We start from the raw sequence: 57,671 nt of genomic DNA, 5'->3' as shown, positions 1-57,671 counted from the left end.
CGGTGCGCTCTATGGGGATCGGAGCGCACCGCTGAGTCACTTTTCTTTTAGCGTTCGCGATATTCCAGGGGGCGTACAGATTTGGGGAGCGAATAAACTACCCGTAGGTAGGCGTCCTCGACCAGCTCTTCTATGAGTTGTTGGCAAAAGTCAGGATTAGCCGGGGCCTGCAAATCCACCGGCCAAATACTGACCCAATGCAGTTTATTCATATGCCAGCCCGGTTTGATGTTGAAATGTGCTAGCTGTAGCACGCGTGATTCTTCAGGGTCACTTTTGAGAGTGACGATGGGTGCGCCCGGCCCTTCTGTACACATAGCAAAAATCTTGCCGCCCACTTTATAGACTTCATGATCCGGCCCAAAGGGGTGGACCGTTTCACTCTCGCGCAAGCTTTGAGCAAGATTGCGAGCAATTGCTTGAATGTGTTGACCGTCCATAGATGTAGCTTACTGCTATCTTTCTTAACTCCCTTTAGCTGGGAGAAACCTTTGGATAGAATGAGATGGCGCTGAAAACAAGATCTTCGCACACATACCACATCCCCCATTAAAGCTCTTAGAGAGGCGGTTCTCACTACCACGTGTACGCCAACAATATTGACTGGAATAGGCCGGTCGGTGTGCTCTGTTACCTGGATGGCGACTACTGGTTCAACCATCAATCAAAGGTCCATAACCCCTCCGGTAACCGAGACTTACTGGCCATGGCCAGAGTAGCGAACGAACGCAACATGCTTTTTGTGCCGGTTATATCTCCCGATAAGAATGCTGGAGGAGACGGAATTACCTGGTGGGAAAACCTCGACGGTAACGGAGACCGGTTCAGGGGTTTTTGCCACCTGGTTTCAAAGTAGTCATTCGCTCGACCGTAACAACGTATGGGTTATAGGCTACTCCGGTGGAGCAGAAATGATTGGCTTTGAACTCAACGCAGACCGTCCAACAACGTGGAGGACGGGGGCAGCGCGTCCTGGTCGGTGGAGGTAACTCAAACGGTATGTAAACTACCCCAACGCAAGCCTTTAAAGCCCTCCCCATGGACTGGTACGTCGGTGAGCGGGATGAAGTTGGCGTCAGCTGGCCTCTTGACTGGTCAGCACTAGGCGCTGCACGCAGTGGGCAGGGTGTCTACGCTCGTGCAGGCTTTTCCGCGACCCGCTTGACTTACGTCCCAGGTGACCACTACAGCTACCAGTTCGCTCAACTGCTAGAACAGTCTCTCAATAAAGCACAGGCAAGACCATCCAACGCTTATACCCTCGCTGGAGCTATTGGTATCCGCTACCGCACCAGCGGAGGCTCTCAGACCTATGGAGATCCCACCGGCAATGAATACCTAATTTCATCTGGGGGTGTTGTTCAACACTTCACCAAAAACTACTCCATTTACTGGCACCCTAGCGTCGTTGCACACCCGGTCTGGCTCTCAGGGGGTATCGGTGCCAAGTATCGTTCGGCTGGTTACGAGCGAGGCTACGGTTTCCCTAACTCAGAGGAACAAAGAGTAGGTGAGGGCGTCGTACAGAAATTTGCTCGCGCAGACGGTCGAGTAACGGCGCTCTATTGGACACCGCAGCACCACCGCGTTCACGATGTCTGGGAACCCGGGGCTATTGCCGCAAAATTTAGGCGTATGGGTGGCATTAACGCTGTAGGTTTCCGCTCTAGCGATGAAACTTTGATCGTTGGCGGAGGCGTAACTCAAACTTTTCAGCACAGCTACGGTAGAAATACGATCATCGTTTGGTCTGAATCAACAGGTACCACCAGCCTGAACAGTAACGGCGGGCTCTACTGGCACTGGAGGAATAACGGGTACACCACACAATATGGTTTCCCAAAAACAGATGAAACACTTCAAGGCAACGGCACGGTCACCGTTGATTTCTCTAAAGGGTACAGGCTGACCTGGTCACCTAACGGTCGAATCACTGAAAGCCGTATCTAATAAGCCCTTCAGATGGCACCTGTAGCCACAGCTTGCGGACGCCATATTGAGGCACACCAAGAGTAGCTCCGGTGAAAACTGCGTAATTTGACCGCACACGGTAGGCTTAAACGCATGGCTGAATTTATTTACACCATGACCAAAGCCCGCAAAACTGTGGGCGATAAGGTCATTCTTAACGACGTATCAATGTCGTTCTTCCCCGGTGCAAAGATTGGTATGGTCGGCCCTAACGGCGCCGGTAAGTCCACCATCTTGAAAATCATGGCGGGAATCGACACCCCCTCCAACGGCGAAGCACGACTCTCTGACGGTTACACCGTGGGCATCCTCATGCAGGAGCCCCCGCTCAACGAAGAAAAGACCGTCCTGGGCAACGTCCAGGAAGGCGTAGGCGAAATCTATGAAAAGATCGTTCGCTACAACGAAATCTCAGAAGAGATGGCTAACCCAGACGCTGACTTCGACGCGCTCATGGAAGAAATGGGTAAGCTTCAGGAAGCCATTGACGCTGCTAACGCCTGGGATATTGATTCCCAGCTAGAGCAGGCAATGGATGCCCTGCGTTGCCCTCCCGGCGACTCACCCGTGACCCACCTTTCCGGTGGTGAGCGCCGCCGTGTGGCACTCTGCAAGTTATTGCTTCAGAAGCCTGACCTGCTCCTGCTCGATGAGCCCACCAACCACCTGGACGCTGAGTCTGTGCTCTGGCTAGAACAGCACCTGAAGTCCTACGAGGGTGCCGTCATCGCGATTACCCACGACCGCTACTTCCTGGACCACGTTGCCGAGTGGATCGCTGAAATTGACCGCGGTAACCTCTATCCCTACGAAGGCAACTACTCCACCTACCTAGAGAAGAAGCGCGCTCGCCTTGCCGTTCAGGGTAAGAAGGACGCCAAACTCGCCAAGCGTCTTGAAGACGAACTTGAGTGGGTACGCTCCAACACCAAGGGCCGCCAGGCTAAGTCAAAGGCTCGTCTGGCACGCTACGAAGAAATGGCAGCTGAAGCTGAGAAGACCCGCAAGCTGGACTTCGAAGAAATTCAGATTCCGCCCGGACCCCGCCTGGGTAACGTCGTTATCGAAGCCGAAAACCTGCAGAAGGGCTTCGACGGCCGCTCTCTGATTAACGGCCTGTCCTTCTCCCTGCCACGAAACGGCATTGTTGGTGTCATTGGCCCCAACGGTGTGGGTAAATCAACCCTCTTCAAGACCATTGTTGGCCTTGAACCTCTGGACGGCGGTACGCTCAAGGTCGGCGAAACCGTCAAGATTTCTTACGTTGACCAGAACCGCGCCAACATTGACCCTGAAAAGTCGCTGTGGGAGGTCGTCTCTGAAGGTTTGGATTACATCCAGGTTGGTCAGGTAGAAATGCCTTCGCGTGCCTACGTCTCAGCCTTTGGCTTCAAGGGCCCAGACCAGCAGAAGAAGGCAGGTGTGCTTTCCGGTGGTGAGCGTAACCGCCTGAACCTTGCACTGACCCTCAAGCAGGGTGGCAACCTCCTGCTCCTCGACGAACCGACCAACGACCTGGACGTCGAAACCCTGACCTCCCTGGAAAATGCACTGCTGGAATTCCCCGGCTGCGCTGTCGTGGTCTCCCACGACCGGTGGTTCCTCGACAGAGTAGCCACCCACATCCTGGCCTGGGAAGGCACCGAGGACCAGCCCGATAACTGGTACTGGTTCGAGGGTAACTTCGAGTCCTACGAGAAGAACAAGGTAGAGCGTCTAGGCCCCGATGCCGCTAAGCCGCACCGCGTCGTTCACCGTAAATTGACTCGATAAGCTAATCGGCTGAGTAACCGGTGAACGATTCCGCATGATTTTTCATTCCTCGCGCGCTCGGAAAATCACGCTCCATCACCGTAAGCTCACACGATGAGCTAGCCGGGTGCGAGCGCGCGAGCATTTAAGAGGCGAGCGAATAAGGAGCGATGAGCGTAGCGAATTCCTCAAGAGGATTTAGCTAGCTATTCGCCTCTGTTTCAGCAAAGAACCCGCCCCTCCATAACTGATGGAGGGGCGGGTTCTTAATTTATGCAGTTCTAAGATTCATGATGAACTATCAGATCAACGGTATATGGGCAGCCTTAGCATGGCTTCCTGAGCTACCGTTGCGACGTGCTTGCCTGAGGCGGTGAAGATGTTACCGATGGACAGGCCGCGGGCGTCCTGGGCGCTGGGGGATTCCTGCACAAGCAGGAGCCACTGGTCGGCGCGGGCGGGGCGGTGGAACCACATGGCGTGATCCAGCGAGGCTACCTTCATGCCGGGCTCCAGCCAGCTTTTACCGTGGTTGCGCAGCACTGGCTCTAACTGGGTGTAGTCGGACGCATAAGCAAGTGCAGCCTGATGAAGAGTGGGGTCATCGGGGAGCGGCTCAAAGGTTTTGAACCAGACCATGTTGATGGGGGTAGGGGAAACTGCTGGTGAGGTGTAGAGCGGGGTAGTTATGTGGCGCACGTCGAAGGGGCGTGTATAAGCCACTTTTTGTGCCATCGGCAGATTGATGTGGCCCAGCAAATCTGCGGCGGTAGGCAGCGATTCAGGGTCAGGTAAGTTCATAGGGAAATCTGAGCTGTGTTCAGGGCCATTAGCCTCAGACTGGAAGGATGCAATGGCTGAGAAAATGGCTGCCCCATTTTGATATGCCTGAACGCGACGTGTAGCGAAGGACCGGGCTTCATTGAGGTTCTCGACCCCGTAAGAGAGCGGATTGTCTACGTTGCCGGGGCGCAAAAAGTAGCCGTGCAGTGAGTGAATCTGCTTTTTCTCCACGGTGTGCGCTGCGCTCACGATGGCTTGCGCCAGTACCTGACCACCAAAGATACGAGGGGTTTCGCGGGTTAGCGTCACGGCACTAAACACCTGTTCGTGTGCTGACGCTACACCGGGAACGGGGGAGAGCATCTGCACCAGTTTCTGGGTGGGGGATAGTTGATCGAGGTGGTAGGTTTCTTCACTGTTCTTTTCTTCACTCATAGAAACTACTTTCTCATATCTCGTATAGGGTTGTGGGGGTAACTTCTGCCCCAGCCGGCGATAAGAGAGAAATATCTAATGAACGATCAGAGCACTCCGGGGCTTGAAGCCGCGGCAACAGATTCAGCCTACTTTCAACTTCCCGATGCTAAGACTGCCAGGGACTTAGCTACTTTTATCACTCGAGCTAAGTCGGTTGATCCGCAAGCTGCTGTACGTTTGCAGGGCCGCGGGGGCGTCCTGGGTGTTTATGTCTGTACGCTAGCGCCATCTAACCTTTTTGATACTGAAACTCCCACAGTGTTGGGGCTTCGAGCGATTAGTTTGGGGGAAAGCTCGGATCTTGATGTCACCGCTCCGGCTGTAGCCCTCTTAGACCGGCTTGCCCGCATTGAAGAGTCAGGTTTTAGACTGATGGTGCCACCGGTGACTGCCACGGCTCCGTGGGCAGGAATAGCCCCTCCCACCGCAGGCTGGGAAAGAGCGGGCTTTTACCTGTCGGATGATGCCCGGTCTGATGCACGTGCGGGTATTGAGGCTGTTGACAGAGCTCTTCCAGAGAATCCCGGTCACGCCGTAGTGAACACGGTGAGGTCCCGTATCTGGGCGTCCCCGCTCGAGGCCACAGATGCCACGGTAACCCTGCCTATTGGGGTGGCTTTCGCCCTTGAAGTCCTTGGCTTTCTACCACCACGTGCCACTGAGCCCTTGCTCGTCTTTACCAATGGTGATTGGGCTCGTGTGTCGGGTAAGGCCGGGCACGTGCTAGTGCGCACCAAATAACGCTTTACCGGGTACTTCTACTGAGCCCGGTTCTGCATAGCATGTGCTGAACGTTCAAAGTAGTCCCACATTTCAGCGTCGTGCAGGGGTGAGAGATTCAGCGTGTCCATGGCTCGGCGCATGAACTTCAGCCAGGCGTCCCTCTCCTTGGGCCCAACATAAAAAGGAGCGTGCCGCATGCGCAGGCGGGGGTGGCCGCGTTCTGCCTGGTAGTCCTTGGGCCCACCCCAGTACTGTTCAAGGAACATGAAGAGCCGACGTTCTGCCGGTGCTAGATCTTCGTCCGGATACATCGCTCTGAACTCGGGATCAGCTGCTACCTGAGCATAAAACTCGCGGCATAGCTTCTCAAAGACAGGTCTGCCACCTACCTGGTAGTAAAAGGAATTCTGGTTGGTTTCAGCAGCAGGGTGCTGGGCGGCAGGCTGATTGCTGGCGCCCAGGCTGAGAGCGGGGTTGGGTAGGTTGTTCATAGTTCCAGTCTACCGACAGACCAAAAACCAGGGGCAGGGCTTCAGCAACGAAACCCTGCCCCCTTCCTCAGACACGCTGTTTAGATATCAGCTGACTGTACCTTGAGCGCTCGAGCGAGTGCGTCGCGGCACTCAGAGATTTGACGGTGCAAAGACGCCGCGTCCTTGGGGAGCTGGGCGAGGTAGGCTTCAGCCCGTGCCAGGAGCTGTTGGGTATAGACCTTGGGGAAGAGACCCGTGACAATCTGGGTTGAAACCTCGTGGGATCGCTCGCGCCACACCCCTTCGACAGCTGCAAAATACTTCTCAACGTAGTCCTCAGCTAGGTCACGTGAACCGCGGTAAAAGCCCGAGATGGCAGAGCGCTGCACAATATTAGACAGTTCACCGGTTTCAACTACTGCCCGCCAGGTCTCAGCTTTGGCTTCGGCAGTTGGTATCGCTGCCTGTGCAGCTGCGGCAGCCTGCTGGCCGTTTGACGTGTTGTCCTCGGCAAGGGCGGCGTCAATATCAGTTGCAGTGCGGCGTCCTCCAGCTGCCAGTGAACCTAAGAGAACCCAGCTGAGGTCAGTATCAATCTCTAGCCCCTCAAGAGTTTTATCGCCGGTCAACAGAGCCTCAATAGCATCGAGCTGCAAATCGGTGTGGGCTAGGCGGGCAAAGCTGGTCACAAACTGGAACTGATGGTCAGAACCTGCCTCTGCCGCTTGAGCAATCTGCCACATGCGGTTAGCCGCCAGTGCGCGGGTCTCCTCTGCGTGGGAGGGCGCCAAGAAAGCCTTGAGTGCATGTTCGAGGTTGAGCAACTGCACGCGAACAGCGGTGGAGTTGGTCTCTTCAGCAATATTATTGAGCACTAGATTAACGAACTGGCGGGCAGGCATTTCTGCGTCCCGCACCGTATCCCACAGTGAGCCCCACACCACCCCACGAGCCAGCGGTGAATCAATAGCGCCAAGGTGCTGCACAGCGGTTTCCCGTGAACGATCATCCAGACGAATCTTGGCGTAAGCGAGATCCTCATCATTAACCAGGATCAAATCAGGACGCTGCAGCCCGGCAGCTTGGGCAACTTCGGTGGTCTTTCCATCAACATCTAGCTCAATGCGGTCAGTGCATACCAGCGCATCGTTGTCGAGACGGTAGAAGCCAACCACCAGACGGTGGGGGCGTAGGGTCTCATAGCCGTCAGCGTAGCTCTGATGGATCACGAGCTTTTCGATGGTTCCGTCGCTGGCCTCTGCTACCTCGGTGGTCAGGGTATTAACCCCAGCCGTCTCAAGCCAGAGGGAGCTCCATGCTTGAACATTACGACCAGAGGCAGCCTCAAGTTCAACTAGAAGATCATCGAGAACGGTGTTACCCCAGCTGTGCTTCTCAAAGTAGACCTTGAGCCCAGCCATGAAGTTATCTTGACCTACCCAGGCAACCAGCTGGCGTAGCACAGAGGCCCCCTTGGCGTAAGTGATTCCATCGAAATTGACCTGGACATCCTGCAGGTCACGGATGGGGGCAACAATGGGGTGAGTGGATGAGAGCTGATCCTGGTTATAGGCCCAGGTTTTCTCTGAGGCAGAGAAGGTAGCCCACGCTTCAGATGCGAAACGGGTGTTCTCTGCTGCTGCAAGGGTAGACATGAACTCAGCGAAAGATTCATTGAGCCACAGGTCATTCCACCACTTCATGGTGACAAGGTCACCAAACCACATATGGGCCAGTTCATGGAGCACGGTAATGGCGCGGCGCTCCACTACCGCTTCAGTCACCTTTGAACGGAAAATGTAGTTCTCCAAGAAAGTGACAGCACCAGCGTTTTCCATGGCACCAGCGTTGAATTCAGGCACAAAGAGCTGGTCGTACTTCTCAAAGGGGTAGGGGGTAGAGAACTGATCTTCAAAGAACTCGAAGCCCTGGCGGGTGAGCTCAAAGATATCTTCGTGGTCCAGGTACTCCATGAGTGACTTGCGGGCATAGCAACCCAGCTTAATCTCGCGGCCTTCACTATTGGTCAAAGATGAGTGCACCGAATCGTAGGGCCCTGCGATGATGGCGGTGATGTATGAGGAAATGCGAGGGGTGGGTTTAAAGTTCCAGGTCTTGGTTTCCCCAGCGTCCATCACGTTCATCTCAGGCTGGTTAGAGACAACTACCCAGTGGGCCGGGGCGGTGACCACAAATTCAAGTTCAGCCTTAAGATCAGGCTGCTCAAAAACGGGGTACACACGGCGGGAATCAGGCACCTCAAACTGCGAGTAGAGGTAGACCTCGCCGTCCACGGGGTCAACAAAGCGGTGCAGGCCCTCACCGGTGTTGGTGTAGAGCATATCTGCTTCAATAATAAGCACGTTTTTCTCGGCTAGGTTGGGCAAACCAATACGCACACCGTCAGCTAGGTCTAACGGTAGCTGCTCGCCGTTGAGTTCGATGCTGTGAACCGCGTCGGTTATTGCGTCGATGAACGTTTCGCCCCCGGCCACGGCATCAAAATTAACCTGTGTTTTACACCCAAATACCCTTTCGCCGCGGGTGAGATCCAGCTCAATTCGGTAAGAATCGACGTGGGTGACGACCGTTGCGCGTTCTTGCGCTTCGATGCGGGTGAGGTTCATTCCTGGCATGGAAATCCTTTAGACGTGAATAGCTCGATAAAATAATGACGCTGATGAAGCAGCGCGACTACGCAGCAAATAGGCAGGTGATTTAGAATCAAGGTAAAGGCCCTTTGCTCTGCATTTACCATCATTTTAGGTGCTGGTCTGTGAATTTCATAACTTCACGCCGGTGCAGGCAGGTCGCTTGTTCGCTAAACCATCTGAACGGAGAACACCATGCGCGTTCACATTGCAACAGACCACGCAGGTCTTGAATTGAGCCACTTCCTCATCAAGGAACTATCAGCTGCTGGCTATGACATGATTGATCACGGCCCAGAAGAATACGATGCTCTGGACGATTACCCCAGTTTCTGCATCAATGCAGCTCTGGCGGTCAAGGCAGACCGCGATGCTGGCCTGGATTCCCTGGGCATTGTACTGGGAGGCTCTGGCAACGGTGAACAAATGGCAGCTAACAAGGTGCAGGGAATCAGAGCCGCGCTGGCATGGAACCATGACACCGCTGCACTTGCCCGTGAGCACAATAACGCTCAGGTGGTTGCTGTGGGCGGGCGTCAGCACCCCAAGGAAGAGGCTCTAGAAATTATCAAGACCTTCCTCACCACTGAATGGACTAGCGGAGAACGCCACGCTCGCCGCATCAACCAGATGTTGGAGTTTGAGGCAACCGGCGATATTGCCGGTAAAACCATTAACCGCTAGAGCTCGAGGGGGAGTCGTAGCATGCCTGAGGGGCACTCTATCCATCGTTTGGCCCGCCAATTCAACGATGTTTTTGCTGGGCAGAACGTTGCCGTGAGCAGCCCCCAAGGCAGGTTTACTGAGGGTGCGCAGTTGCTGGATGGGCACCGTATCAAGCATGGCTTTGCCCACGGTAAGCACCTTTTCGTGGGCTTTGACAATGAGCTTTACCTCAACGTCCACCTGGGGATCTACGGCGCTTTTAGCTTCGGCGGCGATGAATTCTTCACGGGAGCATCATCGATTGGAGCACCGCGCAAAATAGGTGAAAAAGAAATTCACCAGGTCGGTGTGTTTAGCGCACAACCTCCTGAACCTCGCCCCACCACGCGGGCTAGATTAGTCAGCGACCATGGGTGGGCTGATTTGGTGGGGCCAACGGTGTGCCGGACGCTCACTAGTGATGAGGTGCGCCAGGTGCGCAGCAAACTGGGGCCTGACCCTCTCAACCAGGACGCTGACCCGCACCTCTTTTATGCTGCAGCTGCGAAAACCTCCCGCCCTATCGGCGTGGTGCTCATGGATCAGAAAGCTATCTCGGGGGTGGGCAATATCTTTAGAGCTGAGTCCCTTTACCGGTGCAAAGTTGACCCCTTTAAACCGGGGAAGGAATGTTCAGCCGATGAGCTTGAGGCTCTCTGGCTTGATAACCGACAACTTCTTGAAATCGGTGTGCGCGTGGGCAGAATCATCACCACCGAACCGGAGGACCGCCCTGGTGTCAGTGAAGAGGCCGCATGGCCAGAGCACGCTAACTATGTCTACCAACGTCAGGGGCAAGGGTGCCCCCGCTGCGGTGCGACTATTCGGGTGAAAGAAGTCGCGGCCCGCAAACTTTACTGGTGCCCCGGCTGCCAGGTCTAAAGGGGCGGGTCTCCAGCAAAAATGCTGGCTTATCGCCCGTTAGCATCACTGAGGTTAAAGCCGCGCGTACCATCGTGACACTGCACGCTGTTAGAGCCGGTGCTGGTGCAGGTCATACCCATCCAGCTCAAGGATTGCCCCTCCGGTAGAACGGTTTCGGTTTTGAACCAGGGGTGGGTAGCAGCCCGCCCCTGAGCCTGAATGGAGCGCGGCGCTTCATCCCCGGGTTTCATGGAAACGCTGAGTAAGACCCAGTTCAGTGAATCATCAGTCATGCAGAAGACCCCGTAGGGTTGCATGAGGCAGGCAACTTGAGGGTCAGGCGTTTGAAAGACAAGTGCTGGCTGATCGGCTTCAGCGTAGATGTAAGCGTCCGTTGACGCAGGATCGCCCGTGACGATTTCGGTTGTGGCGATACTGGAAGGATCGATGGTGTAGCCATCTTGGGCAGGGGCGGTAGGGTCCGCCGTAGGTGAGGGAGTCTTAATGCTTGTCTGCTCATCGTGCTCTGCTTCGGAGGTATCTGCGACCGTGGGAGTGGGGGTAACCGTGGTGTTACGGGTCTGGCTGGGAGCTGAGGTGGCTGATTCTGTTACCTCGCTCTGAGGGGCCTGAGAGCAGCCAAAAAGCAGTAGGGGAATAAGTGCTAGGAAAGGTAGACGTTGCTTCAGGTGCGACATGGGAAACCTTTGCTGGATGGTATGCCTAATGAGCAACAGTCTATCCTCTTCCGTAACCCTGTAGAGTTCGAGGTTTACCCCTAACCCTGCTCTTGCTCACCAATAATCTTGAGGATGCTTTGGGCTGCCTTATCAGTTTCTTGCAGAAAGAGAGGATCCGTGCCAGGCATGGGGGAAATCGTTGTATCCGGATGCTGACCGCCGGTAGGTATTCCAATGAGCAGGACGCGCGGATCAAGCTCACCAGCAGGGTTAACCAGTAAACGTGTAGCGGGGTCGGTTTCAGGGGAGCCCGTACCAGCAAAAGCGCGCATTCTGGGCGAAAGTGAAGCGAGCAAAGGGTCATCGGTACGCAGTGCGTTAGGCGTGTGCATCCAAGCATCAACCAGTACATCCCCACTGACTGGAATCTGCTCTGTCGTGGGAGAAGTAACCATCCACTGATTAGATTGAACTGTAATCTGGGGACTGGCTCCGAGGAAGGTGATGAGCCCAGCGTCGACCAGAGCTAGTAGCTGACGGCTGCGGAACGCCGGAGGCCCAGAACCCACCATTTGCCCCATCTTTATGAAGCGGGAAACTTCGGCTTGATCGGAGTAGCGTCCACCTGCACCCAGCATGGAAACGCGTTTTCTCACTGATGAAATAACCCAGAGGGCGTTTTTGAGGGGGCTGGACGCAGCCTGTTCGGCTTGCCGAATATCGTTGGCCAGTGACTCAGCAATAAAGGCAGTCAGTTGATCAGGGTTTCCGGTAAAACCTGACAGGGGGTTGAGCCAGTAATCGATATCAAATTCTGGATCCTGTGCCAGGGCGTCGTGAAGAATTGAGGGGTACACCTCCTTCAAAAAGCAGATGGTATCTGCACCTTCCAGTTGCTCAAAAACAGCATCGAATGCGGGAGTTGAGGCCACCGGGGGCAGACCGGCGTACTCTGATTTGGGCAAGAAGGGGTAACCTCTGCCAGAAGTGACCAGCAGGGCAGGTTCCAGACCTGAAGGCAGGTAGCGAATCCCACCGCGAGCTGTTGAATCTGCGATAAACTGCCCGCCTCGGTCGATGCTGCTGAGAGCTAGAACATCGAAAAAGCCCATTCCCATCCCACGCACCAGAACCTTCTTTCCGCTCGAAGCTGGGGGAAGGGCGGAGAGGTCCTGTTCCAACGGGTTAGCAGGTTTGACCCAGGGGAGGGAAGCCGCGGCAAAGACGGTTTCTTCAGCCGTGGCTGAGGGGGTTACCCATCCCAGGGCTAGAACGGTGGCATCGGAGAGAATAACTGACCCGTCGGCCAGCTCTACTCTGTCCCGCCCCTGGACTTCGGTCAGTGAAACCGCTCGTGTTCGGTGTTTGATGACCTCTACATTTGAGGGCAACCTGTCAAGAGCGATTTCAAAACACCATTGAAGGTAGGCTCCGTAGAGAGCCCGTGAAGGGTTTGATTCAGGCCGGGTGATGGCCAGCTCATCCTCAAAGCTAGCGAGCAAATCAGGAAGGTCAGAGCTAAAAGCCACAGCTTGAGCATGAGCTGGGTAGGAATCGTAGAGAGGATAGGCGGGGGAGTCCCCATCTTCCCTCAGTTCTTGAATCCACTCGTACATCGTCGGGCCAGGTTGGACTGGTCCGCTGACGCTGGCACCTGGCTCGGTGAAGAGGGTAACGGCACCAGCTAGGGTGTTCATGCACAGAGTGCGGGTTTGGTCCGTTTTCCAGACGGCTCCAGCACCAAGTTGGGCAGAATCGACGCAGTGCAGCACAACCTTTGAAGTGACTCCCGCCGCTCCCAGTCGTTCAATAACCGAGATGCCGCGGGGCCCCATTCCCACAATTGTTACGTTTACTACGTCCACATTGATTCCTTTGAATTCTGATGACTAACGTTAGTTTTTTCATGACGAAACGGTGACCGCTCATCCAACCTATCACCGCGATACCACACTCGTTAGAGGGGCGTAATAGTTCGCAACTCTGGCCAATATTGAAGGAAATCACCCGTGGCTTTTACCCGGCGACAATTTGTAACCCTTGTATCAGCAGGTGGCATTTTAGGGGCTGCCGGCTGCGCAGCTGACGGTTCTGAACCTGTTTCTGACACCTCCTTAACCTACCTCGAATCTGCCTTTTTCACCTCCCTCTACCCGCCGTCGGTTGGCTTCTACCCTAATGGTGGGGTCATGAATAATATCGCGGACCGGCTGCTCTATCAGCACCCTGAAACCAAGCAACTACACCCCTGGATTGCTGAAGAACTACCCGAAATCAACCAAGACGGCACCGAATTCACGTTCAGGCTGCGCCGGGGAGTGACCCACTCTGATGGAAGCAGACTCGATGCCCGCAACGTTGCTCGTAACTTTGACCTGTTTGGCCTGGGGGATAAGAACCGAAAACTCACAGTTTCTGAACAAATTACGGGTTACCTCCGCAGTGAAGTGCTCGATGACTATACCGTCAAGTTCTACTTTGAAAAACCTGCCCTAGGTTTTCCGCAAGCAACTAGCTCTATGAACGCAGGGCTACTGTCTGACGCTACTTTGGAGCTAGATAACACTGGGTTCGGGCCGGGAAATGCTACGGAGATTATTGCATCTGGCCCCTTTGTCATCACGGATGAAAAGCTTGGTACCGAACTGGTTCTAGAAGCACGGGGCGATTACGCCTGGGCACCGCCTATCCTTGAGCATCAAGGCAGAGCTAATCTAGACCGGATCACCATTGCCCTTGCGAGTGAAGACTCGGTGCGGGTTGGTGCCCTCATCGCTAACCAGGCCCATATTGCACGGCAGATTGAGGCGCCGGTCGAAGACCACCTGCTTGACCAGGGGCTGAAAATCGTGGCGGCAGCAACCAACGGCGTCAATAACTCCTGGGACCTGCGGTTTCAGCACCCGCTACTTTCTGACATTCGGGTGCGCCGTGCCATCGGCTATGGAATTGACCGCCAGCACATACTCACCACCCTCTTCTCGCCCCGCTACAAGATGGCGACTGGCCCGCTGGCGTCCACCGCGCTGGGCTACGTGGACCACAGCGAGGCCTACCGTTATGACCCTACCGAGGCCCAGCGGCTACTGGATGACGCCGGGTGGGTACCTGGAGAGGACGGCATCCGCACCAAGGGCGGCAACAGACTGTCCCTCACCGTCAATTGGAGCCCCGTCCAGCCCCGCAATAGGGAGCAATCAACGGTCATTCAAGAACAGTTGCGGCGGATAGGCATAGAAATCAACATCTTCCCCGGTGACAGGTCAGCCCAAAGTGCAGCGACTCTGGATCACAACATCATCCAGATCAACTCATCCATGGTAGGACGCGCGGATTACGACGTCATCAAAAGCCAGTACTGCTCAGAAAACCGGGACACCCTGCTCAACCTCAACCCAGATACGCAGACCATCGGCGATCAGGAACTTGAAGACCTCACTTTTGCCGTAGCCCAGGCTGCCAGCGACGAAGAAAGAGCCGCCAACTCAGCCAAGATACAGCAGCTGCTCATCGATAAGGCGTACAGCATCCCTATCTTCGAAGAACCCCAGGTCTTCGGTCTTCAACCCGCGGTCAAAGATTTCATGACTGACCCCATCGGCCGCCCCTCTTTTTACAGCGTAAGAATTGAAAGCTAAAAACCAATGAAAAGCACACAAGTATTACTGAGGGTAGGGCAAGCGATACTGGTTTTGCTGGCAGCATTCACCCTTGCCTTCATCCTGCTCACAGCATTACCCGGAGATGCGGTCACTACCCGTTACTCCAACCCTGAACTTGGTTTGTCAGAGGCTGAAGTTTCCCAGATTAGGGAATCCTACGGCCTAGATCAACCCCTGATTATTCAGTACTTTATGACGCTGGCCAATTTTTTGACGGGTAACTTTGGATACTCTGTTAATTCAGGCACCACGGTCAGCAATCTGATGAAATCAGCACTGCCAGGTACCCTAACTCTGGCTTTCTTAGCCTTCGCTGCGTCCATAGTGCTAGCTTTTTGCATTGCATTTGCCTCGACGTTGCCTGGACTGGGCTGGCTCAGGCGCACGGTCAGAGCACTTCCGGCCTTCATGAGTTCAATCCCCAGTTTCCTCATCGGTATCGTGCTCATTCAGATGATCTCCTTCCAGCTCGGCTGGGTACCTGTCTACGGTGCAAGCAACATACAGGACCTTATTCTGCCCGTGCTCACCCTAGCCGTTCCCATCTCAGCCCCGCTTGCCCAAGTGCTGGTCCGCAGCATCGATGAAGTGTACCCCCAACCCTTCGTGCAGGTTATCCGAGCCAGGGGAGCTAGCGAACGGTGGATCTTCTTCCGCGATGTGCTACGCAATGCCATGATGCCCGCTATCACCATCGCCGGGGTTCTTTTTGGCGAACTGGTCAGCGGGGCCGTGGTCACTGAAGCCGTCTTTGGACGCGCCGGGCTAGGAAACCTTACCGTGCAAGCTGTTGCTAACCGAGACACCCCTGTCCTGCTCGCAGTAGTTGTCACCGCAGCTACCGCCTACATCATCATTAATCTCATCGTCGATCTGCTCTACCCGGTCCTCGACCCCCGACTGCGCAGTAAGGCAAACTCATGAAAACTGCCTACACCAAACCCACAGCACTTCTTGCTTACCTTATTTTGGCGACAGCCATCCTGTGGGCACTAGCCCCGGGGCTCTTCACGCAGGGGGACCCCATTATCGGTGATGATCGAGCCCTGCTAGCACCCAGCGCCACCCACTGGTTTGGCACAGACTCCGTGGGTAGAGACCTCTATACCAGGGTGATCTATGGAGCGCGCAACTCACTGCTCGGCGCTCTAGTCGCCGTCCTCGTTGGCCTCATCATCGGTACCTTCCTTGGTGTCATTGCAGGCACCTTACGCGGTAAAGCAGAGACAATTATCATGCGAACAGTAGACGTTCTGCTCTCCATCCCATCTTTGCTCCTGAGCCTTGCCGTCCTCATCCTGCTCGGTTTCGGCACCATGAACGCAGCCATCGCTGTAGGTGTTACCTCCATTGCAATGTTCGCACGGCTGGTGCGCTCCCAGGTGCTGTCCGTGGTCTCAAGCGACTACGTTGAAGCAGCCTATGGAGTAGGTTCCACCCGCACCGCCGTCCTCATCAGGCATGTCCTGCCCAACTCCCTAACCCCGGTTCTGGCTCTGGTTGCCCTGCAATTCGCCTCGGCCCTGCTTCAACTGGCAACTCTAGGGTTTCTGGGCTACGGCACCCCGCCGCCCACTCCGGAATGGGGGCTACTCATTGCAGACTCCCGCGCCTACCTCGCCACCAGCTGGTGGCTGACCCTGCTACCCGGTGCTGTCATCGTTGCCGTTGTGCTAGCTGCAAACCATATCAGCCACATCATTAATCAGGAGGGGCAAGCATGAGCCTACTCAACGTTACCGACCTCAACGTCAGCTACACCACCTCATCGGGTACAGTTCAGGCTGTTCACGGAATTAATCTGACCGTAGAACGCGGCCAAACCACCGCGATTGTGGGGGAATCTGGCTCCGGTAAATCAACCAGCGCCCTGGCAATCATCGGCTTGCTGCCAGATAACGCTTCAGTATCAGCAGGTGCCATTACACTCACCGACCAGCCCGTGACACCTGTTATGAGGGGGAAAAGGGTAGGGCTGATTCCCCAAGACCCAACAAACTCCCTCAACCCCACCAAAACCATCGGTGAATCCGTGGCTGAAGGTCTGAGAATTCACGGCCATGCTCATGTGAAATCTAAAGTGTTAAGACTGCTTGAAAAGGTGGGTATTGATCAACCCGAAATACGCTACAAGCAGTACCCCCATGAGTTATCGGGTGGCATGAACCAGCGCGTCCTCATCGCAGCGGCACTCGCTCTCGAGCCAGATCTGTTGATCGCCGATGAACCAACCAGTGCCCTCGATGTGACCGTGCAGAAGGTAATCCTTGATCTTCTAGACCAGATGCGTGAAGAGCTGGGCATCGGAATTCTACTGATCACCCATGATTTGGCGGTTGCTGGGGACAGAGCCCACCGCATCGTCGTCATGCAACAGGGAGCAGTCGTTGAAGAAGGTCTTGCAGCTCATGTCTTAGCCAACCCGCGGCAGCCCTATACCCAGCGGCTACTTGCCGATGCTCCCTCACTAGCCACCGGCTCACAGGCTCCTCTTAGACCCTCTACTAGAGAAGAGGAGATCATACTCAGCGTCGAAAATCTGGGGCAGGTCTATGGCAACTTTACCGCTTTAGAAGGTTTGAGCTTCGAGGTTACCCGGGGGAGCACCCACGCTATTGTAGGGGAATCAGGTTCGGGTAAAACGACAGCGGCCCGAGCCATTGCTGGCTTGCTCACACCGTCCTCAGGGCAGATTACCCTGGATGGCGTGAAGCTAAAACCCTCTCGTGCCCTCCGCCAAAAAGTGCAGATGGTATACCAAAACCCCTACTCATCACTGAACCCGCGGCAGACTATAGGTAAGGCCATTGGCGAGGGGCTGGTGAATTTTACTAATCTTACGAAGAAGCAAATCCAACAAAGGGTTCAGGACTATCTAGAACTTGTCTCGTTGAGCCCCGAGCTAGCCAACCGTCGTCCGCGGGAACTTTCAGGTGGGCAACGCCAGCGAGTTGCAATTGCCAGAGCGCTTATTCTTGAACCCGATGTGGTGGTATTGGATGAAGCGGTTTCAGCGCTGGATGTAACCGTTCAGGCACAAATCCTGCGCTTGCTTGAAAAGCTTCAGCAAGAGCTTGGACTGACCTACCTCTTTATTTCCCACGATTTAGCTGTGGTGCGTCAAATATCGGATACCGTGACGGTGATGAGCCGGGGGCGGCAGGTAGAGCACGGAGAGACCGCCCACGTCTTTACCAACCCTCAGTCAGACTTCACCCGCACCTTACTCGGGGCAATCCCAGGTGCTAGCTATCGTCACGGCAACTACAACCTGGGGCTCTAAGAAGCAACTGCTAAGAGGATACAAAATGGATATTATTAACTTCTTATCAGGCACAGACCTGGCTGAACGCAATGATCGGCTCCAGGCAAAAGACAATGCCCAACTTAGTTTTGAGGCACTTTTGGAGGGAGAGCTGCCAGAACGCTACGCTGTCGCAGCATTTGTTGCTGGTCTGCACCGGTCCCCAGTAGCTGAATTTTATTTTGATCTTCTAGGCGATGAAAACCCAGGCCTGATGCAACCTGTGGCTGAGGCTGTAGCTGCCGGTTTGAACACCTGGGGTAGCGGACCGGCAGAGCAGGGGCAGGCACGATGGTTCTCAGCCGCAACCCTACCTCATGCCGATGCTCTCGGCCAGCGACTGGTAGCTGCACTAGATTTCTCCCACTTCCTCGTCTTTAACCCTGTTGATAGCACCCCGGAGCGGCTAGCGGCTTTGGCCAAGGTTTTTACTGAAGACGAGACCGTTACTGTGGCTCAGTTGGTTTCTTTTCTGGCCTTTCAGCTGCGAGTGGTGCACGGGCTAGTCGTGCTGGACGGGCGAGAGACTGCGCCGTTACCGGCCCCTGCCTCCACTGCACCTGCTATTACCGTGGCCAGTGATGAGGGTAGCGCACCCACGGCACTAACTGGGGGAGTGTATGAGGTGCTGACCTACCCCCACCTGGTGGAACCTAGCCACTTTGTACACCATTCATTGGGCTGGAAACCCTGGGTGCCGATTCTGGGCGAAGAGGAACTGACGGAAGCGCACCTGGAGGCCATGATTCTTCCGGAACGGGCTAAATCAGCCTATTTCAGGCTATTAGCCAGGGACCCTCAAGCGCTCAAAGCACGAACCTTGACCGACCTCGATATCTTTTACAACATTGACACCGGAATTGGGCGGGCTGAGCGGGAGCTTGCTGCGACTGTTGCTTCCCGGCTCAACGGTTGCATCTATTGCGCTTCTGTTCATTCGGCTCGTACCCTCGAAGAATCAACAGGTAGGGTTGCTGACGTAGAGCGGCTGCTGGACCAGGGTGTTGGAGCTGATCTGGGGTCAGATACCTGGAATGCTATCCGTGATACTACCGTTGCACTGACTCGCACCCCCATCGATTTCGGGCAGCGCCATGTGCATCAGCTGAAGGCATTAGGGCTTGAGACCGGTGATATGATTGACATCATTAACGCTGCTGCCTTCTTTAACTGGGCTAACCGGCTGATGCTATCTTTGGGTGCCGCAGAAGTACCGCGCCGTTTCCGAAACCACTAGGTGCCCCCTCTAGCTGTAGGGGTGCATCTTCGCCTACCGCTCAAGCGCGTTGTTCTACAAGGCAAAAAGACCCGGTACGCGTTACAGCTACCGGGTCTTAGGTGGAGGGGATGACGGGAATCGAACCCGCGTAATCAGTTTGGAAGACTGAGGCTTTACCATTAAGCTACATCCCCGAATATTTAGTTATGTCCTTGAAGGACTTGTTCAAGTAAACACGCATTTGGGCTACATGTCAAATGCTGATGGTGTTGGTTTAAGGGGCGTGATTGACCGATTGGAAGACACGCTGAGAGCATAACCAAAACCTGGGTTAGGTAAAACTGCGGTGAACAGGTAAACTCATATTTGCTTCCGTGCAAAACGGGGTGTGGCGTAGCTTGGCTAGCGCGCCTGCTTTGGGAGCAGGAGATCGCAGGTTCGAATCCTGTCACCCCGACGTGAATAACGCGAGACCCGCCGGAAACGGCGGGTCTTTTGCTTTATTCCCGCAAACCAAGATATATCACCGCTCAAACCCGAGCTGTGGTCCCATCAATTATCAGGAGATCAACGGACGTGAAGACTGCCGTCGAGAAGATCAACCCGACCCTCGCAAAGATTGAGGTCGAGGTCCCCTTCGCTGAGTTCAAGCCTTACCTTGACCGCGCTTACAAGACCCTGGCAGGACAGATTAATGTTCCCGGCTTCCGTAAGGGCAAGACCCCCAAGGCTCTCATCGAGCAGCGTGCAGGCTTCGATTTCATCGTTGAAAACGCACTGAACGAGGCACTGAACAGCTACTACTCACAGGCTCTGGCCGAGAATGACCTGACCCCCTTGGCTCAGCCTGAGCTGGACATCATTTCCAAGCCTGAAGAGGACGCTCGCGAAGCTGACCTCAAGCTGGCTATCGAGGTTACCGTTCGGCCCGAAATTGAGCTGCCCTCCTATGAAGGTATCAAGGTTGAGGTTGCAAACGTAGAGGTTTCAGAGGACGACGAAAAGCAGGCACTGGATGCCCTGCGCGGTCGCTTCGGCACCCTCAAGACCATTGAGCGCCCTGCCGCTAACGACGACTTCCTGACCATCAACATTGCTGCTGAAATTGACGGTGAAGAGGTTGACGCTGCTAACGACCTGTCCTACCAGGTAGGCTCGGGCACCATGCTGGATGGCCTGGATGAAGCTGTTCTGGGTCTCTCCGCTGACGAAGACGCTACCTTCACCACCAAGCTGGCTGGCGGCGAGCACGCCGGCGAGGAAGCAACCGTCAAGGTTAAGGTCACCGCCGTTAAGGAACGTGAATTGCCCGAGGCAGACGACGACTTCGCTCAGCTGGCATCAGAGTTCGACACCATCGACGAGTTGAAGGCTGATTTGGCTAAGCAGGCCGCAGAGTCAAAGGTTGCTGAGCAGGGCTCAGAGGCACGCGACAAGGTTCTGGAAGCTCTGGTTGAGCTTGTTGAGATTCCAGTGCCTGAGAAGGTTATTGATGAGCAGGTGGAGCAGCACTTCAGCGCTCCCGGTTCAGAGGATGACCACGACAGCGAAGAGCACCGCGCTGAGGTTCGTGAAAACACCATCGCGGCTTTCAAGAACGAAATCATCCTCGATGCTATTGCTGAGAAGGAAGATGTATCCGTTGAGCAGTCAGAGCTTATCGACTACATCATCACCATGTCACAGCAGTACGGCATGGACCCCAACCAGTTCGCTCAGATGCTGGATGGTTCCGGCCAGTCCGGCATGATCGTCGGCGAGGTTCGCCGTTCAAAGGCTCTGGCTGCAGTTCTCGCCAAGGCTGAGGTTAAGGACGCTGACGGCAAGGCTGTTGACCTGACCTCATTCCTGGGTCAGAACGAAGAGGCTGCTTCAGCTGAGTAGTCTTAGCGCTTCAAGCTAACAAGAAAACGCCCCCACCGAGAAATCGGGTGGGGGCGTTTTTTCGTTAAGTTGGTGCGATAATGGATTAGGTTACAAAAATGTGACATAAAGAGGGCTTTATATTTGAAATAGGTCTACCTTACTTGTAGGGTAAGGTGTAGCTTACTTCGATGATTAAGTGGGCCTGATCCTGATAAAATACCACAAGGAAACCTACGTGAAGCAGAATCCTTTCTCTCTCATTGCTGTCACCACAGTTCTAGCACTGGCGCTGGCTGGCTGCGGCGCCAATACCGCTTCTTCCGAATCGTCGGCTGATACTTCTGCAAGTTCTTCAGCTCAAACCGCTCAGGAGATCACCGTTACCGACAATTACGGTGAGGTAACTGTGTCTCAGCCCGTGCAAAAAGTGGCTTCCACCGACAACAGGACTTTCGAAGTGCTTGATGCCTGGGGTATTGACCTTGTAGCTGCTCCGGTTCCCCTTATTCCTTCAACGGTTGAAAACTATAAAAAGAACGCAGATATTACCGACATCGGCACTCACCGCGAGCCTAATCTTGAATTGCTGGCTGCTGAAGAGCCGGATCTTATTATCAACGGTCAGCGTTTTACCGACCACTACGAAGACATCAAAACTCTCAACCCTCAGGCGGCTATTGTTGAGCTAGAGCCCCGAGAGGGTGAGCCTCTGGATGCTGAACTTAAGCGTCAGGTCACTACTCTGGGTGAAGTTTTTGGCAAGCAGGCTGAAGCTGAGCAGCTGATTGCTGATTTTGATGCTGCTCTTAAGCGCGCCAAGGACGCGTATGACGGCGAATCAACCGTCATGGCAGTCAATGTTTCCGGTGGAGAAATCGGTTTCATCGCCCCCGGTAAGGGACGCACCTACGGCCCAATTTTTGACCTCCTCGACCTCAAGCCAGCTCTTGAAGTAGCTGATTCCAGTGATAACCACCAGGGGGATGACATCTCTGTTGAAGCTATCGCTGAGGCCAACCCGGACTGGCTCTTTGTGCTGGACCGTGACGCCGGGGTGAGCAGCATCGAAAACGCTGAACCTGCAGCTGATGTGATTGCCAAGAATGCTGCACTTGCTAACGTGACAGCGGTCAGCAAGGGTAATTTGCAGTATGCGCCTAAGGACACCTACACCAACGAATCAATCATCACCTACACCGAGATCCTCAACGATATCGCAGATAAGCTTGAAGCGGCCCAGTAGGCAGTTTCAGCCCTAGACCCAAGAAAAAGGAGTCACCCCCACTGAGTGTGCGGGGTGACTCCTTGAGGCATTTATGACGACGATAACTAGCAGCCGAGCTAAAAGCACCCGAGCGCCACTTTTTGATACCAAATTGCTGATTGGCCTACTGGTCGTTCTTGCTCTGCTCGCAGCTTCCCTACTGACGGGGGAGTATGACATTTTTGGGAAGTCCGATGGATCCCAGATGTTTGCCAATACCCGTATACCGCGCACGATTGCGCTGGTTCTGGCAGGGGCAGCTATGGCTATGAGCGGGTTAGTCATGCAGATGCTGACTCAAAATAAATTCGTGGAGCCGACTACCACTGGCACCACCGAATGGGCAGGGCTGGGGCTGCTTTTTATGCTATTTTTCTTCCCTGCGTCCACGGTCTTGCAACAGATGGTGGCAGCTGTTTTCTTTGCCTTTATTGGTTCTATGGTCTTCTTCCTATTTTTACGTAGGGTATCGCTACGCTCCTCTCTCATCGTGCCGATTGTGGGAATCATGCTGGGGGCGGTGGTCAGCTCGGTCTCAACCTTCTTTGCCTTGCAGACCAACCTATTGCAGAACCTGGGCGTTTGGTTCGCCGGCAGCTTTACCTCGGTAATCCGCGGGCAGTACGAGGTCTTGTGGGTAGTTCTTGCCGTGGTAGCGGTTATCTTTTGGTATGCGGACCGGCTGACGGTTGCCGGGCTAGGTGAAGAATTTGCCACCAACGTCGGGCTCAACTATGCCCGAATCATGCTGATTGGTACCGTGCTCATTGCGGTAGCCACCGGGGTGGTGACGGTTGTTGTCGGTTCCCTGCCTTTCCTCGGGCTTATCGTGCCCAATATGGTCAGTATCTTTCGCGGGGACGACCTGCGTTCCAACCTCCCCTGGGTGGCGCTGACCGGCGTAGGTGTGGTGACTGTCTGCGATCTCATTGGCCGTCTCATCATCGCACCCTTTGAGATGCCTGTCTCTGTCATCTTGGGCATTGTCGGTGCACTGGTCTTTATCTTCCTGATTATGAGGGGGCGCCGCCGTGTATAAGAAACCTGACACGAGCCGCTTGCTAGCCGTCCGATCTTTATCAGCGCCCAAGTCCTACCGCAGTGCTGGTGCCTTCAGAACCCTCGGTGCTGCTCGCCGCTACTGGATTATTCTGGCCGTACTTGGGGTCATTGCTGTACTTGCTGGCTTTGGTTTACTCGCCTATAAAAACCCTTTTGAAACGGGGAGCCTTAAATGGTGGTTGATTGCCGAGCGTCGCGGCAACGCACTGATTGCCATGGGAATAGCCGCCGTCTGCCAGGCAGTAGCAACCATTGCCTTTCAGACGGTGACCAACAACCGCATCATCACTCCGGGCATCCTGGGCTTCCAGGCTCTCTACACTGCCATTCACACAGCAACTGTCTACTTTGCAGGGGTTACAGGGCTGGTTGCTGCTCGGACGCTGGACACCTTCATCTTCCAAATCGTCATGATGGTAGCCCTCAGCCTGTTGCTCTACTCCTGGCTGCTGACCGGCAAACACGCCAATATGCACGTCATGCTTCTGGTGGGGGTTGTTATTGGAGGCGGGCTTGGCTCGGTATCAACCTTCATGCAGCGTATGCTAACCCCCAGCGAATTCGATGTGCTCACTGCCCGCCTTTTTGCTTCGGTTAATAATGCTGAACCCGAGTATTACCCCATCGCTATTCCACTGGTGTTGATCAGCGTCCTGATTCTCTGGGCAAAATCACGCACCCTCAATGCCCTGAGTCTAGGTGCCCCTGCCGCAACTAATCTCGGCATTTCCTACCGCCGCCAAGCAATTCTGGTTCTCGTCCTGGTCGCTGTGCTCATGGCAGTTTCTACAGCCCTCGTTGGCCCCCTCACTTTCCTGGGTTTCCTCGTAGCTACGATGACCTACCAGGCTGCAGACACCTTTGATCACCGTTATCTTTTCCCCATGTCTGTACTGCTGGCCTTCGCCACCCTGGCAGCTGCTTACTTCATCATGAACCACATCTTCTCAGCCCAGGGCGTTGTAGGTATCATCATCGAACTGGTCGGCGGTATCGCCTTCCTCATCATCATCCTCAGAAAGGGCAAACTGTGATTACCCTCGAGCAGGTCGCCAAATCCTACTCATCAGAAACCAGCATCGGGCCCGTTGATCTCAGCATCCCGGCCGGGGGTATCACTGCCCTGGTGGGCCCCAACGGCGCTGGCAAATCTACCCTGCTCACCATGATGGGCCGCCTCCTTGAAATTGAAACTGGCACCATCATCGTCGGCTCTTTCGACATCGCCTCCACTAAATCAAAAGACCTGGCTAAGGTGCTCTCCATCCTGCGGCAGGAAAATCACTACGTCACCAAACTCACGGTCCGTCAGCTCGTAGGGTTTGGTCGCTTCCCCTACAGCAAAGGACGTCTAACCCGGCAGGACGAAGACATCATTTCCCGCTACATCGACTTCCTTAACCTCACCCAACTAGAGCACCGCTACTTAGAAGAGCTCTCGGGAGGTCAGCGTCAACGTGCCTACGTAGCCATGGTGCTCTGCCAGGAAACCGAATACGTACTGCTGGATGAACCGCTCAATAACCTCGATATCTCTCACTCGGTGCAAATGATGAAGCACCTGCAGGCAGCCGCCAGAGAATTTGGCAGAACCATCATCGTGGTACTTCATGATATTAACTTTGCCGCACGCTACGCCGACCACATCTGCGCCATTAAGGACGGCAAACTAGCTGCCTTTGGCACGGTTGAAGAAATCATGCAACCGGACTTACTGACCGAAATCTTCAACACCGAAATCGAGGTGATCCAGGGCCCCAGCGGCCCCATCGCCTGCTACCACTAGAGGGGACGCAGGATGTCGCTGGGCTTGTTTGTTCGCGCAGAGCGGTCACAAAAGGTGCCGCTACATGCCATCAGCGAACTGAGGCCCTTTTACCCATCGAGCCGGCGTTTTTAGCGATAACCTGAATGTCAAGAAAATCTTTGGTGCCCACCCGGCACCTGACCCGATTGAGGAGCTGACTGTATGTCATTCAACCTTCCCGCAGCGACGCAGGCACCGGTGATGGAAACCCCCATGGGTGGCCAGGACGATTACGTCTATAACCGTTTGCTCAAGGAACGCATTATCTGGCTGGGATCAGAGGTGCGTGACGATAATGCCAACCGCATCTGTTCACAGCTCCTCTTGCTTTCGGCAGAAGATCCCGAAGCTGATATCTACCTCTACATCAACTCACCCGGTGGTTCAGTCACCGCTGGCATGGCGATCTACGACACCATGCAGCTGATCCCCAACGACGTAGTCACCGTGGTTACCGGTATGGCTGCCTCCATGGGCCAGTTCTTGCTGACCGCAGGAGCTCCCGGTAAGCGCTACTCAACCCCTAACGCCCGCATCCTCATGCACCAGCCCTCAGGTGGCATCGGCGGTACCGCTTCTGATATCCGTACTCAGGCCCAGCTCATTCTTGACATGAAGAAGCGTCTTTCACAGATTACTGCTGAGCGCACCGGTCAGAGCCTAGAGACCATCCTGCGCGATAATGACCGCGACAACTGGTTCACTGCCGAAGAGGGCCTGGAATACGGCTTCTTCGACAAGATTCTTGACCGCATTGGCCCCGCTACCAGCGCAACCGATCAGTAACCGGCAACTTTGGTTTTTACAGGAGAACACCAATGATTCACCTTCCCTCATCTACCGCGCCTGCCGGTATGCCCACCGACCGTTACGTGTTGCCCAACTTTGAAGAGCGCACACCCTACGGCTACAAGCGCCAGGATCCCTACGCAAAGCTGTTTGAAGACCGCATTATCTTCTTGGGTGTACAGGTGGACGACGCTTCAGCTGACGACATTATGGCCCAGCTGCTGGTTCTGGAGTCACAGGACCCAGACCGCGATATCACCCTCTACATCAACTCACCGGGTGGCTCCTTCACCGCGATGACCGCTATTTACGACACCATGCAGTACATCCGCCCTGAAATCCAGACCGTTTGCCTGGGGCAGGCTGCTTCTGCGGCGTCAGTTCTGCTAGCTGCCGGTACCCCCGGTAAGCGTTTAGCGCTGCCTAACGCTCGCGTGCTCATTCACCAGCCCGCTCTTTCAGGTCAGCAGGGTGGCCAGGCGTCTGACATTGAAATTCACGCCAATGAAGTGATGCGCATGCGTGAGTGGACCTCAGAAACTCTGGCACTGCACTCCCACAAGACCTTTGAAGAGGTTGACAAGATTATTGAGCGCGACCACATCCTCACCGCTTCAGCGGCTAAGGAGTTTGGCATCGTAGACCAGGTGCTCGAATCCCGTAAGGCAGTGAAGCCCACCTTCAACACCGCCAAGAAGCACGATTAAGAACTCATAGATTTCAGTGGCTTTTGACGCCGCCTACCGCACCCACCAGCTTTGGTCGGGTAACCGGTAGGCGGCGTCCTTTTCGCGCTAAGTGCAAAACCTATTTGTTTTGAGCTATCAGGTTATTCAAGCGGCTTCACCTAAACGTAATGTTGCAACGGTGTCAGCAATCTTGGGTCTATGCCCATTAAGAGGTAGATTAGGAGTGGTATTCACGAGGAAAGGCGGAGTTCGATGGCGCGTCTCGGCGACAGTGCGACACTTCCTAAATGCTCATTTTGCGGTAAGAACCAGCGACAGGTGCGAAAGCTCATCGCTGGCCCAAATATCTACATCTGCGATGAGTGCATTGAACTGTGCAACGAAATCCTCGAAGAAGAGCTGGCCGAGGTCAAAGACCTAGGTACCACGGTAGAGTTGCCTACCCCCCGCGAAATTTTTGATCACCTGCAGGAATACGTCATTGGGCAAGAGGCTGCGAAGAGGGCCTTATCTGTAGCTGTCTACAACCACTACAAGCGAATCCGCGCCCAGAGTGCCCCTGCCTTTGATGCGCAAGAAATCCTTGCCACTGAAGGTGAAGATGTTGAAATCGCTAAGTCTAATATTCTCTTAGTTGGCCCTACCGGCTCAGGTAAGACCTACCTGGCTCAGACCCTGGCTAAAAAACTTGATGTTCCCTTTGCTGTCGCCGATGCGACCTCCTTGACGGAAGCAGGCTATGTAGGTGAGGACGTCGAGAACATTCTTCTTAAACTCATCCAGGCTGCTGACGGTGATATTGAAAAAGCCCAGCGTGGCATTATCTACATCGATGAGATCGATAAAATCTCGCGTAAGGCAGATAATCCCTCTATCACTCGTGACGTTTCAGGTGAGGGCGTGCAGCAGGCGCTGCTGAAAATTCTTGAAGGCACCGAGGCTTCTGTGCCGCCCCAGGGTGGCCGTAAGCACCCACAACAAGAGCTCCTGCGCATTAATACGTCAAATATTCTCTTTATCGTGGCTGGCGCTTTTGCCGGTATCGAAGAGATAGTAGGCGGACGCGTCGGCCGCAAGGGCATTGGCTTTGGAGCTTCCATCGAACAAGCCTCCAAGGATTCAGACATCCTCACTAAGCTGATGCCCGAGGATCTCCTTAAGTTTGGGCTTATCCCAGAATTCATTGGCCGCCTCCCGGTACTTGCCACCCTAGGCAAACTGTCAGAAGAAGACCTGGTGGCCATTCTGACTAAACCCAAGAACGCACTGGCCAAGCAGTACAGGCGCATGTTTGCCCTCGATGACGTTGAGCTGATTTTTGAGGACGCCGCCATTGAGGCTATCGCTCGTCAGGCAACTGCAAGGGATACTGGCGCTCGCGGACTGCGTTCCATTATGGAGAACCTCTTGCAGCCAGTCATGTTTGATATTCCCAGCCGTCAGGATGTCACCGCTGTCATCATCGATGAAGCGGTGGTGCTGGGAGAGAAGGACCCCATTCTGGTGGTCGAAAAAGATGTTGAGAAAAAATCTGCCTAAGCATGAAAGAAGAATTTATGGCTCAGAATACTGTTGATTTTTGGTTTGATCCCACCTGCCCCTGGTGCTGGATGACCAGCCGCTGGATTAAGGATGTGGAGAAGCTCCGTGATATTTCGGTGAGGTGGCACCCCTTCTCACTCGCTGTTCTCAATGAGGGCAGAGATCTTGACCCCGGCTACCGCAAGCACGTTGATAACACCTGGGGCCCAGCACGTGTATCAACCGCCGTGGCGGAGCAGTACGGCCAAGAAAAGTTGGACGAACTATACACTGCACTGGGCGAGCAAATTCATCACCAGAAGAACAAGGAAGGCACCTACTTTGAGAAGGCTATTGACGCAGCTTTAGCAGCTGTCGGTCTTCCAGCAGAGTTAAGCCAGGTTGCCTTCACCGAAGAATATGACGAGCAGATGCGCGCCTCGACCCGTGAGGGGCTGGACGCTGCTGGTGGCGACGATATCGGCGTCCCCCTAATGAGCATTAACGGGGTAACTTTCTTTGGGCCAGTCATGAGCCCGGCACCCACCGGTGAAGAAGCTGGCAAGGTCTTCGATGCAGCCGTCACTCTGGCCGGGTACCCCGGTTTCTACGAAATTAAGCGCCCCCGCAACGTAGGCCCCATTTTCAACCAGAAGTAGAAGTTTCAATGGCTCTTTCGCATGACCCAGACAGCCTGCCGCAAGCTCAAGCGCCAGATCAGCTGATGGGTGCTGCCCTCACTCTCTACGGGCTAACCGTCTGCACCCAACTTTGAAGAACTGGTAGGCGCTTTGGGCCGCCACAGGTTCGGGACTTCCTGCGTTTATCTCGCCAATCTCGCTAAAGTTGACCGTGAAATACTTGAGCAGCTGGTTACCCAGGCTTGGACAGCTGATATTGCGGGTTACTCTGCCTCAGGCTGTTAGCTGCCGCTGATTGCCTTCTGCTGGCGTCGGCCACGCCGGGTTTCGGTGGCGTTGTGCGTGTAATTGACTGCTCCGTCGTCGGTGAACTCAATGAGCGCAAAAACGTGGACCGCCATCAGAACGTAGACGGCGTAGAGCGTACTGACAGAAGCCTGGCCGGTGAAAACGGTAATGGCATTAATGACGAAAGAAACGCTCAGTAGAGCTAAGAGAACCTTACGAGCGCGGCGTCGACCGCGAATCACGGCAGCCGAAAGAATAACCTGCACTATCGCTAGAGTCACCAACGCTCCAATGAGCGTTATCCCCGCATATTGATCTGTAAAATCAGCAGCAGCAATCTCTTGATTGGTGAATAAATCGTGCACGGTAGCCGTGTGCGCTGGGAGATTTAGTAGACCCAAGCCCAGCTGAATCAGCGCCAGGACGCCTACGCAGGCAGCCGCCACCCAGACGCTAAGCGGGGCCTGCTCAGCTAGTTCCCACGGAGTGCGATGATAGGAATACCTGGATTCCTCGTGATGATCATGGATTTCCATGGCCTCTTCAACAACATCGTGGACATCAAGAATGGGTAAATGCCCATCGGTGATGATATTATCTCCGCCCCCATTGCGGGAGTGGTAGCCGGTTGAAAAATCTTTGATGACTTCAAGTTCGGTGCTACTTTGATTGCAGTAGCGCACGGTATCGACTACGTAGTCACGTTCTTTATCGGTGTCGGCATCAATCTTGTGCGTAACCTGGAAAGTGAAGAGGGAGAGGCCGACAGACCGATCGTAGGTAGCGGCAGCAAGCCAGTCAACCTCAGCACCACCTGGAAGCTTCCAATCTGCAGGGGTCTTCCAAAACCTAATATGGTGGCGCTTACTGGGGGAGCCATCTACTTCCTGCTGGTATGCGAAATCCTCTTTGCGGTTGAAAAGAAAAAGAGGCGAGACTGGAGCTGTAGGGTAGGGGCGGCGGCGGATCGTGTTGATAATAATCCGCCAAGAAGATGCCAGTGTTACTGGTTCAGCCTTATGCCAGCCGGCGTTTTTCATAGCGCGATGCACATCCACTGATTCGCCCTGCAGGGCAAGATTAACCGGATCGCCCAGCAAACCGTCGTTGGTGCGGGTACGACCAATAAAGTAGTTAGGCACGTAAAGGGTGGTAAGGATTCTGTGTAGCCGAGGCAGGGTCATGTAGGCGGCGATACCCCAGAACACTAGCGCCAGGAAGATTCCCCACCAACTGTGTTGCACTGCGTCCACCAGAGCCACAATGGCTAGCCACACAGCGGCAACTCCAGCGAAGACAAAGAAGAAACGATCTAGCCAGCTTCCATCAACGCGGCGGCTAGCCTGAGTGAAGGGGTGCAGAAGACCGCTGGGGTTGCTGTCAGTTCCACCGCGGTAGACGGGGTAGCCAGAATCGAAGGGACGCCGGGTGGTGGGCACGCTACTCCTCAAGGGTCGAGCTTGATCGTCAGGGTTCACTCCATTCTACCGGGGCTTCCTTCGGGCTAACCCTTAATAAAAGGTGCCCCGGTTATCACAGGGAGATAACCGGGGCACCTACCACGAGGCGGAGAATCGCCTACTCGGCGTCTTCCACTAGGATAACGTCAGAGACGGACAGCTCGCCCTCACCCTCGACCAGGGTGATGTGGCGGGCATTGCCGGCAGCCTTGAGGTCGTTCAAACCTGTGGACAAGCGGGCGACATCAGCGGCGCGGGCGGTGATGACAGCACTTTCAACCTCGGTACGCTGTTTGACCTGAGCCTCGCTCTTTGCCTTGCGCAGACCGCTCAGGGCGGTTGCAACGGTGGGCAGCACCTCAGCATCGGCCTCTGCTGCCAGCCCTGCGTAGCCTTCGGTAGTGGGCCAGGGCGCGCGGTGGACCGAACCTGCACGCCACCAACTCCAAATTTCGTCGGTGACGAAGGGGAGGAAGGGCGCGAAGAGACGCAGCATAGCATCAAGGGTCGTTGCGAGGGCCGTTAGGACGGAGGCCTGCTGGTCTTCACCCACGTTGCCGTAAGCACGATCCTTGATGAGCTCAACGAAGTCATCGGTAAAGTGCCAGAAGAAGGTCTCTGAGATTTGCAGAGCACGGGCGTACTCGTAGTTCTCAAAAGCCTGGCTAGCGCTCTCAACGAGGGTGTTGAGGCGCGCCAGTAGGGATAGATCCAGCTCATTGATAACTGCCGATGCCTGCTCGGGGCTGGTGAGCACTGAATCAGCGGTAGCACCCAGACCCAGAACAAACTTGGAAGCGTTGAGGAGCTTAATCGCCAGGCGGCGGCCAATCTTCATCTGAGCTTCGTCGTAGGCGGTATCGGCACCCAGCTTAGCTGAGGCGGCCCAGTAGCGAACCGCGTCCGAACCGTACTTTTCAAGGACGTCATTAGGCACTACCACGTTGCCCTTGGACTTGGACATCTTCTTGCGGTCCGGGTCCAGGATCCACCCCGACAGGGCGGTGTTGGTCCAGGGAACGGTGTTCTCCAAAGAGTTTGAGCGAACTACAGTCGAGAAGAGCCAGGTGCGGATGATGTCGTGACCCTGGGGGCGCAGATCCATGGGGAAGGTGACCTCGTGCAACTTCTCATCAACGGCCCAGCCGGTAGCAATCTGCGGGGTCAGTGACGAGGTAGCCCAGGTGTCCAGGACGTCCGGGTCAGCGATAAAGCCGCCGGGTACACCACGCTGATCCTCGGTGAAACCGGGGGCAGCCTGGGACGCAGGGTCAACGGGGAGCATGTCCTCGGTGGGCAGGAGGGGAGAGTCGTAATCAGGCTCGCCCTCTGCGTCCAGTGCGTACCAGACGGGGAAGGGTACACCGAAGAAGCGCTGGCGGGAAATGAGCCAGTCACCGTTCAGACCCTCAACCCAGTTCTCGTAGCGCGAGCGCATGAAGGCCGGGTGCCAGGTCATCTGCTGACCGCGAGCCACCAGGGCGTCGCGACGGTCTGCATCGCGGCCACCATTGCGGATATACCACTGCCGGGAAGCCACAATCTCAAGGGGCTTATCACCCTTCTCATAGAACTTCACGGGGTGGGTGATAGTCTTGGGCTCACCCTCCATCTCACCGGTTTCGACCAGCATCTCAACCACGGTCTTCTGCGCGGTGAATACAGTAGCGCCTGCCATACGCGCGTAGCGCTCGCGGCCTTCTTCGCTGGTGATCCACTCGGGGGTCTCAGATGAGAAACGGCCGTCGCGGCCAATGAGAGCGCGGGTGTCCAGCTGCAGTTCGCGCCACCAGGTGACGTCGGTGGTATCGCCAAAGGTACAAATCATGGCGATACCGGCGCCCTTATCGGGCTGTGCCAGGGGGTGCGCTTTGATTTCAACCTCAACACCGAAGAGGGGAGAGGTCACCTTAGTGCCAAAGAGAGGCTGGTAGCGCTCGTCATCGGGATGGGCTACCAGAGCCACACAGGAGGGCAGCAGTTCAGGGCGGGTGGTCTCAATCCAAACCTTCTCACCGTTTTCACGGTGGAAGGAGATACGGTGGTAGGCGCCGGGGCGTTCCTTGTCCTCAAGCTCAGCCTGGGCAACAGCGGTACGGAAGGTGACATCCCACATGGTGGGTGCCTCAGCCATGTAGGCGTCGCCGCTGGCGAGGTCGTTGAGGAAGGCCAACTGGGAGACCTTGCGGGAGTGGGCGTCAATGGTGCGGTAGGTGCGTGACCAGTCAACGGACAGACCCAGGGTTGTGAAGAGCTGCTCGAAGACCTTTTCGTCTTCTACTGCGAGAATTTCACAGAGTTCGATGAAGTTCTGGCGGGAAATGCGCGGCCAGTCACGCTGGTTCTTAGCGGGCTTTTCGGGCGCTGTGAAATCGGGGTCGTAGGGAACTGCGGGGTCGCAAAGCACCCCGTAGTAGTTCTGCACGCGTCGCTCGGTGGGTAGGCCGTTATCGTCCCAACCCAGAGGGTAGAAGACGTTCTTGCCCTTCATTCGCTGGTAGCGGGCAATGACGTCGGTCTGGGTGTAAGAGAACATGTGACCAACGTGCAGTGAGCCGGACGCGGTGGGCGGCGGAGTGTCGATGGAGTAGACCTGCTCGCGCGTGGTGTTCTCATCAAACGCGTAGGTTGAGTGCGCAGCCCAGTTCTGAGTGAACTTTGCTTCAAGGCCTTCAAGGCCGGGCTTAGCGGGGACATTGATTTCTACGGGCGTGTCTGTGCCCTGGTTGATTTCAGCCATGCTGTCCATTCTCTCATGTCTCGCCCCAGCATGCACCCGGGCAGAGGGCTTCTGTGAGCAGTAGGATAGAGGTCAGAGATTACCTACCGTGAGGAGTTCACATGACCTTGCCTGCTAACCCCTTTGCACCGGATGCTCATATCGGGAAGATTGCGGTGGTGACCGGTGCGTCCTCAGGTATCGGGCGAGCAACCGCCCAGCACCTTGCTGCCACCGGCTGGAAGCTGTTCGCCGTAGCTCGCCGGGCTGATCGTCTGGCGGAACTCGCAGAGAGCACCGGCGTAACCCCGGTCGTTCTAGATATCACCGACGAAGCTGCCGTGAAAGCTGCTGCCGCAGAAATTCTTGAAGCCACCGGCGGAACATTGGACGCCCTGGTTAACATCTCAGGTGGCGCTCTTGGTGCCGACAAAGTAGCTGATGCTGATGTAGCGGGTTGGCGAGCCATGTATGAAGTCAACGTGCTAGGCACGCTCAACATGGTGACCGCTTTCCTTCCCGCCCTGCGCGAGAATGGCGAGGGCACGGTATTGAACCTGACGTCAACGGCGGCAGAAGCTGGGTACGAAGGGGGAGGCGGCTATAACGCTGCCAAATTTGGCGAGCGTGCCCTCACCGAGGCTCTGCGCCTCGAAGAAGCCGAGCACAACGTTCGTGTTATCGAGGTGCGCCCCGGCATGGTGCGCACCGATGAATTCGCCCTTAACCGCCTGGGTAGCGCTGAGGCTGCCGCCAAGGTCTACGACGGGGTAGGTAAGCCCCTACTGGCAGAGGACGTAGCCCAGACAGTCACCTTCGCACTCAACGTACCGCACCACATCAACCTGGACCACATCACCATGCGCCCGGTAGCCCAGGCGGCGCAGTACAAGGTCATCCGAAAGGTTATCTAAATGCAGCACATTATTGCGGTTTCTCACGGTACCGATAACCTTGAAGGCCGGGCCTCCATTGCTTTGGTGCGTGAGCAGATGCAGGCGGTGCTCGACGAGCAGTCCCCGGGGACAGCCACAGTGCATGAAGCCTACGTCGATGTGCAAGAACCCTCCCTCGATAAGGTTGCCGCTAGTTTTGCCGCAGATGACACGGTGACTATCGTTCCCATTTTGCTCTCGACCGGCTACCACACCCAGGTGGATATCACCGAGGCGGCGGAAGCTTCGGGTGTCCGCGATATTAGAATCGCCCGCGCCCTCGGCCCCTCGGCTGCGCTCGCCATGCTGCAGCGTCAGCGCCTGGAAGAAGCCGGGTGGGACGGCTACGACGATGTGGTGATGGCAGCTGCCGGCTCATCCCGGGCCGATGGGCGCGAAGCGGTCATGCTACAGGCTGAAGTTTTTTCAACCCTGCTCTCACGCTATGTGCCCTATGGTTTTGCAGCAAAAATTGACCCACAGATAGCAGATGCAGTAGAAGAAAACCGAGCAGAATACGTCTCTAGCTACCTGCTGGGCCGAGGTTTCTTCCAAACCCTGCTCACCAAGCTGGACGGCGCGGGTGAACACCTCACCATTTGCGAGCCGCTGGTGCTACCGGGTGACACAAAAGCCGCACGGATCGTTGCCGAGGTCGCCCTGGAACGAGTGGCTGAGGTTTCTGCCGGCTAATTCTCATCCCCAAACTTTCAGACCAACACTACGCCCCGCCGTCCCTCAAACGAGAGGCAGCGGGGCGGTCTGCAGCAGGGCAAGGACGCCGGGCTGCGGCTTTAGCGCACGCGCTCAGCTTCGAAATGCTGCTTAGGTTCAACGAATGAACTCTGTGACTCAATAAGGAGTAGCTCCCGCTGACCTGCCTCCATGGTGTTCTTCAGCAGGTCATAGACGCTTGCGGTAGTCAGCTCAAGTGCATCTTTGAGCGATTTTCCTGCGGCGAAGTGAGACGCAAAGAGCGCCTGGGTTACATCCCCTGAACCGTTGGCCTTATGATTGAGACGCGGAGTGGTGATAAGCCAGGCCTCATCACCGTCAACGGCTAGCATCTGGATAGAATCAGCGGGGGTTTCGGGGGTTAATACAGAGGTCACCAAAACAGTTTTGGGGCCGATATTCTGGGCTTTTTTAACGGACTCAAGAACCTCATCCAGGGTCTTGGGGTCAGTGTTAGTTACGAATCCCAGCTCAAACTGGTTAGGAGTAATGATGTCGGCGTGCTGAATGACGCGGTCACGAATCAGCTCCTGAACTTCGGGGGAGACAAAGCAGCCGGTATCCGCAGAGCCAAGCACCGGGTCGCAGGAGTAAAGCATCTTAGGGTTTTTGGCGCGGGTGCGAGCCACAGCGTCCAAGATAGCGTCACCGATGGAGGCACCACCCTGGTAACCGGAGATAATGAGGGCGGTCTCTTCGAGCGCGCCGCGAGCCTCGATACCCTTGACGATTTCACGCACGTCGTCACCAGAGACAAGTGGGCCAGTCCAGTCGCCGTAGGCAGTGCTGTTAGAGAAGAGCACGGTGTTAACGGGCATGACCTCATGGCCAATGCGCTGGAGCGGGAAGACGGCGGCTGAGTTGCCCACATGACCGTAGGAAACTGCTGACTGAATAGACATAATACGCATGCCTCTTATTGTAGACCCGTACCACAGGTTTTCTTGCCCACCGGTCACAGGCTGAAACACCCGCCGTCCTTCTCTCACAACTTTGTCCTAATATATCGCCAAATGCCCTGAATATTATTCAGGGCATTTGGCGATATATAGGACAAACCGGTTGGGAGAAGGGGGCAGTGATGCTAGGTGCGGGCTGCCCTGCCCTCACTCAGAGCCTGAGCCAAAAGGGCATCGCGGCGGCAGGCAGCAGCTTCATCAGCAGGTTCACCAGCATCAACCACTCGACCAATTACCGTAATAGCCGGTGCCTTAATGTCGGCAAGATCAGTCCCAGCTTTCGCCAGCGTAGAGAAAGTAACCCTCTCACCCTCGCGATACACATTCTCAAAGGTTGCCAGCGGCATCTGCCCCTCAACACCTCGGGCGAGCAAGCCAGCTACAGTGTGGGGTAGGGTGCGGACGCCCATGAGCAGGGATACCGTACCGCCCAGCTTGATAAACCCAGCCAAGTGATCAAGCTCAGCATCTGCCAGCTCAGAGTGGCCAGATACCACTGTAAACATGTGCCCTACCTTGCGCAGGGTCATGGGGACCTTGGCAGAAGCCGGCACAGCGATTGAAGAGGTAACACCAGAAATCACCTCAACGTCAATACCTTCGCGCTCGCAGACATAGAGCTCTTCGGTGCCGCGACCAAAAACGTAGGGATCCCCTCCCTTGACGCGTGCTACCTTGAGCCCTGCGTGGGCTTTTTCAATCATGAGCCGGTCGATATCACGCTGCGGAACCTTGTGCTTGCCCGGCACCTTGCCCACATCGATAATTTCAGCACCAGGTGCCCAGGAAGCTATATCAGCGGCGGGTGCCAGATGGTCAATGAGCACCACATCGGATTCTGCCAGTGCCTCAAGTGCCCGAGCTGTCATGTACCCGGCCTTACCCGGCCCTGCACCGATCAAGAAAACCATGCCGCTGGCTGGCGCTGGCTGCTCAGCGTCAAAGGTTAGAAGAGCACCCGGCAGATGCTGACGCACTGACCGTGCCCACTCATCCCGTGTAGCGGCGTCCTGCTCACCAACACACACCACTGCCAAAGATACCGGGGCCAAGTCGGCTAAATGGCTGGCGTCCTCAACCTGAAGCGTCTGTCCTGCAGCGTACTTGCGGGCTACTCTGCTGGTACGTTCTTTTGCGCCCAGCAGGGCGACGGCGGAGCCGGTGACATCAATTTCAACAAACATGGTTCTCACTTATGGTTAGGGCGGGCAGGGAACTTACCAGCTCCCTGCCCGCACCTTTTCACGATCATTCGGTTAGGACGCCGGGTTAGGCGGGTGCACCAACGGGAAGTTTGGTGCCCCCAATGAGCACGCGGTGCTCATCTTCGTCCTCAAAATCAGCTGGGTCTGCAGCTGCGATTTCCTCGGGGGTTGCCGGGCGGATCTGATCGCGGTCCAGCACGTAGAGGCGGTCGCCAACAGCTGATGTTCCGGGCTCGTTGATGAAAGCGCGGAAGCGGCGCAGACGCTTATCATCAGCCAGAGTCGCTGCCCACTCGTCCTCATAGTGGTCGATGTGGTACTGCATGTCGCGGTCTAGGTCAGCGCAGATACCCAGTGAGTCCTTGATGATGACCTGCTGCAGGTGCTCGATGGCGTCCCCGAACTTCTCGTCCAGGTCCTCAGCCCAACGGGCGGTGCGCTGCAGCTTATCAGCGGTGCGGATGTAGTACATCAGGTAACGGTCAATGTAGGTGAAGGCAGTCTGCTGATCCAGGTCTTTGGCGAAGAGACGGCCGTGGGCGGGAGTCGCACCGCCGTTACCCGCGAAGTAGAGGTTCCAGCCATTAGCGGTGGCGATGACCCCAACGTCCTTGCCCTGAGCCTCAGCGCATTCGCGGTTACAACCCGAAACACCCATCTTGAACTTATGCGGTGAACGCAGACCCTTATAGCGGTTCTCGGTATCGATAGCCATCTTCACCGAATCCAGCATGCCAAAGCGGCACCAGGCGCTACCGATACAGCTCTTGACGTTACGCAGTGACTTACCGTAAGCCTGGCCGGACTCAAACCCGGCATCCACCAGTCGCTTCCAAATCTCGGGGAGCTGCTCCAAACGTGCACCGTACATACCGATACGCTGGGCACCGTTAATCTTGGTGTAGAGGCCAAAGTCCCCGGCAACCTCTGCAATAACTGCCAGCTTCTGCGGGGTGATTTCGCCACCGGGGATGCGCGGGATTACACCGTAGGTACCATCCTTCTGCATGTTAGCCAGGTTGCGGTCATTGGTGTCCTGCAGAGTGCCACGGCCGCCGTCCAGAGCGTAGCTCTTGCGGGTAGAGGCCAGGATGGAGGCAACGGTCGGCTTACAGATAGCACAGCCGTCTTCGCCCTTGCCAAAGCGCTCTAGCACGCTGTAGAAGTCATCTAGCTCAGCCACAGCATGGACCGCCTGGAAGAGTTCAGCACGTGAGAACTCGAAGTGATCACAGAGAGCATTGGAAACTTCCAGACCCATCTTGGCCATGGTCTGATTCAGGGTCTTTTGAATCATGGGAACACAGTTACCGCACTGGGTGCCAGCAGTGGTGCTCTTCTTGATGGAGTTAACATCCTGGTCGCCGTTTGCTACGGCTTCACGGATAGCGCCAAAGCTGATGTTGTTGCAGGAACACAGGATAGCGTCATCAGGCAACTCGGTATCGGGAACCCCGTCGCCACCGGAAGCTGAGAGATAGGCACTAGGCTCCGCCGGCAACTCGCGGCCCAGCAGAGGCTTCAGAGAATCGTAGGGGTCAGTATCGCCCACAAAGACGCCACCCAGCAGGGTCTTAGCATCTGATGTGGTGACAATCTTCTGGTACATTCCGCGCGCGGGATCGGCATACACAATCTCAAGGCAACCCGGAGTAGTGCCACGTCGGTCACCGAAACCAGCCACAGAAAGACCAGAGAATTTCAGCTTGGTCGCAATATCAAAGTCGGTTAGGGACTCATCGCCGCCGGTCAGGTTGGTCGCCACTGCTTCAGCCATCTGGTTGGCAGGTGCAACCAGACCCCAGGTGCGGCCCAGAACGCAGGCTACCTCACCAATAGCCCAAATATTCGCGTCCTCGGACTGGCACTTGTCATCAACAATCAGGCCGCCGCGCTCGCCAACATTGAGCCCGGCATCCCGGGCAAGCTGATCGTTGGGGCGGATGCCTGCTGCCATCATGACGATGTCAGCGGGCAAGTCGTGAATAGCTGCTTCATCGCCCATGCCGTCTGCAACTGATACAGAAACAACCTCGCCGTTAGCGTCACGGTTGACCGATGAAATAAAGGCGCCGGTTTCTATCTCAATCCCAGCTTCGCGGATTGCGGCATTGACGGCGAAGCCACCGCCTTGATCCACCTCGATGGAAAGCAGCCAGGGGGCTACGTCCAAGATGGTTGGCTCGCCGCCCAGGTGCTTGAGACCCTCTGCCGCTTCAAGGCCGAGCAGACCGCCGCCGACCACGATAGCTTTGGGGGCACGTCCCAGTTTTTGGCTCAGTCGCTCCATCTCGCTGACGACATTTTTCACCCCGTCAATAGTGCGGAAGACATGCGCTGATTCGGAGCCTGGAATGGGAATCTTGACGGCCGATGAGCCGGTAGCCAGGATTAGCTCATCGTAGGGGTAGGTTTCACCGTTGGACGCTGAGACGGTACGAGCTGCCCGATCAATTTTGGTGCCCCGTACCTCGTTGAGCAGGGTGATATTTTCTGCCTGCCACAGGTCTGCCTCACCCAGGGTGAGATCGCGGTTAGGGTCATTGAAAATTTGTTCGAGGGCCACACGGTCGTAGGGGAGGTAAGGCTCATCGTTGAGCACGGTGATATGCGAGGCCCCGGCGTCCTTCTGCTGAAAAGCGCGCACGAAACGCCAAGCTGCTGGGCCGCCGCCAATCACGACGATGTTGCGGGTGGACTTTTGGTTCTGTGTGTCAACCATGTGGCTACCTTTGCGAATTGTTGTCTGCGGGTAAGAGTGGGAGCCGCAGATATTTGCCTGTCTGATGCTAATATAACATTATTCCCACTCAATAAGTCTCAATCACACATAAAGCAACAATTGTTAGCTTGGAGGAAGTATGTCAGCGAATCAGTGGATCGAAGTTTGTTCATTTGATGACCTAGAGGTCAACTGGGGTGAAGCTGCTCTGATTGATGGTCACCAGTACGCGATTTTCCGCACCCACGACGACCAGGTTTTCGCTGTTGATCACCAGGACCCCAAGTCTGGCTCGCTGGTCATTGCCCGCGGAATTACAGGGGAAAAGGCGGGGGAGCATACCGTCACTTCACCTCTCTATAAAGAGGTCTACAGTCTGGAAACCGGTGCGTGCGTCAGTGGAGCTGACTTTAGCTTGCCCGTCTACCCCGTCAAGGTTGAAGACGGAAAAGTTTACCTATCAACTATTCGTAAATAAAAGGCTTGTTAAATCAACTTTGACCTAAAGTAAATAAATCGCCCCGACTGTAAAACGGGGCGATTTTTTTGTGAAAGAAAACTTAGGTTAACTCTGACCTTTGTGTAATAGTCATTTAATACATAAGGGCAGTTTTAGCTCTTGCGGTCATGTTCGGCGAGGCTGGCACCTGCCACACCCCAATTTTCGCGCGGCACCTCATCGAGTATGACCCAGACCGAGCTTTCCTGGGTGCCCAGCACTCGGGCGGTGGTCTTGGTGAGCTCTGCAATCAGCTCGGCTTTCTTTTCTTCGTTCTGAACCGATGCGTAGCTGACCTTAAGTAGGGGCATGGTGGGCTTCCTTTCGTAGACTGATATAGACCCATTGTTTCATTGGAAGGCTCCCCGTGCTCCCTTTTACTCTGCAGTGTGAAAATCGCCCGGTGCTGGTGGTAGGTGGTGGGCAGGTGGCTGCCAGAAGATGCCGGGGTTTGGTCGAGGCGGGGGCGCTGGTTACCGTAGTGGCCCCTGAGCTTTCCCCCGGCGTCCTTGCACTGGCTCAGGCCGGGAGGCTGACCTGGGTGCAGCGAGGTTTTTCAGTAAAAGATGTGGACGCCGCCTGGCTCGTGTTTGCCTTGACGGACAGTGTCACTGTGCAGGCTGAGGTGGCGAAGGCGTGCGAGGCAAAGAAAACCTGGTGCTCTGTAGGCGGGCAGCCTGCCCTCAGTTCTTTCTGGTCTATGGCGCATACGGAGCACGAGGGTGTGACCGTGGCGGTCTCTGCTGGCGGGCGACCCCGCCTGGCTAAGCGCCTGAAGGAAAAGGCGGGGGAGTGGCTGCGAGCGCAGAGTACAGAAATCGAGGGTGGCTAATCCCCACTAAACCAAGATTCAAGAATTGTAATTCGAGCCCAGTCCGTCACACTCTTCACCTGGATGAGGCCCCTATATAGGGGTGAATAACGCAGGCTCACACAATATCTTGTCTCACACCGGTGTAACTTCCCCTCATCAGTCGCTAACGCCCGGCTCCCTACCCAAAAGACCGTTAGACACTAGCGCTCAACCGTCATAAACTAGGAACAGTTGCAAAGACCCGGCTATCACCGGCGAGCAATCTGGAAGAACAGGTTATACCTGCATACCCCCGTATTCGTTGCGACGAGGGGAGTGCGCGGAATAGATGTAACCCCAGTAGAACCAGACGGGTAGGCCCGAAATAGCTGTCATGAAGCGACTGATAACCGTTTCGGTACTGCGCCGGTCACCACCCTAGTGTGATGACCGGCGCAGCCCTACACCTGCTGGCTCCTGCGCTGGCGGTGAGGGCGTATCGAAACGGTTACTTCAGTAAGCAAGGTGGTACCGCGCCACACAACCCACTGCCTCGGCAGTAAAGGTTGATGCAGCGTCCTTGCACCCGAGAAGATTTGTTAATCATCCAACGAACAGGGCGCACCATGACTAACCAGCCTGTCTACCCCAAGGCAAGTGCCACCAACGCTTTCGGCGTTGCTTCTTCACCCAACTTCCCGCACCTCGAAGAAGCTGTGCTGGAGTACTGGAAGAAGGACGGCACCTTCCAAGCCTCCATTGACAACCGTAACGCCGGTGAGAACGGTGCTAACGAATTCGTTTTCAATGATGGCCCTCCCTTCGCTAATGGCCTGCCCCACTACGGTCACCTGCTCACCGGCTACGTCAAAGACCTGGTCGCCCGTTACCAGACCCAGCGCGGACATAAGGTAGAGCGCCGCTTCGGTTGGGATACCCACGGTCTGCCCGCTGAGCTAGAAGCCATGAAGCAGCTGGGCATGACTGATAAGCAGCAGATTATCGAGATGGGCATCGACAACTTCAACGACGCTGCCCGCGAATCCGTGCTCAAGTACACCAAGGAATGGGAAGAGTACGTTACTCGCCAGGCACGCTGGGTAGACTTCGAGAACGACTACAAGACTCTGAACGTGGAGTACATGGAGTCGGTCATCTGGGCCTTCAAGCAGCTGCACGATAAGGGGATGACCTATGAGGGCTTCCGCGTGCTGCCTTACTGCTGGAAGGACGAAACCCCACTCTCAAACCACGAGCTGCGTATGGATGATGATGTGTACAAGGATCGTCAGGACCCTTCAGTCACCGTAGCCTTCACCATCACCGCCGATGATTCACTGGCCAAACACAAGGACATTGCAGCACAGCTGGTCGGTGCTGAAGCGCTCGCTTGGACCACCACCCCCTGGACCCTGCCCACCAACGAGGCGCTGGCAGTCGGCCCCGAGGTTGAATACTCGCTGGTGGCTGCCGCCGGTGATTTTGCTGGACGCAAGTTCCTCATTGCCACTGACCTGTTGGGTTCCTACGCCAAGGATCTGGGCTTCGAAACCGCCGAAGAAGCTGCCGAAGCCGTTACCGCCACCTACACCGGCGCCCAGCTAGAGGGTGTGCGCTACGCACCCCTGTGGGACTACTTCACCGACGCTGAGAAGTTTGGCACCGGTTCAGCCTGGCAGATTCTGGTCGCTGATTACGTCACCACCACCGACGGTACCGGTTTGGTCCACCAGGCACCCGCCTACGGTGAGGACGACCAGAAGGTCTGCGAGGGCTACGGCATCCCCGTCATCCTTTCCATCGACGAAGGCGCTAAGTTCCTGGACTACTTTGCCGATGAGTCCCTGGCTGAGGGCGCACCCCTGCGCGAGATCGCCGGCGTGCAGATTTTCGACGCCAACCGCACCATCATCAAGGCCCTGCAGGCAGACGGCACCCTGATCCGCGAGAAGTCCTACGTGCACAGCTACCCCCACTGCTGGCGCTGCCGCACCCCGCTGGTCTACCGCGCCATCACCTCCTGGTATGTGCGCGTCACCGACTTCAAGGGCCGTATGAGCGAGCTCAACGAGGACATCAACTGGATCCCCGAGAACGTCAAGCACGGCCAGTTCGGTAAGTGGGTAGATAACGCCCGCGACTGGTCAATCTCTCGCAACCGCTTCTGGGGCTCACCCATCCCGGTCTGGGTATCGGACGACCCCAACTACCCCCGCACCGACGTCTACGGCTCCCTGGCTGAGCTAGAAGCCGACTTCGGTCGCCTGCCCCTGAACAAGGACGGCGAGGTGGACCTGCACCGCCCCTACATCGACGAGCTGACCCGCCCCAACCCGTCCGACCCCACCGGCAAATCAACCATGCGCCGCGTGGAAGACGTACTGGACGTCTGGTTCGACTCCGGTTCAATGCCCTTTGCTCAGTTCCACTACCCCTTTGAAAACAAGGAATGGTTCGAGGCTCACTACCCGGCAGACTTCATCGTGGAGTACATCGGCCAGACCCGCGGCTGGTTCTACACCATGCACATCCTGGCAACCGCCCTCTTTGACCGCACCGCTTTTGAGAACGTGATTGCCCACGGCATCGTGCTGGGTTCTGACGGCCAGAAAATGTCTAAGTCCTTGCGCAACTACCCGGATGTCTCCGAGGTGCTGGACCGCGATGGTTCAGACGCCATGCGCTGGTTCCTCATGTCTTCACCCATCCTGCGCGGCGGCAACCTGATTGTCACCGAACAGGGTATCCGCGAAGGCGTCCGCCAGGTCATGCTACCCCTGTGGAACGTCTACCACTTCTTCGCCCTCTACACCAACGCTGCTAACGGCGGAGCTGGCTACGAGGCAAAGCTTGTTTCTGACGCTGAGCACGTGATGGATCGCTTCATCCTGGGCAAAACCCGCCAGCTGGTTGCCGATATCATCGAGGCAATGGACGCCTACGACGTCTCAGCTGCCTGCGATCTGCTCCGTCAGTACACTGATGCGCTAACCAACTGGTACGTACGCCGCTCCCGCGAGCGCTTCTTCGACGAAGACACCGCGGCATTTGACGTGCTGTATACCGCCCTGGAAACCTTCGTGCGTCTGGCTGCACCCCTCTTGCCCCTGACCGCTGAAGAAATTTACCGCGGTCTGACCGGTGAGCGTTCGGTACACCTGACTGACCTGCCCAGCGTTGATGACTTCAAGGATGAATCAGAGCTTATCGCCCTGATGGAAACCACCCGTGGTGTGGCCTCTGCCGGTTCAGCGCTGCGTAAGGCTAACAAGCTGCGTGTGCGTCAGCCGCTAGCGTCCCTTACCGTTGCTGTTGCGGGCGGTAAGGAGCTGGCTGGAACTTTCGAGAGCATCATCGCAGACGAACTCAACATCAAGGCTGTTGAACTGCTGGACGCCGCTGAGGTGAGCCCCGCTGACTTCGGTATTTCTCAGCAGCTCAAGGTCAACGCTCGTGCAGCTGGCCCCCGTCTGGGCAAGCAGGTCCAGGTTGCCATCAAGTCCTCCAAGAGCGGTGACTGGCAGGTTCTTGAAGACGGCACCGTAGTGGTTGGTGCCGACAAGATGGCGCTTGAAGCTGGCGAATACGAGCTTGAGACTGTCGTCGCTAAGACCGAAGAGTCAGCAGACCGTGCTGTTTCAGTTCTTCCCGGTGGTGGCTTCCTGGTGCTGAACACCGCTCTGACCGATGAGCTGATTGCTGAAGGCACCGCTCGCGATGCTATCCGCGCTATCCAGCAGGAACGTAAGGACAGCGGACTGAACGTCTCAGACCGCATCGATCTGACCCTTGCCGCTCCTGCAGAGACCCTGTCAGCTGTTAAGGCTCATGAGGCTCTGGTGACCGGTGAAACTCTGGCGCAGAGCGTGACCTACACCGAAGCCGACCAGCTGACCATCACCGTAAAGAAGGCCTAATGCCCAACGACACCATGGACTTCGATTCCGTGTTTGGCCAAACCCCCGCCGAGGCCGTCGCTTACCAGGCGGACGCCCTCGGCGTGGCTAGGGTCTACGCAGACCTGCTGGCCCGCGCACCCGAAAACAAGATGGCACCTCGCTTAGATGCCATGCGCCGTGCCGTTGAAATCCTGGGTTCACCTGAAAAGTCAGCCCCGGTTATTCACATCACCGGCACCAACGGAAAAACCTCCACCGCCCGTATGATTGAGCGTCTGCTCATGGCGCACGACATCCGCACCGGGCGCTACACCAGCCCCCACCTCTCCAAGGTCACTGAACGCATCAGCATCGACGGTGAGCCGGTTGCTGACACCACCTTTGTTCGGATTTGGGACGAAATCGCCCCCTACCTGGCTATCGTGGACGCTGAGCTTGAGGCAGATGGGCAACCCCGCATCACCTACTTCGAGGCTGTAACCATCCTGGCCTTCGCCATCTTTGCCGATGAACCAGTGGATGTCATGGTGCTTGAGGTAGGCATCGGCGGCAGCTGGGACGCCACCAACGTCGCCGACGCGACCGTCTCGGTCATCACCCCCATCGGGCTGGACCACACCGACATGCTGGGGGAGACTCTGGCAGAAATTGCCGGTGAAAAGTCAGGCATCATCAAACCCGGCAGCTTCTTGGTCTCAGCAGCCCAAGAGCCAGAAGCCGCACAGGTCCTACTTGAAGCCGCCCGCGATAACAACGCTGACTACCGCTTTGAAGGCGTCGAATTCGGAACCGTCGAACGCACCGCCGGCGTTGGTGGGCAGCTACTGACCATTCAAGGATTGGCACAGCGTTACGAAGACATCGCTTTGCCCCTCTTTGGTGAGCACCAGGGCCAGAACGCCGCTGTAGCGCTCGCCGCTGTTGAAGCTTTCCTGGGCGGCGGTGAGAAGGAACTTTCAGAAGACCTCGTCAAGCAGGCCTTTGGAAGTGTCACCTCGCCGGGGCGCCTTGAGGTGGTTGCCACCGAACCGGTGGTCGTAGTGGACGCCGCCCATAATCCTCACGGGGTTCGAGCCAGTGCCGCTGCCTTCAAGGAATCCTTTGCTCTGGAAGAGCTGCACCTGGTGGTTGGGATTCTGGGTGAAAAAGACGCCGCCGAAATCTTTAGCGTCCTACGCCAGAGCTACATCGATACCACCGAATACAGGGTCAAACTGCACCTCACCGCCTCAGATTCGCCGCGCGCCATTGCACCGGCAACCCTGCAAGGGCTGGCACTCGATGCAGGTTTTGACGAAGATGACCTTGAGACCTACGAGAACATTCCCGACGCTGTCTCTGCCGCTCTTACGGCTGCAGCGGACGTCCCCAACCTCAACTCAGCAGTGCTCATCACCGGCTCCATCACGGTCATCGGCGAAGCCCGCACCTTGCTGGGGCTCTAGGAGAACCATGGCTAAAATGACACGAGCCCAGCGCGAATGGCGCCCCGGGCAAAAGAAACCGGTACGCTCCATCAAGGTCATGTTCACCTCCATGGTGCTGTCCCTTGAAGCCCTGGTAGCTTTCTTCGCTACCCTCGCCATCTTCGGGCATAACTTCAACGAACCTACCAGCACCAAAATCCTGATTTGGGCGCTGGGGCTCTTGCTGGTGGTAGCCTTCATTGCCACCCCTGCTTTCCTGAAGAAGGGCTGGGGCTACACATTTGGCTACGTGCTCCAGGTGCTGCTGCTCCTGGTTGGTTTCGCTCTGCCCTCCATGTTCTTCGTGGGCGCAGCCTTTGCTATCGCCTACTGTTTCGCGGTAACCCGTGGGGCCCGTCTGGACGCCGAAAACGTCGTACGTGCCAAAGAGCAAGCAGAGTGGGAAAAGGCTAACCCCCTCTAAGCGGCAATGCTTCTCACCAGACAAACCGCCCGGTAAAGTGGGGTAAGACCACCAAACCTTAGAACGGGGACATCAATGACCGAACGCACCCTTATCCTTGTGAAGCCCGACGCCGTTGAGCGCAACCTCACCGGCGCCATCCTGGCTCGCTTTGAAACCAAGGGTTACAAGCTCTCAGCCCTTTCCTACGTGGAGCCCTCCCGCGAAACCCTGGCAGCTCACTATGCTGAGCACGAGGGTAAGCCCTTCTACGAGCCGCTGATCGAATTCATGTCCTCCGGCCCTATCGTTGCCGCGGTCTTCGAAGGCGAGCGCGTGATTGAGGGCGCCCGCACCATCATGGGCCCCTCAGACCCCACCGTGGCTCCGGCAGGCACCATTCGCGGTGACTTTGGTCGTGACTGGGGCGAGAAGGTGCAGAAGAACCTGGTGCACGGTTCTGACTCGGTTGAATCAGCAGAGCGCGAGATTGCTATCTGGTTCGCCTAACATCAGGCATAAAAATGGGGCCCTCACCGGTTGGTGAGGGCCCCATTTCTGATTCTTAGAACATGTTGACGATGATGTCGAAGAATCGAATGACGATGATGCCGTAGGCCAGGATGTAGAGCAACACGATGGTGAACCAGGACCAGTTGGGGGCAGCTTCACGCGCTGACTGGGGAAGGTTGAAGACACCGGCGCTGATATTGCGGGCGGTTACCTTAACGAAGATAGGAATCTGCATCATCCAAACAATCATGCAGAAAAGGCAAAGAGCATTGATCTGGAAGGTCGTTTGGTACCAGAGCCAGAATACAAAGGCTAGAGCGAGGCCATGGCCAATGTTCATAGCAATCCAGTACCAGCGGCTAAAGCGGGCACCGGCAATCAGGGCCGTGGCGATGGTGATGGTAATGGCGTAGCCGGCAATACCGATGAATGGATTGGGGAAGCCAAAGAGTTCAGCTTGCTCGGTGCGCATGACGGTGCCGCAGTTGAGCAGGGCGTTGACATCGCAAATGGACTTGTGGCCGGCGTCCATAAAAATTTGAAGACGCTCATAGACCAGCATGGAGGCTGCTCCGAAGGCAATAATGCCGCTGATCAGTGTAAACCAGCCCAGTCTTCGGTCAGCTGCTGGGTTGGTGTAGCCTGTCTCGAGTGTTGCATTAGCCTCTAGTGAAGACACAGAACGTCCTTAGGATTGCGGAATTGTTTGTACCCCATAGTACGGGCAAGCAGCTGGCGAGGGGCCCTGCTGAGCTAAAAATTGTGTTTTCTTTAGCAAGTTCACAGAATCAGGTAGGTGCGCTCCCACAATGTTAGGTCAGAGAACTTTCATGCTGAAATAGTTTCTTTGCGTGCGCCCTGATGGAGGTGCTGGTGTGAAAAGGCCCTTGCTGTGAGAGAATGGTAAGCGGCAGCTATCCGCCCGCACGCGGAAGGGCTGCCCAGCGTATTCCCCGAACGAGTTCATGCACCGCCACAGGGACCTGTGGTGAAGATGGATTCACGCACAAGACTGGCACGCGACGTGTTGGCTCGGGCGAGATGCGCTGGCCCGGTATTTTCGGTATGGAGCAGAAGCCTACACCCCTACTGAATACTCGCAGAGAAGCTCGAGAACACCGGGTAGCAAGGTTTTCGGTGAACCCTCTGCACTGTCAGGGGGGATTACCGACGAGAAGAACCAGCCCGCGGTGCGGCTAGCGGCACACCGAATTTAAAGGAGAAACTGCAGCACATGACGAGTGAAAATACAGAGGGCGCTTTGGCCCCTGAAAACGACGATAACCAGCCTCAACAGACCGCTCAGCCAGATGAAGCTCAGCAGGACCAAGCTGCGGCTGAGACCGAAGTAGCTAGCAGCCAGGCAGATGAGAAGAACACCGAAGAGACTTCTGCTGAAGAGGGCGCACTAGAACCTGCCGCCGAAGAAACCGCAACTGAGAAAACCCAGCGCGAGCTACTTGAAGAAGAACTTGCTCAGCTCACCAAAGCAGCCAGCACCTCGTCTCTGCTTTTCCATGCTCCTGACATTGATGAGATTCTTGAAAAGGCACGTGCTGAACGTGAAGCCCGCCGCGCAGCAGAAGAAGCTGCCCGACGTGAGCGCCGCCTGGCAGACCTCGACCCCGAAATCACCTCCCACCGCCGCCGCCGTCGCCGCCGCGGCGATGCTGACCTCGAATTTGAGGGAGGCACTGAAGGTGACCCTGAGGATACCGTCGTCAAGGTGCGCGCCCCGCGCCTCTCCGATTCTCACAGCTCTAACCGGGTGACCGGTGTGCGCGGCTCAACTCGCCTGGAGGCCAAGCGCCTGCGCCGCCGCGAAACCCGCGCTACCGGACGCCGCCGTCAGGTCATTACCGAGGCAGAGTTTTTGGCGCGCCGTGAATCCGTTGACCGCCAGATGCTGGTACGCCAAAAGGATGACCGCATCCAGATTGGTGTGCTCGAAGACGGTGTTCTGGCTGAGCACTTTGTTTCAAAGACCCAGCAGGACTCACTGATTGGCAACGTTTACCTGGGCAAGGTACAGAACGTCCTGCCCTCCATGGAAGCTGCCTTTATCGACATTGGCCGCGGCCGCAACGCTGTGCTCTACGCAGGCGAGGTCAACTGGGATGCCACCGGCCTGGACGGCGCGCCCCGCAAGATTGAAAACGCCCTGAAAGCCGGCGACTCTGTGCTGGTTCAGGTCACCAAAGACCCTATCGGCCATAAGGGCGCCCGCCTGACCAGCCAGGTTTCTCTGCCTGGTCGCTACCTGGTGTACGTACCCGGTGGTTCCATGACCGGTATTTCCCGCAAATTGCCCGATGTTGAGCGCACCCGCCTCAAGCGTATTCTGAAGGACCGCCTACCCGAGGACGCCGGCGTTATCGTCCGCACTGCAGCCGAAGGTGCCAGCGAAGAAGAGCTGACCAACGACATCAACCGACTGCGTGTGCAGTGGGATGAAATCAAGGAAAAGAGCGAGAGCCGCAAGGTTCTTGCCCCCGAGATGCTCTACCAGGAGCCCGATCTAACCATCAAGACCGTGCGCGATGTCTTCAACGAAGACTTCACCTCCATGGTGGTTCAGGGGCAGGACGCCTGGGATTCGATTGAAGCGTATGTCACCTACGTGGCGCCTGACCTGGTAGACCGCCTTAAGCAGTGGGAAGAGGACGATGACCTCTTTGAGCACTACCGCATTGAAGAGCAGCTGCAGAAGGCACTGGACCGCAAGGTTTACCTGCCATCAGGCGGCTCACTGGTCATTGACCGTACCGAAGCGATGACGGTAGTGGACGTCAACACCGGTAAGTTCACCGGAAGCGGCGGAAACCTCGAAGAAACCGTCACCAAGAACAACCTAGAAGCTGCTGAAGAAATCGTGCGCCAGCTGCGCCTACGCGATATAGGTGGCATCATCGTGGTTGACTTCATCGATATGGTCTTGGAATCAAACCGCGAACTGGTTTTGCGTCGCCTGGTTGAATGCCTGGGCCGTGACCGTACCAAGCATCAGGTCGCTGAAGTGACCTCTTTGGGTCTGGTTCAGATGACCCGTAAGCGCATGGGCACCGGCCTGCTTGAGGTCTTCTCTGAACCCTGTGAGCACTGTGCTGGCCGAGGTCTTTTGGTGCAGGATCAGCCCCTTGAGGGCCGTACCGGTGGTGCCTCTGACTTCATCCACCGTGCTGACCGCGATGATCGCAAGCGCTACCGCAACCAGAAAGCTGTTGCCCACCATGACCTGGTGCATGAGGTAGAGGGTGGCGATGACCCCAAGAGCGAAGCCCGCCGGGCGGCTCTTGCCAACATCGTAGCTGCCACCCAGCACAGCGAGGAGGGCGATGACGCCGAGTCCCGCTCAGCCCGCAAGCGTAAGCGCCGCAAGCGCAACCGCCGTGCTGACTCAAATCAGGTTGAGGCTCAGAACAGTGAGCAGACCCTCAGCATCGGTGATGAGGTCATTGAACTACCTGTTGCCGACCGCGATGATTCCGCCGAAGGAACTTCGGGGGAGCAGGGAGCCTTCACCCTCGAATCTCTAGCCGCCGTCTTTGAACAGGGCGACGATGAAGAGACCGCCCGTGAGTCACGCGGTAATCGCCGGGGCGATGGTCAGTGCGGTGCTAAGAAGCCGCGCCGTGAGCGCACCCGCAACCGTGCTGATATTTCAGCGGATGATTTTGGTGCTAACTCAGATGCGTCAGTAGATGTTGATCCTGAAGCTGACTCACGTTTCACCCAGAACTCCAACCGTCTGGAAGCAATCCGTGCCGGCGAAGCTCGTGCGCGTGCTTCGCAGAAGGCTGGACGTGAGTACGACCGCGGTGATGATGAAAACGGCGAACAGCAGGATTCCCGCGGTGGCCGCGAGGAGCGTCCTAACCGTAATGATCGCTCTGCTCGTGGGGATCGTAATGAGCGTTCTTCAGGGTCTCGCGGTGAGCGCCGCCCCCGCCGTTCGTCCTCCGATTCAGGTGTTAAGTATGTGGCACCGGTTGAAATGGAAACTAGCCCTGCTCTCACCGGTGTAGCGACCCCGGGCAAGAAGGCTGAGGCTCCTGCAGCTGCTGAAACTCCGGCAGCCCGGGAACAGGCTCCCGCTGATACCAGTGCTCCTAAGAAGCGCCGTTCACGCCGAGCGGTGAGCTCGGGTGCCGGTTCTACTGAGGTGCGCACTGAAGAAGTAGCTGCGGCAACCGGTAGCTCGGTGACCGCTTCGGTCGCTGACGTTGCTCAAAAAGCAGCGACCACCGAGGACGCCCCGGTCATGTTGGGTGTGGGCGTGTCGGCTGCTGACATCAAGCGGGACGGCAAATAAGCCTTCTTCAACAGGCTAAAGCTCTAGGGCGGCACCCCGGCAAAAACCGGGGTGCCGCCCTCTCGTATGTGCCTAAGATCTGGGAGGGTATGAGCTATAACACGCCGCTTGACCGGGAATTAACGAGGCCCTTTGCTTGCCCCCAGAGCTAAGAACCCCGTACAGTAGATAGTCGGTGCTGTTTTCACAAGCAAACGTTAGCGTGAGAACAGTGGAATATTTTGAAAAAGGTATTCAGCCGCGACGTAAAAATAGGTTCGCCTCAAAAACTTATTCGGCAAACGATGGGGGACCATTCCCGCGTTTAGTCGCCGGGTCAGAAACACGCCCACCTTCGGGTAGAGCCCGGCACCTGTTTTTACACAATGTTAAAAAAGACGTCAAGAGAAGTGAGTTCCCAAGTGGCATACGCAATTGTTCGCGCTGGCGGCCGCCAGGAAAAGGTCTCCGTCGGAGATCTCGTTACCCTTGACCGCGTCGCTGGTGAGGCAGGAAGCACTATTGAGCTTCCCGTTCTCATGCTGGTAGACGGGGACAAGGTCACCGTAGATGCAAAGACCCTGGCTTCAGCCAAGGTCACCGCTGAAAAGATCGAGGACCTCCGTGGCCCCAAGATCGTTATTCAGAAGTACAAGAACAAGACCGGTTACAAGAAGCGTCAGGGCTTCCGCGCCGAACTTACCACCGTCAAGATCACTGCGATCAACGCGTAAGTTCCCGTAGACTAGTTCTAAATCACAACCGATTTCTTCTACATAAGGTAGGCATCAATGGCACATAAGAAGGGCGCAAGCTCCACCCGCAACGGCCGTGACTCAAACCCCCAGTACCTCGGTGTTAAGCGCTACGGCGGTCAGACCGTCAACGCAGGCGAAATCCTCGTCCGCCAGCGTGGCACCCACTTCCACCCCGGCAACAACGTTGGCCGCGGTGGGGACGACACCCTGTTCGCTCTTGCAGCAGGTCAGGTCGAATTTGGTACCCGTAAGGGCCGCAAGGTTGTTAACATCCTTGCAGCAGCTGAGTAAGTTTTTATAAACTCACGCATTTGAGAGGGCACCCGCGTTTAGGCGCGGGTGCCCTTCCTATTACTCCCCGCTCGGTCAGGTGTCACAGATACGTAGTGAGTCTCTACCTGTAGAATGGGGAACCAGATCTTATTTATTTCTCTAAGGAGCTTTTGTGGCTGATTTTGTTGACCGGGTTGTGCTTCATGTGACCGGTGGGCACGGTGGGCACGGCTGTGTGTCGGTTCGCCGTGAAAAGTTCAAACCCCTGGGTGGCCCCAATGGCGGCAACGGCGGTAAGGGCGGCGACGTCATCCTGCGCGTAGATGGGCAGACCACCACCCTGCTGGAATACCACCACAGCCCCCACCAGCACGCCACTAACGGCGATGTTGGCCGCGGCGATATGTCCCACGGCTTTAACGCCCCTGACCTGATTCTGCCGGTGCCGCAGGGCACCGTTGTGAAGGATAAGCAGGGCAATGTTCTTGCTGACCTGGTGCGTATCGGGGATGAGTACGTTGCTGCTGAGGGCGGTATTGGTGGTAAGGGCAACGCTGCCCTGGCATCCACTAAGCGCAAGGCCCCCGGTTTCGCTCTGCTGGGTATTCCCGGTGATGAAAACGATGTTGTGCTGGAGCTCAAGTCCATCGCGGACGTCGCGCTGGTGGGCTACCCCTCTGCCGGTAAGTCCTCTCTGATTGCGGCTATTTCAGCGGCTCGCCCCAAGATTGCTGACTACCCCTTCACCACCCTCATCCCTAACCTGGGTGTTATTCAGGCAGGCGATACTCGCTACACCGTGGCCGACGTGCCCGGTCTGATTGAGGGTGCATCTGAGGGGAAGGGTCTGGGCCACCGCTTCTTGCGCCACGTGGAGCGCTCGAGTGCCCTGGTGCACGTCATTGACTGCGCTACCCTGGAGCCCAACCGCGACCCTATCTCTGACTTTGACGTGATTCGCGGTGAGTTAGAGAACTATGAGGTGGACCCTACCGCCGGTGTCACCGTGCCCCTTAACGAGCGTCCGCAGCTAATCGTGCTCAACAAAATTGACGTTCCCGAGGCACGCGAATTGGCGGAATTCGTCAAGCCCATGTTTGAAGAGCGTGGGTTCAGAGTCTTTGAGGTGTCAACGGCTTCCCATGAGGGCCTCAAGCAGCTGACCTTTGCTATGGCACAGATTGTTGAAAAGGACCGTAAGGCCCAGCGAAAGGCACGCAAGAACACCATTGCCGCTGAGGACACCGTAGTGGTCAAGCCCAAGGGCTTCCGTTCCAAGAAGAAGCAGGAATTCATCATCCGCAAGGAAGAGCGTAACCTTGAGCCGCTGTTCCGCGTTATTGGTGAAAAGCCTGAACGCTGGATTAAGCAGACTGACTTCAACAACGATGAAGCGGTAGGCTACCTGGCTGACCGTCTCAACCGTCTGGGTGTTGAAGACCAGCTCTTCAAGGCTGGCGCTATCGCCGGCGATGCCGTCGTCATCGGCGAAGAGACTGACGCTGTAGTCTTCGACTGGGAACCCACGATGGTCGGCGGCGCCGAGCTGCTCTCAAGCCCGCGTGGTACCGACGTGCGCCTGGAAGAGCTGATTCGCCCCACCCGTGCTCAGCGTAAGGCTGAGTTCCACGAGCGTATGGACGCTAAGGCTGAAGCTCGCGCCGAGCTTGAAGCTGAGCGCGTTGCAGGTATCTGGACCGAGTCAGTGGAAGAGATGAAAGCCAGCCGTAAGGCCAAGGCTAAGGCAGAAAAGAAAGCTGAAACCGAGGCTGAGTAAGACCTAGCCTCAGTGTGAGCGTCTCATTGCCGCCTACCGGTATCAACCGGTAGGCGGCAATGTTGTATATTCGAAGGGTTGTTGCGGAAGAGCACAGGAAGAGAAGACAGTGGATATTAAGACCGCTTTCCAGGCCAGCGCTGAGGGGCGGGGTAAACACCGCCGTAGCCCCATTGTTGAGCGTGCAGATATGCCCAAGGCCCGGCGCATCGTGGTTAAGGTGGGCTCTTCTTCTCTGACCTCTATAGAGAATTCGCTGGATGAGCTGGCGATTGCCACCATCTCTGACGTGCTGGCCAAAAAGAAGCGTGAGCACCCCAGCATTGAACTGGTTTTTGTATCATCTGGCGCTATTGCTGCTGGTCTGGCGCCGCTGGGTCTTTCCCGGCGCCCTAAGGATCTAGCAACGCAGCAGGCTGCTGCCTCGGTGGGGCAATCCCTCTTGATGAGCCGCTATACCGATATTTTCAGCCGCTACGGGGTGACGGTATCCCAGGTGCTGCTGACCGCTGAGGACCTGATGGCCCGCGACCGCTACCAGAACGCCCACCGGCAGTTAGAGCGCCTTCTTGATCTGGGCGTCATGCCGATTATCAACGAAAACGATGCGGTGGCAACCCGCGAAATTCGCTTTGGCGATAACGATAGAATTGCAGCCCTGGTCGCTCACACGGTCAAGGCAGATGCGCTGGTGCTCCTTTCAGATGTAGATGCTCTCTACACTCGCCACCCCAACGACGGGGGAGAGCGAGTGAGCTCAGTGCGAGGCGAAGAGGATCTAGCCGGTATGGCTATTGGTTCGGTCGGTAGTGCCGGCGTTGGCTCTGGCGGTATGGTGACCAAGGTAAAAGCTGCCCAGGTGGCGGCGTCCTCGGGCATCCCGGCTCTGGTGACCAGCGCACCGAACGCGCGTGCCGCTTTTGCTGGTGAGGACGTAGGAACCTGGTTTTATTCGACCGGCGATCGCTCAACGGTTCAGAGCCTATGGTTGCAGCACCTTGCAGATATTGAAGGGACCATCTCAGTGGACGCCGGGGCGGCAGCTGCCCTGCGCCGCCGCCGCTCCCTGCTGGCAGCTGGTGTCACCGGTGTTGAGGGCAGCTTCGAGGGCGGTGGTGCAATCGCGATTACCGATGAAGAGGGCACTGTTATCGCCCATGCGCTCAGCTCCTACAGTGCGGGGGAGACCGCCCAAATGATTGGCCGCCACACCACCCAAATTCAGCTAGCAATGGGTGAGACCTATGACGGCACCGTGGCCCACGCCGACAACATTGTGGTATTGCCTTAACCCGCTGCCAGGTGTTGCAGGTAACATGGTGTGAAACAGTCTCCAGGAAAGAAGGTTACCGTGGCAGAGCAGCTTGAGGTCAACGAAGAAACCATGCAGAGCGTGGTGCATATGGCAGAGGACGCCCGCGTGGCTTCTTTGAAGCTAGGCCGTGCAGATAGCAATTGGAAGAACCGGGCTCTAGAAGCCGTGGCTGTTTCTTTGGAGAAGCACGCGGCAATTATTACGGAGCAAAACGCCCTGGATCTTGAACGCGAGCATGAGGCGGGCATGAGCCCTGCAATGCTGGATCGCCTAGCTTTGAACGAGCACCGGGTGGGCGAGCTTGCTGGGGCTCTGCGTGCCCTGATTGGTCTGCCTGACCCGGTGGGCGAGGTGATGCGCGGATCCACTCTGCCCAACGGTTTACGTATGCAACAGGTGCGGGTACCCCTGGGGGTCATCGGTGCAATCTATGAGGCGCGGCCCAACGTCACCGTCGATATAGCTGGGCTTGCTATTAAATCTGGTAACGCTGTGCTGCTGCGCGGTGGCAGCGCCGCTGAGAAAACCAACCAGGTCATTGTTCGCATTATTCGTGATGCCCTCTACGCCACCGGTCTGCCGATCGACTCTGTGCAATCGGTCGATGAATTTGGGCGTAAAGGCGCCAACGCACTCATGCTTGCTGCCGGTAAGATTGATGTTCTCATTCCCCGTGGTGGCCGAGGGCTAATTCAGTCAGTGGTGCAGAACTCCCGCGTGCCTGTGATTGAAACCGGTGAGGGGAATTGCCATATTTTTGTTGATAAGAGCGCAGATGAAAAGATGGCCGTTGAGATCCTTCTCAACGCCAAGACTCAGCGACCGGGCACCTGTAATACGGTGGAAACTCTGCTCCTAGCAAAGGGTGCACAGGCTGCCCCTGCCGTCCTCACAGCCCTTTCCCGTGCCGGTGTCACCCTGCACGTTGATGCTGATACCCGAGAAATACTGCCCGAAGGCGTAGAGGCTGTTGACGCTACCGAAGAGGACTGGAGCACCGAATACGGCTCACTCGATCTTGCCGTCAAAACGGTAGCTGGCCTTCCAGATGCGCGCCGCCACATTCGCACTTACTCCACCGGTCACTCCGAAGCCATTATCACCAATGACCTCGTCAATGCTGAGACTTTTGTGCGCGATGTTGATTCAGCGGCTGTCTATGTAAATGCCTCCACCCGTTTTACGGATGGCGGGCAGTTTGGCCTGGGCGCAGAGGTGGGGATCTCCACCCAGAAGTTGCACGCTCGGGGGCCTATGGGCCTCGAACAGCTCACCACCTCTAAATGGATTGTGCGCGGCGACGGGCACACCCGCTCCTAAAGCGCACACCAGCTAAAAAATTACGCTACCGGTGGGGCGCAACTACGCAAAAACCAAGCCCAACCGGTAGCATTAGATAAAACCCATACCGGCCCACCACCGGTGTGCCCACACACTGCACACCGATCGAAAGGTGCACACATGTTTGATACCCTCCTTGCCGCAGGCGCCAGCGTCCTTGCTTCAGAAGAGCACGGCGCGCACCAGCTTGAACTGTACGGTATTCCCACCTACTGGTTCGCTCTTTTCGGTTTCCTGTTCTTCGGCATCCTCTTCTTCATCACCATCTCCTTCTCAGGCCGTGGCGTAGTACGCCCCGAGCACGCCGCTGATCACCTCTCAGCTGAGGAAGAAGCCGCAATGCTTGACTACAAGAACAAGCACGGCCGCCACTAGTCAAATAATCTTTGAAACTGTCGGGGCGAATTACAGAAATAA

At 56.3% G+C, this 57,671-nt stretch carries 48 protein-coding genes and 2 tRNA genes; 36 read left to right on the top strand and 14 right to left on the bottom strand.

The genetic code is table 11. The features are described from left to right. Positions 1 to 47: 47 nt before the first annotated feature. Positions 48 to 440 carry an MmcQ/YjbR family DNA-binding protein gene (locus L6990_RS10640; protein ID WP_237204102.1) on the bottom strand — a complete coding sequence of 131 codons (393 nt, stop codon included), beginning with the start codon at positions 438 to 440 and terminating at the stop codon, positions 48 to 50. A gap of 143 nt (positions 441 to 583) precedes the next feature. Here L6990_RS10640 and L6990_RS10635 point away from each other — a divergent pair, with 143 nt between their 5' ends. From L6990_RS10635 to ettA, 3 genes are all read left to right on the top strand, one after another. Continuing rightward, positions 584 to 856 (top strand): hypothetical protein, encoded by a 273-nt coding sequence (locus L6990_RS10635; protein ID WP_237204101.1) that lies wholly within the window; start codon positions 584 to 586, stop codon positions 854 to 856. Between the two features lie 182 nt (positions 857 to 1,038). Next, positions 1,039 to 1,950: an LGFP repeat-containing protein gene (locus tag L6990_RS10630; protein ID WP_237204100.1), complete on the top strand. Its 912-nt coding sequence runs from the start codon at positions 1,039 to 1,041 to the stop codon at positions 1,948 to 1,950. 114 nt (positions 1,951 to 2,064) lie between these two features. Then, a complete protein-coding gene (ettA, locus tag L6990_RS10625; protein WP_237204099.1) occupies positions 2,065 to 3,744 on the top strand; it encodes an energy-dependent translational throttle protein EttA in 1,680 nt (559 codons plus the stop codon). 285 nt (positions 3,745 to 4,029) lie between these two features. On the opposite strand, the gene L6990_RS10620 is transcribed toward ettA, so the two are convergent. Beyond that, positions 4,030 to 4,941 carry an acyl-CoA thioesterase gene (locus L6990_RS10620; protein WP_237204098.1) on the bottom strand — a complete coding sequence of 304 codons (912 nt, stop codon included), beginning with the start codon at positions 4,939 to 4,941 and terminating at the stop codon, positions 4,030 to 4,032. A gap of 78 nt (positions 4,942 to 5,019) precedes the next feature. Between L6990_RS10620 and L6990_RS10615 the strand changes: the two genes are divergently transcribed. Continuing rightward, on the top strand, positions 5,020 to 5,724 hold the full coding sequence (locus tag L6990_RS10615) for a hypothetical protein (protein WP_237204097.1): 705 nt from the start codon (positions 5,020 to 5,022) through the stop codon (positions 5,722 to 5,724). A 17-nt stretch (positions 5,725 to 5,741) separates the two neighbouring features. Here L6990_RS10615 and L6990_RS10610 read toward each other — a convergent pair whose 3' ends face one another. After that, on the bottom strand, positions 5,742 to 6,197 hold the full coding sequence (locus L6990_RS10610; protein WP_237204096.1) for a globin: 456 nt from the start codon (positions 6,195 to 6,197) through the stop codon (positions 5,742 to 5,744). Positions 6,198 to 6,277: 80 nt separating this feature from the next. Then, positions 6,278 to 8,815 carry an aminopeptidase N gene (gene pepN, locus L6990_RS10605; RefSeq protein ID WP_237204095.1) on the bottom strand — a complete coding sequence of 846 codons (2,538 nt, stop codon included), beginning with the start codon at positions 8,813 to 8,815 and terminating at the stop codon, positions 6,278 to 6,280. A 210-nt stretch (positions 8,816 to 9,025) separates the two neighbouring features. Here pepN and L6990_RS10600 point away from each other — a divergent pair, with 210 nt between their 5' ends. Beyond that, on the top strand, positions 9,026 to 9,514 hold the full coding sequence (locus L6990_RS10600; protein ID WP_237204094.1) for a ribose-5-phosphate isomerase: 489 nt from the start codon (positions 9,026 to 9,028) through the stop codon (positions 9,512 to 9,514). Positions 9,515 to 9,535: 21 nt separating this feature from the next. Further along, positions 9,536 to 10,417: an Fpg/Nei family DNA glycosylase gene (locus L6990_RS10595; RefSeq protein WP_237204093.1), complete on the top strand. Its 882-nt coding sequence runs from the start codon at positions 9,536 to 9,538 to the stop codon at positions 10,415 to 10,417. A gap of 29 nt (positions 10,418 to 10,446) precedes the next feature. Here the strand turns inward: L6990_RS10595 and L6990_RS10590 are convergent, their stop codons facing one another. Then, positions 10,447 to 11,097 carry a hypothetical protein gene (locus L6990_RS10590; protein ID WP_237204092.1) on the bottom strand — a complete coding sequence of 217 codons (651 nt, stop codon included), beginning with the start codon at positions 11,095 to 11,097 and terminating at the stop codon, positions 10,447 to 10,449. An 80-nt stretch (positions 11,098 to 11,177) separates the two neighbouring features. After that, the gene (locus tag L6990_RS10585; protein ID WP_237204091.1) at positions 11,178 to 12,944 is read right to left on the bottom strand and encodes an FAD/NAD(P)-binding protein; all 1,767 of its coding nucleotides are present in this window, start codon (positions 12,942 to 12,944) and stop codon (positions 11,178 to 11,180) included. A 144-nt stretch (positions 12,945 to 13,088) separates the two neighbouring features. Here L6990_RS10585 and L6990_RS10580 point away from each other — a divergent pair, with 144 nt between their 5' ends. Genes L6990_RS10580 through L6990_RS10560 form a run of 5 tightly spaced genes read left to right on the top strand, consistent with a single transcriptional unit; the run spans position 13,089 to position 19,282 of the window. Next, the gene (locus tag L6990_RS10580) at positions 13,089 to 14,717 is read left to right on the top strand and encodes a TIGR04028 family ABC transporter substrate-binding protein (RefSeq protein WP_237204090.1); all 1,629 of its coding nucleotides are present in this window, start codon (positions 13,089 to 13,091) and stop codon (positions 14,715 to 14,717) included. A 6-nt stretch (positions 14,718 to 14,723) separates the two neighbouring features. Further along, positions 14,724 to 15,665: an ABC transporter permease gene (locus L6990_RS10575; protein WP_237204089.1), complete on the top strand. Its 942-nt coding sequence runs from the start codon at positions 14,724 to 14,726 to the stop codon at positions 15,663 to 15,665. Further along, positions 15,662 to 16,465: an ABC transporter permease gene (locus L6990_RS10570; RefSeq protein ID WP_237204088.1), complete on the top strand. Its 804-nt coding sequence runs from the start codon at positions 15,662 to 15,664 to the stop codon at positions 16,463 to 16,465. Before L6990_RS10575 ends, L6990_RS10570 begins: the two co-directional genes overlap by 4 nt. Beyond that, on the top strand, positions 16,462 to 18,024 hold the full coding sequence (locus L6990_RS10565; protein ID WP_237204087.1) for a dipeptide ABC transporter ATP-binding protein: 1,563 nt from the start codon (positions 16,462 to 16,464) through the stop codon (positions 18,022 to 18,024). The genes L6990_RS10570 and L6990_RS10565 overlap by 4 nt, the downstream gene beginning before the upstream one ends. 25 nt (positions 18,025 to 18,049) lie before the next feature. Then, complete coding sequence (locus L6990_RS10560) at positions 18,050 to 19,282, top strand: alkylhydroperoxidase domain protein (RefSeq protein WP_237204086.1); 1,233 nt, start codon at positions 18,050 to 18,052, stop codon at positions 19,280 to 19,282. A gap of 102 nt (positions 19,283 to 19,384) precedes the next feature. On the opposite strand, the gene L6990_RS10555 is transcribed toward L6990_RS10560, so the two are convergent. Further along, positions 19,385 to 19,458: transfer RNA gene (locus tag L6990_RS10555), tRNA-Gly, on the bottom strand. Positions 19,459 to 19,646: 188 nt separating this feature from the next. Here L6990_RS10555 and L6990_RS10550 point away from each other — a divergent pair. The 10 genes from L6990_RS10550 (at position 19,647) to L6990_RS10505 (ending at position 28,921) form a co-directional block, all read left to right on the top strand. Beyond that, a tRNA-Pro gene (locus tag L6990_RS10550) sits at positions 19,647 to 19,721 on the top strand. Between the two features lie 119 nt (positions 19,722 to 19,840). After that, entirely contained in the window at positions 19,841 to 21,148 is a 1,308-nt protein-coding gene (tig, locus tag L6990_RS10545; protein WP_237204085.1) for a trigger factor, read from the top strand. A gap of 217 nt (positions 21,149 to 21,365) precedes the next feature. Then, positions 21,366 to 22,373: a siderophore ABC transporter substrate-binding protein gene (locus tag L6990_RS10540; RefSeq protein WP_237204084.1), complete on the top strand. Its 1,008-nt coding sequence runs from the start codon at positions 21,366 to 21,368 to the stop codon at positions 22,371 to 22,373. Positions 22,374 to 22,446: 73 nt separating this feature from the next. Further along, positions 22,447 to 23,433 (top strand): ABC transporter permease, encoded by a 987-nt coding sequence (locus L6990_RS10535; RefSeq protein ID WP_237204083.1) that lies wholly within the window; start codon positions 22,447 to 22,449, stop codon positions 23,431 to 23,433. Next, positions 23,426 to 24,490: an iron chelate uptake ABC transporter family permease subunit gene (locus tag L6990_RS10530; protein ID WP_237204082.1), complete on the top strand. Its 1,065-nt coding sequence runs from the start codon at positions 23,426 to 23,428 to the stop codon at positions 24,488 to 24,490. Before L6990_RS10535 ends, L6990_RS10530 begins: the two co-directional genes overlap by 8 nt. Then, positions 24,487 to 25,242, top strand: a complete 756-nt coding sequence (locus L6990_RS10525) for an iron ABC transporter ATP-binding protein (protein WP_237204081.1) — start codon at positions 24,487 to 24,489, stop codon at positions 25,240 to 25,242. The genes L6990_RS10530 and L6990_RS10525 overlap by 4 nt, the downstream gene beginning before the upstream one ends. 183 nt (positions 25,243 to 25,425) lie before the next feature. Further along, entirely contained in the window at positions 25,426 to 26,049 is a 624-nt protein-coding gene (locus tag L6990_RS10520; protein ID WP_272879286.1) for an ATP-dependent Clp protease proteolytic subunit, read from the top strand. 32 nt (positions 26,050 to 26,081) lie between these two features. Next, complete coding sequence (locus tag L6990_RS10515; RefSeq protein WP_237204080.1) at positions 26,082 to 26,759, top strand: ATP-dependent Clp protease proteolytic subunit; 678 nt, start codon at positions 26,082 to 26,084, stop codon at positions 26,757 to 26,759. Positions 26,760 to 26,993: 234 nt separating this feature from the next. Further along, positions 26,994 to 28,280 (top strand): ATP-dependent Clp protease ATP-binding subunit ClpX, encoded by a 1,287-nt coding sequence (gene clpX / locus L6990_RS10510; protein WP_237204079.1) that lies wholly within the window; start codon positions 26,994 to 26,996, stop codon positions 28,278 to 28,280. A 17-nt stretch (positions 28,281 to 28,297) separates the two neighbouring features. Next, positions 28,298 to 28,921, top strand: a complete 624-nt coding sequence (locus tag L6990_RS10505) for a mycothiol-dependent nitroreductase Rv2466c family protein (protein ID WP_272879285.1) — start codon at positions 28,298 to 28,300, stop codon at positions 28,919 to 28,921. A 263-nt stretch (positions 28,922 to 29,184) separates the two neighbouring features. Here the strand turns inward: L6990_RS10505 and L6990_RS10500 are convergent, their stop codons facing one another. Both L6990_RS10500 and valS read right to left on the bottom strand, forming a co-directional pair. After that, positions 29,185 to 30,630, bottom strand: coding sequence for an LssY C-terminal domain-containing protein (locus L6990_RS10500; protein WP_237204077.1), 1,446 nt, complete (start codon positions 30,628 to 30,630; stop codon positions 29,185 to 29,187). 139 nt (positions 30,631 to 30,769) lie between these two features. Continuing rightward, positions 30,770 to 33,391, bottom strand: a complete 2,622-nt coding sequence (valS, locus tag L6990_RS10495) for a valine--tRNA ligase (protein ID WP_237204076.1) — start codon at positions 33,389 to 33,391, stop codon at positions 30,770 to 30,772. A gap of 101 nt (positions 33,392 to 33,492) precedes the next feature. Here valS and L6990_RS10490 point away from each other — a divergent pair, with 101 nt between their 5' ends. Further along, the gene (locus L6990_RS10490; RefSeq protein WP_237204075.1) at positions 33,493 to 34,284 is read left to right on the top strand and encodes an SDR family oxidoreductase; all 792 of its coding nucleotides are present in this window, start codon (positions 33,493 to 33,495) and stop codon (positions 34,282 to 34,284) included. Continuing rightward, positions 34,285 to 34,998, top strand: a complete 714-nt coding sequence (locus tag L6990_RS10485; RefSeq protein ID WP_237204074.1) for a sirohydrochlorin chelatase — start codon at positions 34,285 to 34,287, stop codon at positions 34,996 to 34,998. Between the two features lie 101 nt (positions 34,999 to 35,099). On the opposite strand, the gene pdxY is transcribed toward L6990_RS10485, so the two are convergent. The 3 genes from pdxY to nirB all read right to left on the bottom strand — a co-directional run bounded on the left by pdxY (position 35,100) and on the right by nirB (position 39,926). Continuing rightward, complete coding sequence (gene pdxY, locus L6990_RS10480) at positions 35,100 to 35,951, bottom strand: pyridoxal kinase PdxY (protein ID WP_237204073.1); 852 nt, start codon at positions 35,949 to 35,951, stop codon at positions 35,100 to 35,102. 173 nt (positions 35,952 to 36,124) lie between these two features. Then, positions 36,125 to 37,183: a uroporphyrinogen-III C-methyltransferase gene (gene cobA, locus L6990_RS10475; RefSeq protein WP_237204072.1), complete on the bottom strand. Its 1,059-nt coding sequence runs from the start codon at positions 37,181 to 37,183 to the stop codon at positions 36,125 to 36,127. An 85-nt stretch (positions 37,184 to 37,268) separates the two neighbouring features. Next, positions 37,269 to 39,926 carry a nitrite reductase large subunit NirB gene (nirB, locus tag L6990_RS10470; protein ID WP_237204071.1) on the bottom strand — a complete coding sequence of 886 codons (2,658 nt, stop codon included), beginning with the start codon at positions 39,924 to 39,926 and terminating at the stop codon, positions 37,269 to 37,271. Between the two features lie 139 nt (positions 39,927 to 40,065). Here nirB and nirD point away from each other — a divergent pair, with 139 nt between their 5' ends. Then, positions 40,066 to 40,404 (top strand): nitrite reductase small subunit NirD, encoded by a 339-nt coding sequence (gene nirD, locus L6990_RS10465; RefSeq protein ID WP_237204070.1) that lies wholly within the window; start codon positions 40,066 to 40,068, stop codon positions 40,402 to 40,404. Positions 40,405 to 40,538: 134 nt separating this feature from the next. Here the strand turns inward: nirD and L6990_RS10460 are convergent, their stop codons facing one another. Further along, positions 40,539 to 40,736, bottom strand: a complete 198-nt coding sequence (locus L6990_RS10460) for a tautomerase family protein (protein ID WP_237204069.1) — start codon at positions 40,734 to 40,736, stop codon at positions 40,539 to 40,541. A 56-nt stretch (positions 40,737 to 40,792) separates the two neighbouring features. On the opposite strand from L6990_RS10460, the gene L6990_RS10455 reads away from it, so the two are divergent. From L6990_RS10455 to ndk, 5 genes are all read left to right on the top strand, one after another. Beyond that, the gene (locus L6990_RS10455) at positions 40,793 to 41,257 is read left to right on the top strand and encodes a precorrin-2 dehydrogenase/sirohydrochlorin ferrochelatase family protein (RefSeq protein WP_237204068.1); all 465 of its coding nucleotides are present in this window, start codon (positions 40,793 to 40,795) and stop codon (positions 41,255 to 41,257) included. Between the two features lie 587 nt (positions 41,258 to 41,844). After that, complete coding sequence (gene ileS / locus L6990_RS10450; RefSeq protein WP_237204067.1) at positions 41,845 to 45,135, top strand: isoleucine--tRNA ligase; 3,291 nt, start codon at positions 41,845 to 41,847, stop codon at positions 45,133 to 45,135. Beyond that, positions 45,135 to 46,562, top strand: coding sequence for a bifunctional folylpolyglutamate synthase/dihydrofolate synthase (locus tag L6990_RS10445; RefSeq protein ID WP_237204066.1), 1,428 nt, complete (start codon positions 45,135 to 45,137; stop codon positions 46,560 to 46,562). Before ileS ends, L6990_RS10445 begins: the two co-directional genes overlap by 1 nt. A gap of 7 nt (positions 46,563 to 46,569) precedes the next feature. Further along, positions 46,570 to 47,007 carry a DUF4233 domain-containing protein gene (locus tag L6990_RS10440; RefSeq protein ID WP_237204065.1) on the top strand — a complete coding sequence of 146 codons (438 nt, stop codon included), beginning with the start codon at positions 46,570 to 46,572 and terminating at the stop codon, positions 47,005 to 47,007. A 75-nt stretch (positions 47,008 to 47,082) separates the two neighbouring features. Then, complete coding sequence (gene ndk, locus L6990_RS10435) at positions 47,083 to 47,496, top strand: nucleoside-diphosphate kinase (protein WP_237204064.1); 414 nt, start codon at positions 47,083 to 47,085, stop codon at positions 47,494 to 47,496. Between the two features lie 55 nt (positions 47,497 to 47,551). Here ndk and L6990_RS10430 read toward each other — a convergent pair whose 3' ends face one another. After that, positions 47,552 to 48,178, bottom strand: coding sequence for a vitamin K epoxide reductase family protein (locus L6990_RS10430; protein WP_237204063.1), 627 nt, complete (start codon positions 48,176 to 48,178; stop codon positions 47,552 to 47,554). Between the two features lie 555 nt (positions 48,179 to 48,733). On the opposite strand from L6990_RS10430, the gene L6990_RS10425 reads away from it, so the two are divergent. The 7 genes from L6990_RS10425 to L6990_RS10395 all read left to right on the top strand — a co-directional run bounded on the left by L6990_RS10425 (position 48,734) and on the right by L6990_RS10395 (position 57,629). Further along, positions 48,734 to 51,811 carry an Rne/Rng family ribonuclease gene (locus tag L6990_RS10425; RefSeq protein WP_237204062.1) on the top strand — a complete coding sequence of 1,026 codons (3,078 nt, stop codon included), beginning with the start codon at positions 48,734 to 48,736 and terminating at the stop codon, positions 51,809 to 51,811. 401 nt (positions 51,812 to 52,212) lie between these two features. Beyond that, positions 52,213 to 52,524, top strand: a complete 312-nt coding sequence (gene rplU / locus L6990_RS10420) for a 50S ribosomal protein L21 (RefSeq protein WP_237204061.1) — start codon at positions 52,213 to 52,215, stop codon at positions 52,522 to 52,524. A 57-nt stretch (positions 52,525 to 52,581) separates the two neighbouring features. Next, complete coding sequence (gene rpmA / locus L6990_RS10415) at positions 52,582 to 52,839, top strand: 50S ribosomal protein L27 (RefSeq protein ID WP_237204060.1); 258 nt, start codon at positions 52,582 to 52,584, stop codon at positions 52,837 to 52,839. A 154-nt stretch (positions 52,840 to 52,993) separates the two neighbouring features. Next, positions 52,994 to 54,598, top strand: a complete 1,605-nt coding sequence (gene obgE / locus L6990_RS10410) for a GTPase ObgE (RefSeq protein ID WP_237204059.1) — start codon at positions 52,994 to 52,996, stop codon at positions 54,596 to 54,598. 190 nt (positions 54,599 to 54,788) lie between these two features. Continuing rightward, a complete protein-coding gene (gene proB, locus L6990_RS10405) occupies positions 54,789 to 55,889 on the top strand; it encodes a glutamate 5-kinase (protein ID WP_237204142.1) in 1,101 nt (366 codons plus the stop codon). Between the two features lie 93 nt (positions 55,890 to 55,982). After that, positions 55,983 to 57,233 carry a glutamate-5-semialdehyde dehydrogenase gene (locus L6990_RS10400; protein WP_237204141.1) on the top strand — a complete coding sequence of 417 codons (1,251 nt, stop codon included), beginning with the start codon at positions 55,983 to 55,985 and terminating at the stop codon, positions 57,231 to 57,233. Between the two features lie 141 nt (positions 57,234 to 57,374). Beyond that, positions 57,375 to 57,629: a hypothetical protein gene (locus L6990_RS10395; protein WP_237204058.1), complete on the top strand. Its 255-nt coding sequence runs from the start codon at positions 57,375 to 57,377 to the stop codon at positions 57,627 to 57,629. Positions 57,630 to 57,671: the final 42 nt, after the last annotated feature.

Origin of the sequence: Rothia endophytica (assembly GCF_928381505.1) — a bacterium.
Taxonomy (GTDB): Bacteria; Actinomycetota; Actinomycetes; order Actinomycetales; family Micrococcaceae; genus Rothia; species Rothia endophytica_A.
Note: the sequence above shows the minus strand (reverse complement) of the source record. Positions and strands in the feature narration are given on the sequence as shown.

Bases quoted from the DNA above. Each gene is read 5' to 3' on its own strand.
- L6990_RS10640 (WP_237204102.1), bottom strand. From the start codon at position 440: ATGGACGGTCAACACATTCAAGCAATTGCTCGCAATCTTGCTCAAAGC.
- L6990_RS10630 (WP_237204100.1), top strand. From the start codon at position 1,039: ATGGACTGGTACGTCGGTGAGCGGGATGAAGTTGGCGTCAGCTGGCCT.
- ettA (WP_237204099.1), top strand. From the start codon at position 2,065: ATGGCTGAATTTATTTACACCATGACCAAAGCCCGCAAAACTGTGGGC.
- L6990_RS10620 (WP_237204098.1), bottom strand. From the start codon at position 4,941: ATGAGTGAAGAAAAGAACAGTGAAGAAACCTACCACCTCGATCAACTA.
- L6990_RS10615 (WP_237204097.1), top strand. From the start codon at position 5,020: ATGAACGATCAGAGCACTCCGGGGCTTGAAGCCGCGGCAACAGATTCA.
- L6990_RS10610 (WP_237204096.1), bottom strand. From the start codon at position 6,197: ATGAACAACCTACCCAACCCCGCTCTCAGCCTGGGCGCCAGCAATCAG.
- pepN (WP_237204095.1), bottom strand. From the start codon at position 8,815: ATGCCAGGAATGAACCTCACCCGCATCGAAGCGCAAGAACGCGCAACG.
- L6990_RS10600 (WP_237204094.1), top strand. From the start codon at position 9,026: ATGCGCGTTCACATTGCAACAGACCACGCAGGTCTTGAATTGAGCCAC.
- L6990_RS10595 (WP_237204093.1), top strand. From the start codon at position 9,536: ATGCCTGAGGGGCACTCTATCCATCGTTTGGCCCGCCAATTCAACGAT.
- L6990_RS10590 (WP_237204092.1), bottom strand. From the start codon at position 11,097: ATGTCGCACCTGAAGCAACGTCTACCTTTCCTAGCACTTATTCCCCTA.
- L6990_RS10575 (WP_237204089.1), top strand. From the start codon at position 14,724: ATGAAAAGCACACAAGTATTACTGAGGGTAGGGCAAGCGATACTGGTT.
- L6990_RS10570 (WP_237204088.1), top strand. From the start codon at position 15,662: ATGAAAACTGCCTACACCAAACCCACAGCACTTCTTGCTTACCTTATT.
- L6990_RS10565 (WP_237204087.1), top strand. From the start codon at position 16,462: ATGAGCCTACTCAACGTTACCGACCTCAACGTCAGCTACACCACCTCA.
- L6990_RS10560 (WP_237204086.1), top strand. From the start codon at position 18,050: ATGGATATTATTAACTTCTTATCAGGCACAGACCTGGCTGAACGCAAT.
- L6990_RS10535 (WP_237204083.1), top strand. From the start codon at position 22,447: ATGACGACGATAACTAGCAGCCGAGCTAAAAGCACCCGAGCGCCACTT.
- L6990_RS10520 (WP_272879286.1), top strand. From the start codon at position 25,426: ATGTCATTCAACCTTCCCGCAGCGACGCAGGCACCGGTGATGGAAACC.
- L6990_RS10515 (WP_237204080.1), top strand. From the start codon at position 26,082: ATGATTCACCTTCCCTCATCTACCGCGCCTGCCGGTATGCCCACCGAC.
- clpX (WP_237204079.1), top strand. From the start codon at position 26,994: ATGGCGCGTCTCGGCGACAGTGCGACACTTCCTAAATGCTCATTTTGC.
- L6990_RS10505 (WP_272879285.1), top strand. From the start codon at position 28,298: ATGGCTCAGAATACTGTTGATTTTTGGTTTGATCCCACCTGCCCCTGG.
- valS (WP_237204076.1), bottom strand. From the start codon at position 33,391: ATGGCTGAAATCAACCAGGGCACAGACACGCCCGTAGAAATCAATGTC.
- L6990_RS10490 (WP_237204075.1), top strand. From the start codon at position 33,493: ATGACCTTGCCTGCTAACCCCTTTGCACCGGATGCTCATATCGGGAAG.
- L6990_RS10485 (WP_237204074.1), top strand. From the start codon at position 34,285: ATGCAGCACATTATTGCGGTTTCTCACGGTACCGATAACCTTGAAGGC.
- pdxY (WP_237204073.1), bottom strand. From the start codon at position 35,951: ATGCGTATTATGTCTATTCAGTCAGCAGTTTCCTACGGTCATGTGGGC.
- cobA (WP_237204072.1), bottom strand. From the start codon at position 37,183: ATGTTTGTTGAAATTGATGTCACCGGCTCCGCCGTCGCCCTGCTGGGC.
- nirB (WP_237204071.1), bottom strand. From the start codon at position 39,926: ATGGTTGACACACAGAACCAAAAGTCCACCCGCAACATCGTCGTGATT.
- nirD (WP_237204070.1), top strand. From the start codon at position 40,066: ATGTCAGCGAATCAGTGGATCGAAGTTTGTTCATTTGATGACCTAGAG.
- L6990_RS10460 (WP_237204069.1), bottom strand. From the start codon at position 40,736: ATGCCCCTACTTAAGGTCAGCTACGCATCGGTTCAGAACGAAGAAAAG.
- ileS (WP_237204067.1), top strand. From the start codon at position 41,845: ATGACTAACCAGCCTGTCTACCCCAAGGCAAGTGCCACCAACGCTTTC.
- L6990_RS10445 (WP_237204066.1), top strand. From the start codon at position 45,135: ATGCCCAACGACACCATGGACTTCGATTCCGTGTTTGGCCAAACCCCC.
- L6990_RS10440 (WP_237204065.1), top strand. From the start codon at position 46,570: ATGGCTAAAATGACACGAGCCCAGCGCGAATGGCGCCCCGGGCAAAAG.
- ndk (WP_237204064.1), top strand. From the start codon at position 47,083: ATGACCGAACGCACCCTTATCCTTGTGAAGCCCGACGCCGTTGAGCGC.
- L6990_RS10425 (WP_237204062.1), top strand. From the start codon at position 48,734: ATGACGAGTGAAAATACAGAGGGCGCTTTGGCCCCTGAAAACGACGAT.
- rpmA (WP_237204060.1), top strand. From the start codon at position 52,582: ATGGCACATAAGAAGGGCGCAAGCTCCACCCGCAACGGCCGTGACTCA.
- proB (WP_237204142.1), top strand. From the start codon at position 54,789: ATGCCCAAGGCCCGGCGCATCGTGGTTAAGGTGGGCTCTTCTTCTCTG.
- L6990_RS10400 (WP_237204141.1), top strand. From the start codon at position 55,983: ATGCAGAGCGTGGTGCATATGGCAGAGGACGCCCGCGTGGCTTCTTTG.
- L6990_RS10395 (WP_237204058.1), top strand. From the start codon at position 57,375: ATGTTTGATACCCTCCTTGCCGCAGGCGCCAGCGTCCTTGCTTCAGAA.